General features: G+C 66.6%; 49 protein-coding genes (2 of these 49 running past the window's edge). 14 read left to right on the top strand and 35 right to left on the bottom strand.

What is annotated here, in order from left to right; genetic code table 11:
* Together JVX91_RS20090 and JVX91_RS20085 are read left to right on the top strand one after the other, a co-directional pair.
* Window positions 1–544, top strand: the 3' portion of a protein-coding gene (locus JVX91_RS20090; protein ID WP_205335917.1) for a CoA ester lyase. The gene continues 284 nt to the left of window position 1, outside the view; only the last 544 of its 828 coding nucleotides appear in the window; the start codon falls outside the window, past its left edge; it ends in the stop codon at window positions 542–544.
* Between the two features lie 126 nt (window positions 545–670).
* Window positions 671–1,405 (top strand): alpha/beta family hydrolase, encoded by a 735-nt coding sequence (locus JVX91_RS20085; RefSeq protein ID WP_205335916.1) that lies wholly within the window; start codon window positions 671–673, stop codon window positions 1,403–1,405.
* 11 nt (window positions 1,406–1,416) lie between these two features.
* Here JVX91_RS20085 and JVX91_RS20080 read toward each other — a convergent pair whose 3' ends face one another.
* The 11 genes from JVX91_RS20080 to JVX91_RS20030 all read right to left on the bottom strand — a co-directional run bounded on the left by JVX91_RS20080 (window position 1,417) and on the right by JVX91_RS20030 (window position 13,868).
* Window positions 1,417–1,695, bottom strand: a complete 279-nt coding sequence (locus tag JVX91_RS20080; protein WP_205335915.1) for a gamma-butyrobetaine hydroxylase-like domain-containing protein — start codon at window positions 1,693–1,695, stop codon at window positions 1,417–1,419.
* Window positions 1,692–2,675 carry a HEAT repeat domain-containing protein gene (locus JVX91_RS20075; RefSeq protein WP_205335914.1) on the bottom strand — a complete coding sequence of 328 codons (984 nt, stop codon included), beginning with the start codon at window positions 2,673–2,675 and terminating at the stop codon, window positions 1,692–1,694. Before JVX91_RS20075 ends, JVX91_RS20080 begins: the two co-directional genes overlap by 4 nt.
* Window positions 2,672–3,520, bottom strand: coding sequence for an ABC transporter ATP-binding protein (locus JVX91_RS20070; protein WP_205335913.1), 849 nt, complete (start codon window positions 3,518–3,520; stop codon window positions 2,672–2,674). The genes JVX91_RS20075 and JVX91_RS20070 overlap by 4 nt, the downstream gene beginning before the upstream one ends.
* The gene (locus JVX91_RS20065) at window positions 3,517–4,305 is read right to left on the bottom strand and encodes an ABC transporter permease (protein ID WP_205335912.1); all 789 of its coding nucleotides are present in this window, start codon (window positions 4,303–4,305) and stop codon (window positions 3,517–3,519) included. The genes JVX91_RS20070 and JVX91_RS20065 overlap by 4 nt, the downstream gene beginning before the upstream one ends.
* 47 nt (window positions 4,306–4,352) lie before the next feature.
* Complete coding sequence (locus JVX91_RS20060) at window positions 4,353–5,759, bottom strand: ABC transporter substrate-binding protein (RefSeq protein ID WP_205335911.1); 1,407 nt, start codon at window positions 5,757–5,759, stop codon at window positions 4,353–4,355.
* A 232-nt stretch (window positions 5,760–5,991) separates the two neighbouring features.
* Window positions 5,992–6,237: a ferredoxin family protein gene (locus JVX91_RS20055; RefSeq protein ID WP_024767017.1), complete on the bottom strand. Its 246-nt coding sequence runs from the start codon at window positions 6,235–6,237 to the stop codon at window positions 5,992–5,994.
* A gap of 257 nt (window positions 6,238–6,494) precedes the next feature.
* Window positions 6,495–8,246 carry a fumarate reductase/succinate dehydrogenase flavoprotein subunit gene (locus tag JVX91_RS20050; protein WP_205335910.1) on the bottom strand — a complete coding sequence of 584 codons (1,752 nt, stop codon included), beginning with the start codon at window positions 8,244–8,246 and terminating at the stop codon, window positions 6,495–6,497.
* On the bottom strand, window positions 8,243–8,992 hold the full coding sequence (locus JVX91_RS20045) for a GntR family transcriptional regulator (protein ID WP_205335909.1): 750 nt from the start codon (window positions 8,990–8,992) through the stop codon (window positions 8,243–8,245). The genes JVX91_RS20050 and JVX91_RS20045 overlap by 4 nt, the downstream gene beginning before the upstream one ends.
* A 477-nt stretch (window positions 8,993–9,469) precedes the next feature.
* Entirely contained in the window at window positions 9,470–10,360 is an 891-nt protein-coding gene (locus tag JVX91_RS20040) for a TauD/TfdA family dioxygenase (protein WP_205335908.1), read from the bottom strand.
* A 148-nt stretch (window positions 10,361–10,508) separates the two neighbouring features.
* Window positions 10,509–11,429 carry a TauD/TfdA family dioxygenase gene (locus JVX91_RS20035; protein ID WP_205335907.1) on the bottom strand — a complete coding sequence of 307 codons (921 nt, stop codon included), beginning with the start codon at window positions 11,427–11,429 and terminating at the stop codon, window positions 10,509–10,511.
* Window positions 11,430–11,486: 57 nt separating this feature from the next.
* On the bottom strand, window positions 11,487–13,868 hold the full coding sequence (locus tag JVX91_RS20030; protein WP_205335906.1) for a TonB-dependent receptor: 2,382 nt from the start codon (window positions 13,866–13,868) through the stop codon (window positions 11,487–11,489).
* A 309-nt stretch (window positions 13,869–14,177) separates the two neighbouring features.
* On the opposite strand from JVX91_RS20030, the gene JVX91_RS20025 reads away from it, so the two are divergent.
* On the top strand, window positions 14,178–15,098 hold the full coding sequence (locus tag JVX91_RS20025) for a LysR family transcriptional regulator (protein ID WP_205335905.1): 921 nt from the start codon (window positions 14,178–14,180) through the stop codon (window positions 15,096–15,098).
* Between the two features lie 400 nt (window positions 15,099–15,498).
* On the opposite strand, the gene JVX91_RS20020 is transcribed toward JVX91_RS20025, so the two are convergent.
* From JVX91_RS20020 to JVX91_RS19965, 12 genes are all read right to left on the bottom strand, one after another.
* Complete coding sequence (locus JVX91_RS20020) at window positions 15,499–16,464, bottom strand: lysylphosphatidylglycerol synthase domain-containing protein (protein ID WP_205335904.1); 966 nt, start codon at window positions 16,462–16,464, stop codon at window positions 15,499–15,501.
* Window positions 16,461–17,660, bottom strand: coding sequence for a cardiolipin synthase ClsB (clsB, locus tag JVX91_RS20015; RefSeq protein ID WP_205335903.1), 1,200 nt, complete (start codon window positions 17,658–17,660; stop codon window positions 16,461–16,463). The genes JVX91_RS20020 and clsB overlap by 4 nt, the downstream gene beginning before the upstream one ends.
* Entirely contained in the window at window positions 17,657–18,436 is a 780-nt protein-coding gene (locus tag JVX91_RS20010) for an endonuclease/exonuclease/phosphatase family protein (RefSeq protein ID WP_205335902.1), read from the bottom strand. Before JVX91_RS20010 ends, clsB begins: the two co-directional genes overlap by 4 nt.
* A complete protein-coding gene (locus JVX91_RS20005) occupies window positions 18,433–19,350 on the bottom strand; it encodes a DUF72 domain-containing protein (RefSeq protein WP_205335901.1) in 918 nt (305 codons plus the stop codon). The genes JVX91_RS20010 and JVX91_RS20005 overlap by 4 nt, the downstream gene beginning before the upstream one ends.
* Window positions 19,351–19,358: 8 nt before the next feature.
* On the bottom strand, window positions 19,359–19,772 hold the full coding sequence (locus JVX91_RS20000) for a CBS domain-containing protein (RefSeq protein ID WP_205335900.1): 414 nt from the start codon (window positions 19,770–19,772) through the stop codon (window positions 19,359–19,361).
* A 107-nt stretch (window positions 19,773–19,879) separates the two neighbouring features.
* The gene (gene glgX, locus JVX91_RS19995) at window positions 19,880–22,009 is read right to left on the bottom strand and encodes a glycogen debranching protein GlgX (RefSeq protein ID WP_205335899.1); all 2,130 of its coding nucleotides are present in this window, start codon (window positions 22,007–22,009) and stop codon (window positions 19,880–19,882) included.
* A 15-nt stretch (window positions 22,010–22,024) separates the two neighbouring features.
* Entirely contained in the window at window positions 22,025–22,498 is a 474-nt protein-coding gene (locus tag JVX91_RS19990) for a DUF2934 domain-containing protein (protein WP_205335898.1), read from the bottom strand.
* Window positions 22,495–25,221 carry a malto-oligosyltrehalose synthase gene (treY, locus tag JVX91_RS19985; RefSeq protein WP_205335897.1) on the bottom strand — a complete coding sequence of 909 codons (2,727 nt, stop codon included), beginning with the start codon at window positions 25,219–25,221 and terminating at the stop codon, window positions 22,495–22,497. Before treY ends, JVX91_RS19990 begins: the two co-directional genes overlap by 4 nt.
* Complete coding sequence (malQ, locus tag JVX91_RS19980) at window positions 25,214–27,256, bottom strand: 4-alpha-glucanotransferase (protein WP_205335896.1); 2,043 nt, start codon at window positions 27,254–27,256, stop codon at window positions 25,214–25,216. The genes treY and malQ overlap by 8 nt, the downstream gene beginning before the upstream one ends.
* Window positions 27,253–29,001: a malto-oligosyltrehalose trehalohydrolase gene (gene treZ, locus JVX91_RS19975; protein ID WP_205335895.1), complete on the bottom strand. Its 1,749-nt coding sequence runs from the start codon at window positions 28,999–29,001 to the stop codon at window positions 27,253–27,255. Before treZ ends, malQ begins: the two co-directional genes overlap by 4 nt.
* Window positions 28,998–30,527, bottom strand: a complete 1,530-nt coding sequence (glgA, locus tag JVX91_RS19970; RefSeq protein ID WP_205335894.1) for a glycogen synthase GlgA — start codon at window positions 30,525–30,527, stop codon at window positions 28,998–29,000. Before glgA ends, treZ begins: the two co-directional genes overlap by 4 nt.
* A gap of 402 nt (window positions 30,528–30,929) precedes the next feature.
* Window positions 30,930–31,118, bottom strand: coding sequence for a DUF2934 domain-containing protein (locus tag JVX91_RS19965; RefSeq protein WP_205335893.1), 189 nt, complete (start codon window positions 31,116–31,118; stop codon window positions 30,930–30,932).
* A gap of 86 nt (window positions 31,119–31,204) precedes the next feature.
* On the opposite strand from JVX91_RS19965, the gene JVX91_RS19960 reads away from it, so the two are divergent.
* Both JVX91_RS19960 and JVX91_RS19955 read left to right on the top strand, forming a co-directional pair.
* Window positions 31,205–32,314, top strand: a complete 1,110-nt coding sequence (locus JVX91_RS19960) for a DUF3182 family protein (RefSeq protein ID WP_205335892.1) — start codon at window positions 31,205–31,207, stop codon at window positions 32,312–32,314.
* Window positions 32,301–33,092, top strand: a complete 792-nt coding sequence (locus tag JVX91_RS19955; protein ID WP_205335891.1) for an alpha/beta fold hydrolase — start codon at window positions 32,301–32,303, stop codon at window positions 33,090–33,092. The genes JVX91_RS19960 and JVX91_RS19955 overlap by 14 nt, the downstream gene beginning before the upstream one ends.
* Window positions 33,093–33,140: 48 nt before the next feature.
* Here JVX91_RS19955 and JVX91_RS19950 read toward each other — a convergent pair whose 3' ends face one another.
* Window positions 33,141–33,656: a DUF4142 domain-containing protein gene (locus JVX91_RS19950; protein ID WP_205335890.1), complete on the bottom strand. Its 516-nt coding sequence runs from the start codon at window positions 33,654–33,656 to the stop codon at window positions 33,141–33,143.
* A gap of 186 nt (window positions 33,657–33,842) precedes the next feature.
* Here JVX91_RS19950 and JVX91_RS19945 point away from each other — a divergent pair, with 186 nt between their 5' ends.
* Window positions 33,843–35,798, top strand: coding sequence for a PAS domain-containing sensor histidine kinase (locus JVX91_RS19945; protein ID WP_205335889.1), 1,956 nt, complete (start codon window positions 33,843–33,845; stop codon window positions 35,796–35,798).
* Between the two features lie 66 nt (window positions 35,799–35,864).
* Window positions 35,865–36,005: a hypothetical protein gene (locus JVX91_RS19940; RefSeq protein ID WP_205335888.1), complete on the top strand. Its 141-nt coding sequence runs from the start codon at window positions 35,865–35,867 to the stop codon at window positions 36,003–36,005.
* Window positions 36,006–36,137: 132 nt separating this feature from the next.
* Here the strand turns inward: JVX91_RS19940 and JVX91_RS19935 are convergent, their stop codons facing one another.
* The 5 genes from JVX91_RS19935 to JVX91_RS19915 form a co-directional block, all read right to left on the bottom strand.
* On the bottom strand, window positions 36,138–36,428 hold the full coding sequence (locus JVX91_RS19935) for a hypothetical protein (protein WP_205340132.1): 291 nt from the start codon (window positions 36,426–36,428) through the stop codon (window positions 36,138–36,140).
* 136 nt (window positions 36,429–36,564) lie between these two features.
* On the bottom strand, window positions 36,565–38,136 hold the full coding sequence (locus JVX91_RS19930; RefSeq protein WP_205335887.1) for a sensor domain-containing diguanylate cyclase: 1,572 nt from the start codon (window positions 38,134–38,136) through the stop codon (window positions 36,565–36,567).
* Window positions 38,137–38,440: 304 nt separating this feature from the next.
* The gene (locus JVX91_RS19925) at window positions 38,441–38,773 is read right to left on the bottom strand and encodes a hypothetical protein (RefSeq protein WP_205335886.1); all 333 of its coding nucleotides are present in this window, start codon (window positions 38,771–38,773) and stop codon (window positions 38,441–38,443) included.
* A gap of 147 nt (window positions 38,774–38,920) precedes the next feature.
* A complete protein-coding gene (locus JVX91_RS19920) occupies window positions 38,921–40,186 on the bottom strand; it encodes a carbohydrate porin (RefSeq protein WP_205335885.1) in 1,266 nt (421 codons plus the stop codon).
* 92 nt (window positions 40,187–40,278) lie between these two features.
* The gene (locus tag JVX91_RS19915) at window positions 40,279–42,705 is read right to left on the bottom strand and encodes a glucose/quinate/shikimate family membrane-bound PQQ-dependent dehydrogenase (RefSeq protein ID WP_205335884.1); all 2,427 of its coding nucleotides are present in this window, start codon (window positions 42,703–42,705) and stop codon (window positions 40,279–40,281) included.
* Between the two features lie 340 nt (window positions 42,706–43,045).
* Here JVX91_RS19915 and JVX91_RS19910 point away from each other — a divergent pair, with 340 nt between their 5' ends.
* From JVX91_RS19910 to JVX91_RS19895, 4 genes are all read left to right on the top strand, one after another.
* Window positions 43,046–45,043 (top strand): TonB-dependent receptor, encoded by a 1,998-nt coding sequence (locus JVX91_RS19910; protein ID WP_240201783.1) that lies wholly within the window; start codon window positions 43,046–43,048, stop codon window positions 45,041–45,043.
* Window positions 45,044–45,179: 136 nt separating this feature from the next.
* Window positions 45,180–45,779, top strand: a complete 600-nt coding sequence (locus JVX91_RS19905) for a hypothetical protein (protein ID WP_205335883.1) — start codon at window positions 45,180–45,182, stop codon at window positions 45,777–45,779.
* Window positions 45,780–45,907: 128 nt separating this feature from the next.
* The gene (locus tag JVX91_RS19900; protein ID WP_205335882.1) at window positions 45,908–47,293 is read left to right on the top strand and encodes an FAD-binding oxidoreductase; all 1,386 of its coding nucleotides are present in this window, start codon (window positions 45,908–45,910) and stop codon (window positions 47,291–47,293) included.
* A 23-nt stretch (window positions 47,294–47,316) separates the two neighbouring features.
* Window positions 47,317–47,661 carry a cupin domain-containing protein gene (locus JVX91_RS19895; protein WP_205335881.1) on the top strand — a complete coding sequence of 115 codons (345 nt, stop codon included), beginning with the start codon at window positions 47,317–47,319 and terminating at the stop codon, window positions 47,659–47,661.
* Here JVX91_RS19895 and JVX91_RS19890 read toward each other — a convergent pair.
* On the bottom strand, window positions 47,651–49,138 hold the full coding sequence (locus JVX91_RS19890; protein ID WP_205335880.1) for a PucR family transcriptional regulator: 1,488 nt from the start codon (window positions 49,136–49,138) through the stop codon (window positions 47,651–47,653). The two genes, JVX91_RS19895 and JVX91_RS19890, sit on opposite strands and share 11 nt — an antisense overlap.
* 257 nt (window positions 49,139–49,395) lie before the next feature.
* Between JVX91_RS19890 and JVX91_RS19885 the strand changes: the two genes are divergently transcribed.
* The 3 genes from JVX91_RS19885 (at window position 49,396) to JVX91_RS19875 (ending at window position 52,461) form a co-directional block, all read left to right on the top strand.
* On the top strand, window positions 49,396–50,436 hold the full coding sequence (locus JVX91_RS19885; protein WP_205335879.1) for an ABC transporter substrate-binding protein: 1,041 nt from the start codon (window positions 49,396–49,398) through the stop codon (window positions 50,434–50,436).
* 101 nt (window positions 50,437–50,537) lie between these two features.
* Complete coding sequence (locus tag JVX91_RS19880) at window positions 50,538–51,722, top strand: fimbrial protein (RefSeq protein ID WP_205335878.1); 1,185 nt, start codon at window positions 50,538–50,540, stop codon at window positions 51,720–51,722.
* The gene (locus JVX91_RS19875; protein ID WP_205335877.1) at window positions 51,712–52,461 is read left to right on the top strand and encodes a molecular chaperone; all 750 of its coding nucleotides are present in this window, start codon (window positions 51,712–51,714) and stop codon (window positions 52,459–52,461) included. Before JVX91_RS19880 ends, JVX91_RS19875 begins: the two co-directional genes overlap by 11 nt.
* 45 nt (window positions 52,462–52,506) lie before the next feature.
* On the opposite strand, the gene JVX91_RS19870 is transcribed toward JVX91_RS19875, so the two are convergent.
* The 5 genes from JVX91_RS19870 to mgrA form a co-directional block, all read right to left on the bottom strand.
* The gene (locus tag JVX91_RS19870) at window positions 52,507–53,199 is read right to left on the bottom strand and encodes an amino acid ABC transporter permease (protein ID WP_205335876.1); all 693 of its coding nucleotides are present in this window, start codon (window positions 53,197–53,199) and stop codon (window positions 52,507–52,509) included.
* A 1-nt stretch (window position 53,200) separates the two neighbouring features.
* Complete coding sequence (locus JVX91_RS19865) at window positions 53,201–53,914, bottom strand: amino acid ABC transporter permease (RefSeq protein ID WP_205335875.1); 714 nt, start codon at window positions 53,912–53,914, stop codon at window positions 53,201–53,203.
* Between the two features lie 77 nt (window positions 53,915–53,991).
* A complete protein-coding gene (locus JVX91_RS19860) occupies window positions 53,992–54,798 on the bottom strand; it encodes an ABC transporter substrate-binding protein (protein WP_205335874.1) in 807 nt (268 codons plus the stop codon).
* A gap of 320 nt (window positions 54,799–55,118) precedes the next feature.
* Window positions 55,119–56,048 carry a sulfonate ABC transporter substrate-binding protein gene (locus tag JVX91_RS19855; protein ID WP_275892374.1) on the bottom strand — a complete coding sequence of 310 codons (930 nt, stop codon included), beginning with the start codon at window positions 56,046–56,048 and terminating at the stop codon, window positions 55,119–55,121.
* A gap of 4 nt (window positions 56,049–56,052) precedes the next feature.
* Window positions 56,053–56,431, bottom strand: the final stretch of a protein-coding gene (gene mgrA, locus JVX91_RS19850) for an L-glyceraldehyde 3-phosphate reductase (protein WP_205335872.1). Its footprint extends 665 nt past the window's final position; only the last 379 of its 1,044 coding nucleotides appear in the window; its start codon lies off the right edge, out of view; its stop codon occupies window positions 56,053–56,055.

The following is a 56,431-nucleotide window of genomic DNA, read 5'->3' as shown; positions in this document are numbered from 1 at the left end:
GGCGGAAACCGCCGCGCAGATCGGCTATGCCCGGCAGGTCGCCGGCAAGCCGGTGTGGCCGATCATCGAAAGCGCCAAGGGCCTCGCCGCCATCGCCGAACTGGCCCGTGCCCACGGCGTGGAGCGCCTGTCCTTCGGCAGCCTGGACCTCGCGCTGGACCTCAACCTGCGCAGCGGCAGCGCCGCCGCCACGGAGTTCATGAGCCACGCGCGCTACGCCATCCTGCTCAACAGCCGACTGGCCAACCTGGCGCCAGCCATGGATGGGGTGTTTCCGTCGATCCAGGACGCGCAGGGGCTGGAAAGGGCGATCCGCCATGCCCACGACATGGGCTTCGGTGGCGCGCTGTGCATCCATCCCAGCCAGGTGGCGAGCATTCATGCCGCGCTGATGCCCAGCGCCGAGGAGCTCGACTGGGCGCGCCGCGTGGTCGACGGCGCCAAAGGCGGGAAGGGCGTGTTCGTGGTGGACGGCGAGATGATCGATGCGCCGGTGATCGGCCGCGCGCGGTCGATCCTCCAGCGCGCCGGCGAGACGGAGTAATCCCACGGGTTTCGCGGGGCGGGCGGCAGGACTGAAAAGCGGGATCGCAGGCGACAGGCCGTTTGCTTTCCGCTTTCCAGGACCCGCCGTCCGCCTTGCGATCTATCCGCTCTGCTGATTGTGGCGATGCGCGTCAGGGTTCTCCGCCCACATCTACCGAGGCAACGAGCCCGCGGCATTTCCCCCTACAATCGCCGTTTTCCCCGAGATGACGTCATGCCAGAAGAAGAACGCAGCGTGCAGTCGATCGACGGCCCGGCAGGCAAGATCCAGCTGCTGCTCGACCGGCCACGTCAGCCGGCCAAAGGCATCGCCCTGATCAGCCATCCGCAGCCCCTGCTGGGCGGTAGCCCGAAGCACCGCGTGCCCCTGACTCTGGCGCGCACACTCTGTGCGGCCGGCTGGCTGACCGTGCGGCCGAGCTTTCGCGGCGTAGATGGCAGCGAAGGCGAGTACGCCGAGGGCATCGGCGAAGCACAGGACATGCTCGCGGTGGTCGCCCACCTGCGCGCGGAGCATCTGCATTTGCCGATAGCGCTGGTGGGATTCTCCTTCGGCGCCTATGTATTCGCCCGCGTCGCCAGCGAACTGTCACCGCCTGCGGATGCCATCGCCCTGATGGGCTTACCGGTGGGCTCGGTGCCCGGCGGGCGCCACTACGAAGCGCAGGCGCTGCCGGCCGATTGCCTGCTATTGCACGGCGAGGCGGACGAGATGGCGCCGCTGGCCAATCTGCTCGACTGGGCACGCCCGGCGCGGCGTGAGGTTGTGCTCTACGCAGGCGCCGATCATTTCTTCAAGGGTTGCCTGGAGCGTGCCGTCGAGCGCGTGCAGGAGCATCTCGAGCGCTCGATCGGCTGAGCGGCGCGCCATCAGTCCAGGCCGCGCAGGTATGACCAGGGATAGATGCCCCGGTCGTGGCCGTCGTCGAACACCAACTGGATGCCATAACCCTGGAGGTTCACCTCCCGGAGGGTGACGCCGGCTTTCACCAGGTCGATCCGTCCCCGCAGCCGTGCCGCCCGGCACTGCGAGCAGGGACAGGCACCGCGCAGGCGGGCGAAGGCGATGCACTGTTCGACGCCATCGTCCCAGCGGATGCGCAGTTCAGCGTCTGCGCTGGAGCGGTGCAGGGCGACGGGCGTGCTCATACCGGCTGACCCAGGTGCGGCTTTTGCTCCAACTGAGAGAGGGCGATGCGCACGGCCTTGCGAACTTCCGGGTCGCCATCCTGCTCGGCATTGCGCAATGCGTCGATGGCGTCGCCGCTGCCCAGTTCGCCCAGGGCCAGCGCGGCTTCCTTGCGCAGGTTGCTGATGCCATGGCCGAGCACGACCTTCAAGCCTTCAATTGCTGGCAGATAGCGCAGCTTGCCCAACGAACGGGCGGCGCGCAGGCGCACCTGCCAGAAGTCGTCTTCCAGGGCGCTGACCAGCGCCTCGCCGGCTTCGGGCAGGACCAGTTTGCCGAGGGTGCCGGCGGCTTCCTCGCGCACTTGCCAGGCCGGATCGGCCAGGGCGGCCTGCAAGGCCGGCAGCACGCTGGCGTCGATGGCCAGGCCCAGCGCGCCGGCGGCAGCGCGGCGGACTTCGGCGTCCGGATCATCGCGGGTCAGCCGAGCCAGGTGCGGCAGGGCGTCGGTGCGTTTGAGCCAGCCGAGGATGCCCACGGCTTCGCGGCGCACGCCGGCATCGGTGTCCTGCAGCGCGGTGAGCGCCGGTTCGGCGGCGGCTTCCAGGCGCAGTTCGCGCAAGGCGCGCAGGGCGCTGCGGCGGACGAAGATGTCGGCGTGGTTGGCCCAGGGCAGCAGACGCACGCCGGCTTCGGCGGTCTTCAGCTCGCTCAGACTCTGGGCGGCGGCTTCGCGCACGTCTTCGTCCTCATCGGCCAGGGCCTGGCAGAGCGCATCGACGACTTCCGGCTCCTCCCAGGCTTCCAGCAGGCGCGCGGCTTCGGCGCGGACCTTGGCGGCTGCGTCGCCGGTCAGCGCGGCGGCGAGCCAGGGCAGGGCGTCGGGGTCTTCCAGGTCGGCCAGTTCGATCAGGGCGATGCGGCGTACGCCGGCGTCGGCATCCTGCAGACGCGGTTGCAGATCGCGGATGTCGGGGTTGTCGCTGGGCAAAGTAGTCATATGGCGAATCGCGGTATCCGTTGTTGAGTGGGCAGCCCTAGTGGCGTAAGGCGTGGCAACTGGCGACCGTCTTCGTGGCGCAGCAGTTCCAGGCAGTGCCGCTTGAGGCGGGAGAATTCTGGGCTGGTGAGCAGGTCGGCGTGGCGCGGGCGCGGGAAGTCGAGGCGGATGTCTTCGAGGATGCGGCCGGGGCGCGGGCTCATCACCAGGATGCGGTCGGCGAGGAACAACGCCTCGTCGATGTCGTGGGTGATGAACAGCACGCTGGTGCGCAGGCGCGTCCAGATGTCCAGCAGCAGTTCCTGCATCTTCATCCGTGTCTGCGCGTCGAGAGCGCCAAAGGGTTCGTCCATCAGCAGCAGGCGCGGCTGATTGATCAGCACGCGGGCGATTTCCACGCGTTGCTGCATGCCGCCGGAGAGCTGCGATGGCCAGCGATTGGCGAAGCCGTTCAGACCGACCAGCTGGAGCATTTCGTCCGCCTGACGATGGCGTTCTGCGCGGGGCACGCCGCGCATCTTCAGGCCGAAGGCGACGTTGTCGCGCACGCGCCGCCAGGGCAACAGGGTGTGGTGCTGGAACACCATGCCGCGCTCGGGCGAGGGGCCGGCGACAGGACCACCGTCCACTTCCAGCTTGCCGGCGCTGGGCGTCAGGTGCCCGGCAAGGGCACCGAGCAGGGTGGACTTGCCGCAGCCGGACGGGCCGAGCACGCAGACGAATTCGCCGGGCTCGATGGAGAAGCTCAGGGATTGCACGGCCTCGAAGGCGTCGCGGCCGCTGCCAAGATGGATCGACAGGCCATCGACGCGCACACGCCCCGGTGCGCTGGCGGGCAGGGTCATGGCTTGCCTCCGGCCTGGCGCTGCCAGGGCGTGACGAGGGCGCCGAGCTGGCGCACCAGCAGGCTGCTGGCCATGCCGAACACGCCGATCAGCAGCATGCCGACCACGATGTCAGGGTAGTTCTGCAAGGTGTAGGACTCCCAGGTGTAGTAGCCGATGCCCCATTGCCCGGAGATCATCTCGGCGGTCACCAGGCAGAACCACGAGGTGCCCATGCCGATGGCAAGCCCGGTAACAATGCTCGGCGTGGCACCCGGCAGCACCACCTCGCGCTGCAGGGCCAGGCGCCCGGCGCCGAGGCTGCGGGCGGAGGCGAGCAGGCGCGGGTCGACCGCTTCCACGCCATGGATGGTGTTGAGCAGGATGGGGAACAGCGCGCCGGTGAAGGTGATGAAGATCATCGACAGCTCGGAGCTGGGGAACATCAGGATCGCCAGCGGAATCCACGCCACCGCCGGGATCGGTCGCAGCACTTCCAGCGGCGGCAGCAGGCTGTCGCGGGCCCAGCGGCCGCGGCCGATGAGCAGACCCAGGGCGATGCCGGCGACGGCGGCCAGCAGATAGCCGGCGAGTACCCGCAGCAGGCTGCTGCCCAGGTGGCGACCGAGCTTGCTCGACTGCGCGAGGTTCCAGGCCGCTTCCAGCACGTCACGCGGGCCGGGCACGTTGGCGAAGGTCACGACGCCGAGGTTCACATGGCGTGTGCTGAGCACCTGCCACAGCGCCAGGCAGACCAGCAACGAGGCCAGGCGCAGGCTCCAGCGGGTGAGGGTGGTGGTGGTCATCATCGTTCTCCGTCGAATCCCGGCGCACGGGGCGCCGGGACTTCGCCTCAGCGGCTGGCGACCGCCTGCTGGCTGGCACCGGCGAAATCAGCGACTTCACCGCCGTGCTGGCGGGCAAAGGCATCGGCCTGTTCGCGCAGCAGGAAGGCGTCCAGCGCGCCGTCCTTGCCACGGACGAACCAGGCCTGGCTGGCCAGCAGCTTGATGCCGCTGTCGCTGGCCTGGGCGTACACCGCGCGGATGTCCTTGCCGTTCTGCTTGAGGCTGGCCAGCTCGCCGAGGGCTTCCTTTGCCGTGGCATAGCTACGGACCTTCGGCTCGCCGCGTACCCAGATCTGCGCGACCTTGCGGGTATCGGTAATCGGTTTGTCGGTCAGCGCGTCGTTGCCCAGCAGTGGCTGCTGCGCGTAGTTCTTCAGCGCGGCGTCGTAGTCGGCACCGGAAGCCTTGAAGGCGGCACGGATGTAGCGGTCATCGACGAACTGCTCGACGTTCAGGCCACGGTCAGCCTTCTTCAGCAGCTTCAGGGTGTCGATAGCGGTGGTGACGGCCTGGCGGTATTCCGGCTTCCAGGTCAGGTCGCGGGTCTGCAGGCCGAGCGGGCCGTGGAACAGGTAGTTCACTTCGGCGGGGATGCCGGCGACTTTCTCGATCAGTTCGCTGTATTTCTCCGGGTCTTTTGCGAGCAGCTGGTTGGCTTCGTACGTGGCGCGCAGGTAGGCCTCGACGATTTCCGGGTATTGCTGCGCGTAGTCGGCTTCCACCAGCGCGCCGTGGAAGGTCGGCGCCTTGGCCTGGGAGCCGTCGTAGATCTTGCGGGCGATGCCACGGCTCTCGAACAGCTCGGCGAAGGGCACGAAGTCGGCGTGGGCGGCGATCTTGTTGGCCTGCAGGGCGGAGCCGGCGACTTCCGGCGGCTGCGCGATGATGGTGACGTCCTTCTCCGGGTCCCAGCCCTGCGCGGCGATGGCGCGCAGCAGCAGGCCGTGGGCGGTGGAGGCGAAGGGCACGGAGATGGTCTGGCCCTTGAGTTCGGCCAGCGACTGCACCTTGGACGAGGCGGGTACGACGATGCCGTTGCCGCTGCCCTCGATGCTGCCCGAGAGCACGCTGATGAACAGGCTGCGCTTGCCGGCGGCCTCGTGGGCGACGCCGTTGAGCGAGCCGGGGAAGTCGGCCATGGCGCCGAAGTCGAGCTTGCCGGCGAGCATCTCGTTGGTCAGCGGCGCGCCGCTGGTGAAGTTCTTCCACTGTACGTCGTACTGCGCGTCCTTGTACTTGCCGTCGTGGGGCAGGTACTTGTCGAGCAGGCCGAGTTCACGGATCAAAAGGCCGCCGGCGGCGCAGTTGATGGTGGTGTCCTGGGTGCCGATGGCGACTCGGATGGTCTCGCCGTGGGCTGAGATGCTGGCAATGGCGAGCGCGAGGCCGGCCAGGGTGGTGCGCAAGGTCATGGGTGTTCCCCTCGAATCATGAGTGTTGGAATCGTCTCCGCCGCAGGCCGTGCGGTGGGAAACGAGGGGCGGTGCATCAGGCGTCCGGTCGTTGGCCGGTAGCGTTTCTTATGAGTCTCCAGAGGAGCAGTGCCGTAGGGCGAATAACCTGGAACAGGTTATCCGCCGGTAAGTCAGCGGCGGATAACGCTGGCGCGTTATGCGCCCTACGAAAGCTCACGCGGCGGCAGGGTCAGCGGAGCAGGTATGGAATTTCGACGCGCACCGCGCCGGTCGGGCAATCCTTCTCGCAGGGCATGCAGTACCAGCACTCGTCGAAGGCCATGTAGGCCTTCTGGGTGGCGGGGTTGATCGCCAGCAGGTCCATCGGGCAGACCTCGACGCAGACGGTGCAGCCCTTGTCGGCGATGCACTTGTCCTCGTCCACCGTCACCGGGGCGCTGGAGCGGAAGAAGATTTCCTGGGGTTGGTAGGCCATTGCACGCGGTCCTCATCGTGTTGCTTGCCGGCCGTCTTGGCGGCGGGCTGATTCTGTTCGGTGGTTCTGGGGTGGTTCTGGTGCTCGGGGTTTCCCTCTCCCCAACCCTCTCCCTGAAGGGAGAGGGGGCCGTTCGGAGTGTTGGATGTTTCTGTGCTCGCCAGGTGATTCCGCGGTTGCCGCTCGCGCCGGACAGCTCCCTCTACCGCTTGCGGGAGAGGGCGGGGGAGAGGGGCTTTATGGCCGGCCGGAAATGCTCAAGCCGCCTCGCTCTTCACCCGCAGCCGCTCGTACGCCTGCTGCTCACCCTCATCCAGGTCAATCACATACGGCTCAATAGGCTTCTTGAAACTGCTCATCTCGCCGTCCTCACCCTTCTTCAGGTGCGCATGGCAGAACCAGTCAGCATCGTTACGCAGCGGGTAGTCGACGCGATGGTGGTACAGGCCCCAACGGCTCTCCGTACGGAACAGCGAGGCGCGGGCGGCCATTTCGGCGCAGTCGCGGATCACGCTGACTTCCATGGCGCGCATTAGCTCGTGGGGGTTGTTGGCCTTGAGCTTGTCGAGGTCGCGGGCGATTTCGGCGAAGCGCTGCAGGCCGATCTCCATCTTCTTGGTCACCTTGGGCGGCTGCAGGTAGTCGTTGACCATGCGCCGCAGCTTGTACTCCACCTGCGCAGGCGGCAGGCCGTGTTCACGCTTCAAAGGCGCGAAGACGCGCTCGCGCTCGCGCTCGACCTGGGCGGCATCGACCTCGCTGAACTCGCGGCCAGCCACGTACTGCGCGGCATTGGCCCCGGCGAACCAGCCGTAGGTGAAGGCGCCGAGCATGTAGTTGTGCGGCACGGCGGCCATGTCGCCGGCCGAGTACAGGCCTTTCACGCTGGTCTCGGCCTTCTCGTTTACCCACACGCCGGAAGCCGAATGGCCGGAGCAGAAACCGATCTCGGAGATGTGCATCTCCACCATCTGCTGGCGGTAGTCGGTGCCGCGGTTGGCGTGGAACTGGCCGCGGCTGGGGCGTTCGTTGCTGTGGAGGATTTCCTCGATGGTCTGGATGGTTTCCTCGGCCAGGTGATCCAGCTTGAGGAACACCGGGCCGTTGCCGCCTTCGAGTTCCTGGTGGAACTCCCACATCATCTGGCCGCTCCAGTAGTCGCACTCGATGAAGCGCTCGCCCTTGCTGTTGGCGGTGTAGCCGCCCAGCGGGCCGGTGACGTAGGCGCAGGCCGGGCCGTTGTAGTCCTTGATCAGCGGGTTGATCTGGAAGCACTCCAGGTTCGAAAGCTCCGCCCCCGCGTGGTAAGCCATGGCGTAGCCGTCGCCGGCGTTGGTGGGGTTCTCGTAGGTGCCCATCAGGTAGCCGGAGGAAGGCAGGCCCAGGCGCCCGGCGGCCCCGCAGGCGAGGACCACCGCCTTGGCGCGGATCACCTGGAACTGCGCGGTGCGGCAGTCGAAGCCGAGCAGGCCGTTGACCGCGCCGTCCGCGTCGGTGAGCAGGCGGGTGACCACCAGGCGGTTGGTGATCTCGATGCGTGCGCGCTTGAGCTGGCGGTACAGCACCTTCTTGATGTCGTGGCCCTCGGGCATGGGCAGCACATAGGCGCCCATGTGGTGGACCTTCTTCACCGCGTAGTCGCCGACCTCGTCCTTCTCGAACTTCACGCCCCAGCGGTCCAGTTGCTGCAGAGTCTCGAAGCTGTGGGTGGCGTAGGCGTAGACCGCCGCCTGGTTGACGATGCCATCGTTGGCGACGGTGATTTCCTTGGTGTACTGCTCGGGCGTGGCGTGGCCGGGGATGATGGCGTTGTTCAGGCCGTCCATGCCCATGCTGATGGCGCCGCTGCGCTTGACGTTGGCCTTGTCCACCAGCAGCACGCGCAGCTCGCGATTGGCTTCCTTGGCCTTGATCGCCGCCATCGGGCCGGCGGTGCCGCCGCCGATCACCACGATGTCGTAGGCGAGCTCCTTGTCCTCGGGGATCTGGGAGAGGTCGAATTGGCTCATTGATGCTGCCCCTTGTGACGGTCGATGCGCAGGCGGTACTGGAAGGCATCGCCGCGGTAGTAGAGGTGTTCGTAGTCCAGCGGCGCGCCGTCGGCGGTGTGGGTGAGGCGCTCGATGCGCATCACTGGCGAGCCTTCTTCCACGTCCAGTGCCTGGGCCAGTTCGGCGTCGGCAAGGATCGCGTCGATGGCGAGATCGGCGTGGCCCAGGGGCAGGGCGCAGTCGTTTTCCAGGATCAGGAAGATGTCGCGGCTGACCAGATCGGCCTTTTCCAGCCGCTTGCCGACAGATTCGGGCAAGTAAGTGATCTCCAGCGACACCAGCTCGCGGTTCACCAGGCGGGCGCGCTTGATCTGCACCACGTTCTCGCCCTCGGCCACTTGCAGGCGCGCGGCAACCTGGGCGTCCGCGGGGACGACCTTGAAGCTGCGCAGGCGGTTGATCACTTCATAGCCGCGCTGGCTCATGGACTCGCCCAGGCCCTGCAGGGTGCTGACGTTCTGGAAGGCCTTGGGCTTGGCGACGAAGGTGCCCTTGCCGTGGATCTTGAAGATCAGCCCTTCCTTCTGCAGGTCGCCCAGCGCCTGGCGCACGGTGATGCGGCTGACGTCGAAGGCCTTGCCTAGCTCGGCTTCCGACGGCATGCGGCTGAGCGGCGGATAGGTGCCGTCGAGGATGCGCGTGCGCAGAACTTCCTTGAGCTGGCTGTAGAGGGGAACGGGGGAGAGCGGGAGTAGTTCGGCCATAGTTCATAACTTGTTATGACGAGTTACCGAAAGGATAAAAGGAATAGCTGATTCAGGACAAGAAACGATTTCGCATAAGCATAGAGAGCGCTGGCTTCATGGAATTTCATAGGGCGGCTGTTTTGTAGGAGCGAGCTTGCTCGCGAACCGCTGGATGCCGGGCTGCCAGGCAATCCGTTCGCGAGTAAGGATCAGGTGTTCCGCTTGGTCTTACACGATTAAAGGCCCCTCACCCTAACCCTCTCCCGCACGCGGGAGAGGGAACTGTCCAGAGCGGTGAAGAGATCGGCGCTCGCCGGCTGACTTCGTTGTTCCCAATTGCACCGAACGGCTCCCTCTCCCTCTGGGAGAGGGCTGGGGTGAGGGCAAGCCCTGGCGAAGATGTTCCCGTTCCGTAGGGTGGATAACGCGCCAGCGTTATCCACCGTGCATGGGTTGGCGGATAACCTGTCCCAGGTTATCCGCCCTACGCGTGCCTCAGAACGGCCGGCTACCGCTCAGACTGATGCGCTTCAAACGCCGTTTCTCACTCGCCGGGAAGGCATTGCGACCATGTAGCACGGCCTGGTTGTCCCACCAGACGATGTCGCCCACCGACCATTTGTGGCTGTAGATCAGCTCGGGCTTCTGCAGGTGCTCGCGCAGTTTCTCCACCAGCGCCGCGCCGTGCTGCGGATCGGCACCGGGAATTTCCACTTCGGTGTGCACGGACAGGAACAGCACGCGCCTGCCACTCTCAGGATGGGTGCGCACCAGCGGATGCTCGGTGCCCTGGATGGGTTCGATCTCCGGCGTGCGATAGCGCACGAAGGTACCGTTGTAGCCACCACTCTTCAGGCGGATGAACGGGTTGTAGTTGATCAGGCGCAACGGGTCGACCTCGGCGCGGGTTGCTTCATCGAGCGTGTGATAGGCGCGGGCGAGGTTGGTGAATTGGGTTTCGCCGCCGGTCTTCGGTACTTCCAGCGCGTAGAGGAAGGAGCCGGACGAGGGAATCGGCGTCCATTGATGGTCGATGTGGGCCGGCAGGGCGAAGTTGCCCAGCTCGCCGTCCTCGGTGTTGGCCACCTTGACGATATCCGGGGCTTTGCCGTCGGTGCCGGAGGACAGCACCGGGACGTCTGCCGGCGGCTGGAACACCGCGCCGAACAGCGTGGCGAAGCGCAGGTATTGCTGGTCGTCCAGGTCCTGGTTCTTGAAGATCAGGATGTGGTGCTCGCGGTGGGCCTGCTTGATCGCCAGGATCTGTTCCGGCGTCAGGGGCTCGCGGGCGTCGAGGCCACGCACTTCGGCGCCCAGCGGGGCGTCGAGGGGGACGATGGCGAAGGGTTCGGCGGTGGGTTGTTGGAGGGCGTTGGATTGGGTCATCTCGAAAATCCTGAGTGTGGGGCTTCCCTCACCCCAACCCTCTCCCGGAGGGAGAGGGGGCAGTCCGATGCAGCGGGTTATCCCGTTGCGCCGATCTACTCCCTCTCCCCCTGGGAGAGGGCGGGGGTGAGGGGCTCTGGGGAAAGGCTCAAACCTTCTTGATCGTCCGACTGCGCTGCCCATCGACACCCACCGGCACTTCGCCGCTGAGCGTCACGCGGCGCACGATGCGCGGCTGGGTGCCGTAATCGTCCACGGCGTAGTGCTGGGTCGCGCGGTTGTCCCAGATGGCCACGTCGCCCGGCTGCCAGCGCCAGCGCACGGTGTTTTCCAGGCGGGTGACGTGGCTCTGCAGCACGGCGAACAGGTGCGCCGAGTCGTGCTGCGAGAGGCCCTTCAGACGCTTGACGAAGTGCCCCAGCAGCAGCGTCTTCTCGCCACTGATGGGGTGTACGCGCACCACCGGATGCTCGGTCTCGTAGACGGTGGACGTGAAGATCTTGCGGTATTCCTCCAGGCGCGCCGGGTCGACGTTCGGGCGCACGCTCGCATAGTCGTATTCGTTGCTGTGCACGGCCCAGAGCGAGTCGGCCAGCGCCTTCAGTTCCGGCGTCAGGTCATCGTAGGCGGTGGCGGTGTTGGCCCAGACGGTGTCGCCGCCGGACTCCGGTGCTACCACGTTGCGCAGGATCGAGGCCTTGGGATAGGCGTCGACGAAGGTCACGTCGGTGTGCCAGGAGTTGGCGCGGCGGCCTTGGGCCCCGTCCAGCTCCAGCAGGTAGTGGGTGCCTTCCTGCACCGGCACGGTGGGGTGCGCCACCGGATCGCCGAGCAGCTTGGAGAAGGCTTCCTGGCCCTGGTCGTCGAGCTGGGTCTGGCCACGGAAGAAGATCACCTTGTGCTTCACCAGCGCGGCCTGGATGGCGTCGATGGTGGCAGCGTCGAGATCGCCGGAGAGGCTCACGCCGCGAATCTCCGCGCCGATGCGGCCGGCTACCGGGTGGATATCCAGATTGACCAGGCTTTGTTGATCTGAAGATTGCTGGATAGCTTGTGCTGCGTTGCTCATCTCATCGTCCTCTTGCTGTGGCAATAGAGCCGCGCGCTCGGGCGCGGCGGATGGGGATCAGAAGTCGTATCGAACCGAGGCGCCCAGGGTGCGCGGCTGCCCCACCGAGGCGGTGTAGGAGCCGTTGATGCTGGCGAAGGCGGCCAGGTAGTAGTCCTTGTCGAAGGCGTTCTTCAGCCAGATCGAGGTATCCAGTTGTCCGTCGCCGATGTCCTTGCGCAGGCCGACGGAGAAGTTCGCCAGGCCGTAGCCGTCGATCTTCGAGAGGTCGGAGTTGTCCAGCGTGCCTTCGGCGGAAGAGCGGTAGGCGTAGCTGGCGGTCAGGTAGGGCTGGATGCCGTCGTCGAGGTTCCAGGCGTATTCGCCTTTAAGGTTGGCGATCCATTTCGAAGCTCCGACCACGCGCTCACCGGTGAGGTCGCAGGTGGCCGGCGCGCCGGCCTGGGTGGAGATTTCCGCCGGGCACGGGGCGTCCTTGAACGACAGGTAGGTGACGTCGTTGTAGGAACCGTTGAAGTTCAGCCGCAGGCCGCGCACCGGCAGGGCGGTGGCTTCCCATTCCACGCCGCGCGAACGCACGCTGCCGGCGTTGGAAAGGACCTGGACCAGGGTGGTGGAGCCCGCCGGCTGGTAATAGGTGGTGGCCTGGTAGCCGTGGATGCCGGTCCAGAACAGGTTGGCGTTGAGTTGCAGGCGATCGTCGAACAGGGTCGACTTGATCCCCAGCTCGGCGTCGTTGGCGCGCTCGGGGCCGACCAGCAGGGAATCCGCGCCAGCCGTTGGCGCACTGGCCACCGCGAGGTTCACGCCGCCGGACTTCTCGCCATGGGACAGCGAGGCATAGCCCAGCAGGTCGTCGGTGAACTGGTAGCTGAGGCTCAACAGCGCCGAGGGCGAGAAGTTGTAGAGGCTCAGGTCGCCGGAGTCATAGGCGCCCAACTGGTTGCGCCGCACCACTGCGCCGGCGCCGGTGACCGGGGCGCCGCCTTCGGGGGAGAAACGCTGGACCTTGGCGTACTTCTGCTCGTAGGTCCCGCGCAGGCCGGCGGTGAAGTCGAGCTTGTCGGTCAGGTGCCAGGTGCTCTGGGCGAACAGCGCGAAGCTGTCGGTCTCGATCTTGCCGTTGGCCTTGGAGTAGGTGTTGTTCAGCGCATTCAGGTCGCTGCCGATCAGGTAGCGGTCCGCCACCGGACCGTAGTCGGTGAAGGTCTTGTTGCCCAGGTTCTGGTTGAACGCGTAGGCGCCCAGCACGTAGTCGAAGGCGCCGCCGGTGGGCGAGGCCAGGCGGATTTCCTGGGAGAACTGCCGATCGTGGACTTCCACGCCGGTGTTGTTGATCGCCGAGACGTTGAGCTGCTCGTCGTTGGCCGGGGTGAAGTGCCAGTAGCGATAGGCGCTGATGGAGGTCAGCTTGTAGCCGCCGTTGAGGTTCCAGTTGGCCTCCACCGAGCTGCCGCCCTGGTGCACGCTGACGTGCTGGCGAGCGTTGATATTGACCTTGTGGTCGTCCGGGTCGCGTACCGGCGATGCGCCCACCGAGGCGGCGCGCTGCCAGAAACGGTCGGCGGCGCCGTAGACCACCATGCTGCCGTTGCTGGAATCTTCCTCGTTGTAGTCGTTGATCCAACGCAGGTCGAAGTCCTCGCTGGGCTTGAACAGCAGTTGCCCGCGGATGCCCTGGCGCTCGCCGCCATTGAGGTAGTTGTCGTCGTGGATGTTCTTGATGTAGCCGTCGTCGCGGGTGCGGTAGGCCGAGACGCGTCCAGCCAGGGTGTCGGTCAGCGCGCCAGAGACGGTGCCCTTGCCCTGGAAGTAGCCATCCTGGCCACCGGATACCTCGACGCTGCGCTCGGGGGTGAAGGTCGGCGCGCGGGTGCTGATGTTCAGCACGCCGGCCGTGGTGTTCTTGCCGAACAGGGTGCCCTGCGGGCCGCGCAGCAGCTCCAGCTGCTCGATGTCCAGCAGGTCGAATACCGCCATGCCTGGGCGACCGAGGTAAACGTTATCCAGGTAGACCCCGGCACTGCCTTCCAGGCCGTCGCTGGCCGGGTTGTTGCCGATGCCGCGCACCGCGATGCTCGATTGCCGCGCGTGGATGAAGGCGACGTTCACGCTGGGCAGGATCTGCTGCAGGTCCTGCACCTTGTAGACGCGCTGGCTTTCCAGGGTTTCGCCGCCGACCACGGTGATCGGCGTGGGCACCTTCTGCGAGTCTTCCTCGCGGCGGCGGGCGGTGACGGTGACCTTGCCCAGGGTGGCATCGGCCTTGGCGGGTGTGGCGCTGACGGGCTTGATGGTTTCACTGGCGGTGGTGCCGTCCTCGGATTCCTCGGCGAAGACCGGCAGGGCGCCGCCCAGGGCCAGCAGCAGGACCACGGCGTAGTCCGGAGCGCGCAGCCGGCGCGGGGTGAAGAGGGAAGGCGAATGTCTCAAAGTCATGCTGTGTCCTTGGCTGTCCGCACGGTTCGCGGGCAAAAGGGGGCCGCGCCACGCAGTGGTGGCGAACGACGAATCCGGGTGTTGGCGGGTTGCGTTTGGCTGTCAGCGACAGCGGGACTGGCACATTCGCGAGGAGAGGGGGTGCAAGGCTGGCATCGGGCGACTCCTGGTCTGAGCTATATTCTTAGTTCATAAAAGAATAGATCTAGGTTTTATTCTTCGTTGACGGAATAAGAGCTTGCATTTAAAACCAGCGCATAACGAGCGGCAAATGCCTTTGCCCACTATTTTCAATGCCGGAAATGCATCATGGATTTGCGCCAACTCCGCTATTTCATCGCCCTGAATGAACACCGCAGCTTCGTCCGTGCCGCCGACGCCATGGGCATCACCCAGCCCGCTTTCAGCCGCAGCATCCAGGGCCTGGAGCAGGAACTGGGGTGCCGGCTGGTGGACCGCGGCAGCAAGGACCTGCGCCCCACCCCCGAGGGCCAGGTGGTGCTGCAGCACGCGTTGAGCCTGGTGCAGGGGGCCAACAACCTGAGCCATGCCATTGCCCGCCTGAACAAGCTGGACTCGGGCGAGTTGCGCTTCGGCAGCGGGCCGGCGCCGGCACAGAAGCTGGTATCGGATGCGGTGTCGCGCTTCGTCCAGCGTTACCCGCGCATCCACATCCAGTTCGGCGTGGACAACTGGGAGCGCCTGGCGCGCAGCCTGAGCCGCGAGGAGATCGAGTTCTTCGTCGCCGACATCCGCCATTTCGAAGCCGACCCGAACTTCCAGACCCGCGCGCTGAAGCCGCGCAGCGGCCTGTTCTTCTGCCGCGACGGACACCCGCTGCTGGCCAAGGAAAGCCTCTCCACCAACGACATGTTCGCCTACCCGCTGGCCGCCACGCTGATCCCGCCCAGCGCGCGGAAGATGCTCGCCAACCTCAGCGGCAAGATCGACGTCACCGCCAATATTCAGTGCGAGGACATGGCCTCCCTGGTACGCATCGTCAGCCAGACCGATGCCATCGGCATTGCGGTGGATGAGGCGGTGAGCGATCCGATGGAACGCGGCGAACTGGTGCGCCTGCACTTCCGCAACCTGCCGCTGAATGTCGACATCCTCCAGGCGCGTTGCGGCATCGTCACGCGCACTGGCGACCGCCTTTCGGCGGCTGCGAGGGCCATGATCGAATTGCTCGTGGACCTGGATGCCGGCGTGGACAGCGCGGTGGCGTGAGTCGCCTTGGGACGCTGTCAGCGAGCTTGCTTGCGCGTCGGCTGCGCCGTGGCTTGGGAATGTGCCTGGATGCTTTTCGCGGACAAGGTCCGCTCCTACGAAGGGTATCGGCTTTCCTGGGAGTGACGGCCTTTTCCACGATCAGCCGGGCGCGTCCCAGCGCGACACACAGGGGGGCGGACCTTTCCGCCAGGGCTTGGTAGCGTGCCTGGGCTTTTCGCGGACAAGGTCCGCTCCTACGAAGGGCATCGGCTTTCCTGGGTGGGACGGCCTTATCCACGATCAGCCGGGCGCGTCCCCGCGCGACACATTGTAGGAGCGGACCTTGTCCGCGAGTCCTCCCGGTGTCCGCGACAGTCCTCGGCTGGACCGAGCCAGCACGCACTTGCCAACCACCTTCTCAGGAAGCACGCGCCGCCTCGCGCCGTTCGGTGCGGCGCTTGAGCTTTTTCGCGTGGCGCTCCAGCCACAGGTAGACCGCGCAGGCCAGCAGCAGCGGGATGAGGAAATACAGCACCCGGTAGCCGATCAGCGCCGCCAGCAGTTCGCCACGGGAGAAGTGGTCGCGCAGGACGGTGATGAATACGGTCTCGATCACCCCGAGCCCCGCCGGCACGTGCAGCACGACCCCGGCGATGCTGCTGATCAGCAGGGTGGCGAGAACCGCCGGGTAGCTGGCCGAGTCGGGCAGCAGCGAGTAGATCAGCAACGCCATCATCGACCAGTTGCTCGCGCCGGCGATGCCCTGCAACGCGGCCAGCCGCCAGGACGGCAATTTCAGCCGATAGCGCTTCCAGCCCCAGGCGCGGCGGCGGGCGAAGCGGCAGGCGAGCAGGTAGCCGGCCCCCAGCAGCAGGAGCAGCACGCCGATGGCGCGCAGGCCGTTCTGGCCCAGGGACCAGTCGTCCGGCAGGTTCGGGTAGCCGCAGACGAAGAGCACGCCGGCCAGCAGCAAGTAGCCGTACCAGTTGGTGATCAGGCTGAAGGTCAGGATGCGGGTGATGTCCCCCGTGGTCATGCCTAGCCGGCCATACAAGCGGTAGCGCAGCGCGACGGCGCCGACCCAGGAACTCAGGTTCAGGTTGAAGGCGTTGCAGACGAAAGCCACGGTGAATACCCGTCGAACCGGCAACGGGTGGCCGATGTAGTAGCGGCTGAGCACGTCGAAGCTGCTGAAGATGGCGTAGCTGCACAGGGCGATCAGCATGCCCAGGGCCAGGGTACTGAACCGGTATTCGCGCAACAGACGGTACACCTCGTTCCAGTCGGTGGCGCGCAGGAGCAGGAACAGCAGCACCGGCAGCGCGACCAGCAAGGCGACGTTGAAGACGCGGTTGGCCCGTTTCCAGAAACGTTTGCGGGTCATGGCTGCACCTGCGATTCACCCGGTTGTTCCTCCACCGTGGCGGGGTGAAGCACTTGCCGGTGCGCCGGCAGTTGCCCGGCGATGGCGGGGAAGTGGCGCAGGAAGTGGAAGCTGAGGAACACCAGCGGCGCCCGCCACCAGTAGCCGCGCCGGGCGGCCTTGCGGGTGACGCGCCGGCAGCTGTTGTCCGAGAGTGTCTGCAGGTGTTCGTCGAGCGACGTGGCGAAGGCCGTATCCTCGATCATCAGGTTGCCTTCCAGGTTGAGCGACAGACTCAGCGGGTCGAGATTGCTGGAGCCGACCGTGGCCCATTGACCGTCCACCACCGCCACCTTGCCGTGCAGCGGACGGTCGCAGTATTCGTAGATTTCCACCCCGTCGCGCAGCAGCGTGTCATAGAGCAGCTTGCTGCACAGGCGCACCAGCGGCATGTCCGGCAGGCCCTGGAGGATCAGGCGCACGGTGACGCCGCGCCGTGCCGCATCGCGCAGGGCGCGCAACAGGCGATAGCCGGGGAAGAAGTAGGCGTTGGCGATCAGCACCCGTTGGCGGGATCGCTGGATCGCACGCAGGTAGTGCTGCTCGATGTCGGTGCGGCGTTGCAGGTTGTCGCGAATCGCCAGGCAGGTGCGGCAGGGCCCGGCCGTCGCGCCAGGCCTGACCGCATCGGCGGCGGGTACTTCGCCGTACTGGCTCAGCAGTTCCAGGCAGGCGCGGCGAATGTCCTCGACGCTGGGCCCGGCGACCTGCACCGCGTAGTCCTGCTTGGCCATGGTGCCGAAGTCGGCCAGGTGATCGGCGCAGAAGTTGATTCCGCCGACGAAGGCGACCTGCCCATCCACCACCACCAGCTTGCGGTGCAGGCGGCGGAACAGGTTGGTGCGCATGCCCAGCAGCAGGGGCTGCGGGTCGAACAGATGCAGCCGCACGCCGGCATCGAGCATGCCGCGCAGGTAGCTTTCGTCGAGGTCCGGCGTGCCATAGCCATCGGCGATCAGCTCGATGCGCACGCCGCGCTGCGCTGCCTCGATCAGGACCTGGCGCAGTTCTCGACCGACCTTGTCGTCGCGGATGATGAAGGTCTCCACCAGCACCTCGCGCTGCGCTCCGGCGACGGCCTGGAACACGCCGGGGAAGAAATCTTCGCCGTTGATCAACAGCTCGACCTGGTTTCCGTCGCGCCAACGTTCGTTCACAGGCTCACCTCGGCCAGCAGCGGCAGATGGTCGGAGAGGTGCGGCCAGGGCCTCCGGTTGAGCACTTCGCTGCCGGTGATGCCCAGGTTGCGCACGTAGATACGGTCCAGCCGCAACACCGGCCAGCGCGCCGGGAAGCTGCGCGGTTCGCCGCCGCGCGGAAACGCCGGCAGCAGGTCGTAGGCGGTCAGCAGTTCGGTCGCCCGGCAGCGCCAATCGTTGAAGTCGCCGGCCACGACCAGCGGCGCATCCAGTGGCAATCGCGCTATCAGGTTACCGAGCAGGCGCAACTGCTTCTGCCGTTGGTGTTCGCGCAGCCCCAGGTGCACGCAGACGGCGTGCAGCGGCTGCCCGCCGGGCAGGTCGATCTGTGCGTGCAGCAGGCCACGCTGCTCGTGGCGACCCACGGAAACGTCGTGGTTATCGAAGGCGCGGATCGGCAGGCGCGAGAGCAGCGCATTGCCGTGGTGGCCCTCGGGATAGACCGCGTTGCGGCCATAGGCGAAGGCCGGCCACATGCTGTCGGCGAGGAACTCGTATTGCGGGGTCTGCGGCCAGTCGGGGTGGTGCTCGGCGTGCAACTGGTGCTCGCCGTGGACTTCTTGGAGGAACACCAGGTCCGCCGAGGTCGCGCGCACCGCGTCGCGCAGTTCGTGGAGGATGAAGCGGCGGTTGAAGGCGTTGAAGCCCTTGTGGGTGTTCACCGTCAGCACTCGCAGCCGCGAGCGCTGCTTGGGTGCGTCGAGGTCGAGCGGGTTGGGTTCAGCCTGGGTCATGTCCAGTCTCCCGCAGGTTGGCCGGGTTCCTGGCGGTCCGGCAGTTCCAGGCCCAGCAGCGCCATGAGCCGGCTGGCGTCATAGGGCGCGCGGACCTTGATGTCGTTGTCGAAGTAGCAGAACACCTCGCGGTGGCGGCGATCGCCGCGGGTCGAGGTGTCGAACAGCTTGGCGTCGGCGGGCTGCAGACCGCGTTGCCAGCGACCGATGCGCTGGCTCCAGCGCTCCAGCGCGGTGTCGCCATAGCCACTGGCGTACAACTGCTGGTCACCGTGCAGGCGCAGGTAGACGAAGTCCATGGCGGTCAGGTCTTCGCCATAGGGCCATTTGCGCGGCGCGTCGGCGAACACCAGGGCAACCCCATGGCGGCGCAGCTGCTGGGCGAACGCCGCGCAGGCGAAGCTGGCGTGCCGCACTTCCATGGCATGTCGCAGCGGCCGCCGGCCAACGGCGCTGGGCCAGCGCTCCGGCGTGCGGCTGGCGGCGGACTTGGCGAGCGTGAGCGCAGCGCCGGCGGAGCGGGGCAGGAGGGCGAGGAAAGCCTCCAGGGTGTCGGCGTCGTACTTCAGGCTCGGGGGCAATTGCCAGAGGATCGGGCCGAGCTTTTCGCCCAGCTCCAGCGGCCCGGAGGCGAAGAAGTTGGCGACGCCTTCCTCGGCATCGCGCAGGCGCTTGATATGGGTGATGTAGCGCGGCGCCTTGACGCTGAAGACGAAACCCGCCGGCGTATCAGCCGCCCAGCGGCGATAGCGTTCGGGCGTCTGCAGCGCATAGAACGAGCCGTTCAGCTCGATGCTGTCGAACGCCCGCGAGGCGTAGCGCAGCTCGTCCTTCTGGCGCAGGCCTTCGGGATAGAAATCGCCGCGCCAGGGCACGTAGCGCCAGCCGGAAATGCCGATGTGCAGCGCCTTCATGGCCGTCGTCAATGGGCGTGGGCGACGCCGCGCAGCACGGTGTCGCAGGCGCGTGCGCTGCGAGCGCGGGCGATGTTGCCAAGGGATACCACGCCCACCAGGCGCTTCTGCCGGTTCAGCACGGGGAGTCGGCGCATCTGGATATCCGCCATGTTCTCCGCCACTTGCTGCAGTTCTTCGTCCTCGAAGCAGTAGTGCACGTTGCCGCTCATCACACGGCGTACCGGGGTGTCGGGGGCGAGCCCTGCGGCTACCGCGCGGACGGTGATGTCGCGGTCGGTGAGCATGCCGACCAGCATGTCGCCCTCGTTGACCAGCAGCGCACCGCTGTCGATGCGCGCCATCAGCGTGGCGGCGTCCTTGAGGCTGGTTTCCGGGGGGATGGTCTGGACGCTGTGGGTCATGATGTCGCTGATTTTCATGCTGTCCTCCTGGCGTTTCGGACGGATACGGGGCGCCCGATTCACGGGCACCTACTGGTTCCGACTGGACAGGCCCGGCGCCGTTCAGAGGGATTGCGCCCCGCTGGTCAGTCCTCGCTGCGGCGCAGGGTGAACAGGGCCAGCGCACGTCCTCCCAGCGGATAGGCGCTGCCGAAGGCCCAGCCGCGATCGCGCTGCCGAGCGTCCTCGCCGGTATCGAGCAGGTATTGCCACTCGCGGCCCTGGGCCACCTCGGGCAGCTGGAACTCCAGGTCTTCGTGGCCGGCATTGAGCAGTAGCAGCAGGGTGGCATCGCCGCCGGTGCGTCGGATGCCGGTGGGTTGCGCGCGACCGTCCATGAGCATGCCGAGGCTGCGGCGCTGCGGGTCGTGCCAGTGCTCCTCGGTCATTTCGGTGCCTTCGGCAGCGAGCCAGGTGACGTCGCGCACGCCCAGCTCCTCGTTGTATTCGCCGACCAGGAAACGCCCGCGCCGCAGGATCGGGTAGGCCTGGCGCAGGCGCACCAGGCGGTGGGTGAAGGCCAACAGTTCGCGGCCCTCGTCGTCGAGGTTCCAGTCCACCCAGCCCAGCTCGTTGTCCTGGCAATAGACGTTGTTGTTGCCCTGCTGGGTGCGGCTGAACTCGTCGCCGGCGAGCAGCATCGGGGTGCCCTGGGAGAGGATCAGCGTGGCCAGCAGGTTCTTCATCTGCCGCACCCGCAGCCGGCGAATCGCGGCGTCGTCGGTGGGGCCTTCGACGCCATGGTTCCACGAGCGGTTGTCGTCGTGGCCGTCGCGGTTGTCCTCGCCGTTGGCCTCGTTGTGCTTGTGGTCGTAGCTGACCACGTCGCGCAGGGTGAAGCCGTCGTGGGCGGTGATGAAGTTCACCGACGCGTAGGGTCGCCGGCCGCGCTGGTCATACAGGTCGCCGGAGGCGGTGAGGCGCCGCGCGAGGTCCGGCAACTGGCCTTCGTCACCCCGCCAGAAGCTGCGGACGGTGTCGCGGAAGCGGTCGTTCCATTCCACCCAGCCGGGCGGGAAACCGCCGACCTGGTAACCGCCGGGCCCGCAGTCCCAGGGTTCGGCTATCAGCTTGCGGTGGCTCAACACCGGGTCCTGGCGGCAGGCGACGAGGAAGCTGTGGCGTTCGTCGAAACCGTCGGCGTAGCGACCAAGGATCGATGCGAGGTCGAAGCGGAAACCGTCCACGCGCATCTCGGTGGCCCAGTAGCGCAGCGAGTCGGTGACCATCTGCAGCACACAGGGGTGGCTCAGGTCGAGGGTGTTGCCGGTGCCGGAATCGTTGACGTAATAGCGCCGGTTGTCGGCCTGCAGGCGGTAGTAGGAGATGTTGTCGATGCCGCGCATGCTCAGGGTAGGGCCCAGTTCGTTGCCCTCGGCGGTGTGGTTGTAGACCACGTCGAGGATCAGCTCGATGCCGGCGTCATGCAGGTGCGCGACCATCTCCTTGAATTCGTTGATGTGGCCGCTGGCCAGGTAGCGTGCCTGGGGCGCGAAGAAAGCGATGCTGTTGTAGCCCCAGTAGTTGCTCATGCCTTTTTCGAGCAGGTGCTTGTCGTCGAGGAACCCGTGCACCGGCAGCAATTCCAGGCTGGTGACGCCAAGCTGCCGCAGGTGGCGGAGCAGCTCGCTGTTCATCAGCCCGGCGCAGGTCCCGCGCAGGCGCTCGGGCACGTCCGGGTGGCGCATGCTCAGGCCACGCAGGTGCGCTTCATAGATGACGGTCTCGTTCCAGGGCACGCGGATGGGTTGCTGCTCGCCCCAGGTGAAGGCGGGGTCGATGACCTTGCACTTGGGCACGTAGGCGGCACTGTCGCGCTCGTCGAAGCTGAGGTCGGCGTCCGGCGAGCCGATGGTGTAGCCGAACAGCGACTCCGACCAGCTCAGCTCGCCCACCAGTTGGCGGGCATAGGGATCGATCAGCAGCTTGTTGGGGTTGAATCGATGCCCGGCATCCGGTTCGTACGGGCCATGGACGCGGTAGCCGTAGATCTGGCCGGGGTGCGCATCGGGCAGGTAGCCGTGCCAGATTTCATCGCTGTACTCGGGTAGCTCGATGCGTTCCAGCTCGCGCTTGCCCTGGGCGTCGAACAGGCACAGCTCGACCTTGGTGGCGTGCGCCGAGAAGAGGGCGAAGTTGACCCCCAGCCCGTCCCAGGTCGCGCCGAGCGGGAAGGGGCGGCCTTCGGTGACGCGGGAATGTGCTCGTCGGGTCATGTCCGGCTCCTGGGGTCAGACGTCTTTCGGGGCTTTGTGCTTTTCCGGTGTGGCCGGGCGTGCCCGGGGCTTGCTGATCTTCGGTGTCTTGGCGTCGGTGGTGGTGGAAGCGGCCGGCGGCTTGCGCGGTTTGCCGCTCGGTTCGTCTTGCGCCGGGCTGCTCGCCTTGGCCGGGCTGTCCGTCTTGGCTGCGGGCTTGCGTGGCGCGCGCGGGGCGGGCGTGGCTGATTCGGCTGGCACCTCGGGGTCGGCCTCGGGCAGGCTGCCCTTGCGCCGGGGCGGCTCCTGCAGGATGGCGGGCTTTTCGGGCTCTTCCTCGCCCTCGAAGCGCGGCTTCACCGGCTCTTCGTGCCCGCCGGTATTGGCAGCCTCGCTCTCCGCGAGGCTGCGCGCCATGCGCCAGTGGCGTTCGTGCTGGCCCTCGGGGCGTCCCTCGGCCTCCCAGATCTGGTAGGCCAGTTCGCGGATTCGGCGCTCGTTCAGCTTCATCGTTCACCTCCGGAAGTCAGAATGTTCACCGGGGTGTCGCGCAGCAGCTCGGCCAGTCGCGGCTCCCCGTCATGCGGATCGACAGGGCCGGCCAGCCCACTCCAGCGAATGGCGGCCAGGGAAGCAGGCAGGTGCAATCGGGTATCCCGCCAGCCCTCTGCGGGGATGTGCGGTACGGCAGAGGCACCCAGCAATGCGGCCCCGCAGCGTGGCACCACCACCAGCAGGTGCTGGCCGGCGTGGGCGCGGGCGAAGGCGACGACTCGGGCGGCATGCTCGCCGCGCACCTCCAGCGGCAGGTAGTCGCCCTGGGCGAACAACGCCGGCCAGCGCTTGCGCAGGCCCAGGGCGTGGGCCAGGAGTGCCTGCTTGATGCGCCCGTCACGCCAGCCTCGCAGCAGCGCCGGCCAGTCCGGCGCGCCGTCCAGCAGTGCCTCGTGGGCGGCGAAGTCGGGGACACGACGATTGTCCGGGTCCACCAGGCTGAAGTCCCATAACTCGCAGCCCTGGTAGAGGTCGGGCACGCCGGGCGTGGTGTTGCGCAATACGCATTGCGCCAGGGCATTGAGTGCGCCGGCGGGCATCAGCGCCTGGGCCGCCTCGGCAATGGCGCGGCGCAGCGGCGCGCCACGGTCTTCCAGCAGGATGGCGCCGAGGAAGTCGCCACAGACCTGCTCGTAGGCTTCATTGGGGGCGCTCCAGTCGCTGTCCAGCTTGGCCTCGCGAATGGCCTTGCGTTGCCATTGCTCCAGGCGTGCGTGGAACGCGCGCAGGCCCGACTCGTCGTCGACGGACAGGTCCAGCGGCCAGCTGCCCAGCAGGCATTGGTAGAGGATCAGCTCATCGCCACCGCTGGGCGCCGGGCCGCTCGGCAGCTGCCGGCGCAGCGGCGCGGCGAGCTTCCACCAGCCCCAGACCTGCTCGGCGAACCATTCGCTGCGCTCGCTGATCACCGCCAGCCGCGCGCGGTTGTCTTCACCGCGCTTGTGGTCGTGGGTAGCGGTGGCGAGCAAGGCCTGGGGGAAATCACGTTGCCGATCCTGGCAGGCGCGATGGAAGGCGTGGGCGTCGCCGCCAAGGGTTTGCGGGTCGAAGCCCACGTCATTGCGCCCGAGCGCCATGGCCGAGCGGTAGCAGGCGGTGTCTTCCAGGGATTTGGCGGCGATCGGCGGGGTGAGCTGCTGGAACCGGTCGAGCGCCAGCCTGCGCAGCTGCCGTAGCGCGCCCGGCGGCACGGCGCGCAGCGGTTCGCCGCCGAGCAGCCGATCCAGCCATTCCAGGGTGCGCCAGTCGTTCTGTTCCAGCGAGTGCCGCGCCTGTTCCAGCGCCTGGGAGAAGAAATGCCGATCCTGCGCCGAACGTTCCAGCGCACCGGCATACGTGCGGTACACCGGGAAGGCGGCAAGCAACTGGTGAAGTGCGCGGCGGATGGAGCCCAGCGGGATGTCGCGGCTGGCCAGGTCGAAGCGGGCGATGTGCCAGAGCTGCTGGGACAGCCCCTCCAGGTCGCCGGCGAACAGCGAGCCGAGCACGCGCTCACGGGCCTGGCGCACTTCCATGGCGAAGTCCTCGTGGCGGCCGCTGAACTCCCGCCAGAGGTGGCGCAACTGCGGTTCGCCAGCGGCATCGTGCTGCAACTGCGAAACCTGATTCATGAAGTCGTAGCCGGTGGTGCCGCGAACCTTCCAGTCCGCCGGCAGCCTTTCCCCGGGCGCGAGGATCTTCTCGACGTAGACCGGCGCGCCAGCGGTTGCCCGCCACAGGCGGCGACAATAGCCACGGGGGTCGGCAAGACCGTCGACATGGTCGATACGCAGGCCGTCGATCAACCCTTCGTCCATCAGCCGCAGCAGGCAGGCATGGCTCGCCGCGAAGACATCCGGGTGTTCGGCGCGCAGGCCCACCAGTTCGTTGATGTCGAAGAAACGCCGCCAGTTGATGTCGTCCGCCGCCACGCGCCAGTTGGCCAGGCGATAGGACTGCTGCTCGATCAGCCGATGCAGGCTGCGCCAGTCGTCGCGGTACGCAGCCAGCAGGCGTTCGCGCACGCCGTCGTTGGCCAGTTGCGCGGCAACCTGCTGGCACAGGCCCTGGGCCAGGTGCCGGGCCAGCGGGTGGCGATGCAGCTCGACGAAGCGCGGGGCGAGTTCCAGCAAGGCGGGCGAATCGGTATGGCAAAGGATCATGCCGTAGCTGGACGGACACAGCGGAAAGCGCTGTTCGCCATAGCGCAGCAGGAAGCGGCCGCTGGCGGCGTCGTAGTCCAGGCGGATGCGCCCATGGGTCACTTCGTCGATGTAGTCCTCGCCCAGGCACGGCAGCAGCACCTGCTGGTCCAGCAGCGGGTCGTCGCTCTGCCAGCGGATGTCGAAGAAGTGCGCGTACGGGCTGTCGAGTCCCCACTCCAGGACGTCCTGCCACCACGGGTTGGCGGCGCCGATACGCATGTGGTTGGCGACGGTGTCGACGATCAGGCCCATGCCGTTCTGCCGCAGCCCCGCCACCAGCCGGCGCAGGGCCGCTTCGCCGCCCAGCTCGTCACTGATGCGGGTCGGGTCGACCGCGTCATAGCCGTGCAGGGAGCCGGGCTGTGCGGCCAGCAGCGGCGAGGCGTAGAGGTGGCTGATCCCCAGGCGGGCGAAGTAGTCCAGCCAGGGCAACACATCGTCCAGGGTGAATGCGTGATGGAACTGCAGGCGCAGGGTGGCGCGGAGGTCAACCATGCCCGTGGCCTCCATCGCGTGCCCGCCGCAGCCGCTCCAGGCGAGCCCGCACGCTCGGTGCGTCGAGCATCTCGGCGGCGCTCTGTTCGAAGCGGCGCCGCCAGTTGGGATGGGTGTCGCCTGGCCCCGGCAGGTTCGGCTGTTCGACGCTGGCTGTCGCATCTTCCAGCGGCAGCAGCACCAGAGGGGCCGGCGTCGAACCGATGAACTCGATGGCAGCATCCAGCAGCGGCTCGGCGTCGATGCCGTGTTCGCCCAGCGCGCGGCGCAGGGCGGCGGTTTCCTGCTGGCGCGCGTTGCGCTCGTCGGCGGCGGCTTCTCGGGTGCGTTGGCCGAGCGTTTCCCGCCAGTCGATGTCGCCGCCGCGCTGCCAGCCTTCCAGAGTGGGCAGATCGTGCGTGGTGCTGGTGGCCAGCGCGCCGTCGGGCCACTGGCGGGACGGGATGAACTGGCCATGCTGTTGCTCGAACAGCAGGACGCGCATGCCGAGGATGCCGCGCTCCGCCAGTGCCTCACGCAGGCCCGGCGGCACGGTGCCGAGGTCTTCGCCGATGATCACCGCGCGGGCGCGTTCCGCCTCCAGGCAGATCAGCCGCAGCAGGTCGTCGAACGGATACTCCAGGTAGGCGCCGGCCTCGGGCGGCGCCCCGGCGGGGATCACCCAGAGTCGGCGCAGGCCGAGGATATGGTCGATGCGCAAACCGCCGACATAGCGCAGGTTGGCCCGCAGCATCTCGATGAAGGCACGGAAACCATGGCGGCGCAGACCTTCCGGGGAGAAGGCGCAGATGCCCCAGTTCTGCCCGGCGCGATTGAGGATGTCCGGCGGGCAGCCGACGCTGACGCCGGTGAGCAGTTCGTCCTGGCGCATCCAGGCCTGGCTGCCGGAGGGTTCGGCGCCCACCGCGAGGTCGGCGATCAGGCCGATGCCCATGCCGGCCTGGCGGGCATCCTGCTGGACCCGTTGCAGGCCACGGGCGATCAACCACTGGCCGAACGCCTGCTGGCTGATCGCCTGTTCCTCGTCGACCATGAAATGGCCCAGCTCGGCGCTGGCGGCGTTGCGGTATGGCTCCGGCCAGAAGCGCCAGTCCAGTCCCTCGCCGGCTTCCGCCCGGCGCAGTTGCAGGACCTGGAAGCTGCAATGCTGCAGCAGCTCGGCGCCACCCTGGTTGCGGAAGGCCAGGAAGTCGTCGTGCAGCTCGCCGCTGTCGCTCTGGAACTTCCGGTAGAGCTGCGCCAGCAGGCGGTCGCGCAGACGGGCGACCGCCAGCCAGTCGATCAGCGGCAGGCGCTCCAGGCGGGCGAATTCGTCCCCGAGCCCGGCCTCCACGATCGCCTGGCGCACCGGCTCGTCGCCCAGTACCAGACCCGGTGCGGCGTACAGCTCGTTGAACAACAGCCGGCTGGAGGGGGAATAGGGGCTGTAGATGTCCCGCGCCGCGGCAAACATGGCATGCACCGGGCTGATCGCCACGGCGTCGGCGCCCTGTTCGGCGGCGGCGCGCACGAGATGGGCCAGGGCGCCGACATCGCCGGCACCGCCATCCTGCGCGCGGCGCAGCGAATACAGTTGCACCGCCAGACCCCAGATACGCTGGCGGCCGGGGCAGCAGCGCGTCACGGACGGACAGCGCGGTGGTGCCACGGCGAGGATCAGCTCCCGCTCGCCGAGATGGAGTGGGTAATAGCCACTGGTGTCCGGCGAGGGTATCCGCCCGTGCTCGTCGACACGTCCTTCGCTGTGGGCGCTGTCGTTCTCGTTGAACAGCCGATAACGACTGCCCGGCGGGGCGGGCACGCGGACCGGCTGGCCCTGGTCGGCGGTCACGAGAGGCGGTGTTTCCCCGTGGCGCTGTTGTAGGCGCTCCAGGCTCTGCTGGATCTGCTCGGGGCTCTGTGCCGGGAAGCCGAGCGCTTCCAGCACGTTGCGCTGGACCTCGGGTGTCAGGCGCTGGGGACGGTTATCGGCGTCGATCCAGTCGACCAGCAATCCCGCTTCGCGGGCCAGGCGTTCCAGCTGCGCGGCGCTCATCCGCGTGTCTCCAGGCTCAGCACCAGCGCGGCGGCGCCCAGCCAGCCATGCCGATAGTGGGCGGCGTTCTGGCCGCAGCACAGCAGCACCTGCGCACTCTCAGCCGGCGGCTCGACGGCGATCTCGTCCGGTCCCAGGTTGAGGTCGATGCGCCACAGGCTGCCATCGCCCAGCCGCCACGTTGCCGTCAGCGCTCGCTCGCCCAGGGGCCGCGCATCCACGGCGCGACTGTCGGGCAGGTGCGGGGTCAGCCAGCGCTGCCGCAGTTGGAGGAGTCGCCGGTAATGGTCTCGCCATTGGGCGTCGCCCTGGTCCGGGCGCGGGCGCGAAGCCACGAAGGTCTGGTAGTCGTTGGGATCGGGAATCCAGGCCGCGGCGCCGGGCGAGGAGAACTTGCTGAAGCGCTTGAACTCCTCCCGTCGACCTTCGGCCACGGCCCGGGCCAGCTCGCCCTGGTAGTCGGTGAAGAACAGGAACGGCTGCTGTTCGCCCCATTCCTCTCCCATGAACAGCATTGGCACCATGGGCGATAGCAGGATCAGGGCGCTGGCTGCGCGCAAGCGGTCGGTGTGGGCCAGCGTGGTGAGGCGTTCCCCCAAGGCGCGATTGCCCACCTGGTCGTGATTCTGCAGGAAGGCGACGAAGGCCTGTGGCGTGAGGGCGCCGCTGGGCTCGCCACGGGCGATGCCGCGATAGTCGGTCTCGCCCTGGAAGGCGAAACCTTCGCGCAGGCAACGGCAAAGGCGCTGGATGGGATCGGCGGCGAAGTCGACGTAATAGCCTTCGGCCTCGCCGGTCAGCAGGACGTGCAGGCAGTGGTGCAGGTCATCGTTCCATTGCGCGTCGAAACCGTTTTCGCCCTGCAGCAGATGCGCCTCGTTGTGCTCGTTCTCCAGCACCAGGTGCAGCTCGCGCCCCTCGGCGGCCTGGCGGGCGCGGGCGGCCAGTTCGAGGAGGAATTCGGTGTCGGCGATGGCATGCACGGCGTCCAGTCGCAGGCCGTCGACGTGGTACTCCTGCACCCACATTTCCGCGTTGCCGATGAAGAACTCCCGCACCGCCGGGTGGCGGAAGTCGATCGCCGGCCCCCAGGGGGTCTGCTGGTCGGCGCGGAAGAAGTCCCCGGCATAGCGCCCCAGGTAGTTACCCTGCGGGCCGAAGTGGTTGTAGACGACATCGACGAAGACCATCAGGCCGTGACCATGGGCCGTGTCGATGAACTGCCGCAGGCCGTCCGGGTCGCCGTAGGCGCAGGACGGCGCATAGGGCAGCACGCCGTCGTAGCCCCAGTTACGGCGGCCGGGAAAGGCATTGAGCGGCATCAGTTCGATGGCGGTGACGCCCAGTTCGGCCAGTTCAGCGAGCCGGCCCTGCAAGGCGGAGAAGCCGTCGAACAGCCCGGCGTGGACCTCATACAGCACCGTCTCGTGCCAGGGCCGCCCGCGCCACGCGGGGTATCGCCAGCGGTAGGCGTCCGGGTCGACTACCCGGCTTTCGCCTTCCACGCCGCCGGCCTGGTCGCGGGAGGCGGGGTCGGCGACGCTCAGCTGGTGGTCGATCCGGTAGCGATAGGTGGAACCGGACACCGCGGGCAGTTCGGCGCTGAACCAGCCGTCACCGACGCAATCCATCGGGTGCAGCCGGCCACCGCCCAGTTCCACTTCCACGCGCCGGGCGCTGGGCGCCCAGAGCGAGAAGCGGACCTTGCCACCGGGCAGCACCTGTGCGCCATGGCGCAAGGTCATCGCACGGCCTGCGCGGGCACCCGCTGCAGCAGGCGCTGGTAGAGGGCCGTGTAGGGGCGCACGGCGTCGTACCAGGGCAGTGGCGACTCCATGGCCTTGCAGCGCATGGCGTGCAGCAGTTCGGGGTAGCGGTAGATGTTCAGCGCGCGGCGCACGGCGTCGAAGTAGCTCGCCGGGGTCTCGTCGCGGAACAGCAGGCCGGTGACGCCATCGACGATGGTGTCGGCCAGGCCGCCGGTATGGCGCGCGATGGGCAGCGAGCCGAAGCGCTGGGCATACATCTGGCTCAGCCCGCAGGGCTCGTAGCGCGACGGCATCAGCAGGAAGTCGCTGGCCGCGTAGATGCGCCGGGCGGTGGTTTCATCGAAGCCGACCTGCACGCCGACACGTCCCGGATAGCGCTCGGCCAGATCGCGCATGGCCTGTTCCAGCTCCGGCTCGCCGCAGCCGATGGACACCAGCCGGCCGCCGGCGGCGACCATCTCGTCGGCGATGGCCAGGGTCAGGTCGATGCCTTTCTGGTGCACCAGCCGCGACACCACCGCGAACAGCGGGCCGCGCCCTGGCAGTAGGCCGAACTGGCGCTCGATGAATTCGGCGTTGCGACGCTTGCCGGCAAGGCGCGAGGCGTCGAAACCTTCGATCAGGTGCGGGTCGGTCAAGGGGTCCCAGCCGGCGTCGATGCCGTGGGTTATGCCGCTGAGCTGGCCACGGTCGCGACGCTGGGCGAGCACGCCGTGCATGCCGCAGCCGAACTCCTCGCCGGTGATCTCGCGGGCATAGGTTTCGCTCACCGTGGTGATGTGGCTGGCGTGATTGATGCCCGCCTTGAGGAACGACAGCTTGCCGTAGAACTCCATGCTGTCCGGCAGGCCGGCGGTTTCCGGCAGGCCGAGTTCGGCGCCGCAGCCCATCGAGCAGGCGCCCTGGTAGCCGAGGTTGTGCACGGTGAGCACGCTGGGCGTGGCCTGCCCGCGCCAGGCCATGTAGGCGGGGGCGAGGGCGCTGGGCCAATCGTTGACGTGCAGCAGGTCGGGGCTCCAGGCCAGGCCTGTCATGCCCGCGGCGATGTCGGCGGCGGCAAGGCTCAGGCGAGCGAAGCGGATGTGGTTGTCGGGCCATTCGTGGCCGTTCTGGTCGACGTAAGGGGTGCCGGGACGGTCGTAGAGTTCCGGGCAGATCACGGCATAGACCACCAACCCGTCGGCCAGCTTCAGCTCACCGATGTCGCAGGCCGGCAGCGCGGCGCGTCCCGGCAAACGACCCACCACTTCGCAGGCGATCGCGCCCTTGAGTACCTGCGGGTAGCCGGGGATCAGCACGCGGATATCGTGCTCGTCGAGCAGTGCGCGGGGCAGGGCGGCGGAGACGTCGCCCAGGCCGCCGGCCTTGACGAAGTCGCTGAATTCGGAGGTGACGAAGAGAATCCGTTTAGGGCGCTGAACAGGCGTGCCCTCTGCCGACGGGATCGGGGTGAGGTTGATTGTGGCTTCATCCAGGCGCACGTCGGCCAGCTGGTTACGCATCGTTCGTTCCTCGCTCTCGTCAGGTGAGGGGCCGGCCATTCCTGGCGGCTCCGGGCAAAGCCTCGTGGTGCTGCCTCCTGTCTTTCGGAGGACTGGCCGCCGAAGGACGAAGTTTCGATTTTCTGCGCCGCGCTTGACCGGCGGCGGACACCTTCGCCGGCGCGCAATCGACAGCCTCGCTTCGGTGTGTGGCCGCTTCCGAGGAGGTCGTGCAGGCAGAGGCGAAAGGTGGCGCTGCGAGGCAAACCAGCAGGCGCCAGATAGAACGGCAAGCAGGGTCCGTACCAGCCTGGCGGGCAATCCCAAGTGATTGATAGAGCGGGGGAAATGTCTCGGGCGATGGCGATGTGCAACCAGCAAAGTGCACGATCGGGCGCTTCGCCGGTTGCAATATGCCTTGCCTCATCCGTCGCGACGTGGGTGGTCCTTGCCCTTGTAGTCGAGGTCCTGGGCGTGCTCCGCCGGCAGCGGCTGGCCGAGGCTTTCCTCGGCCATCTTCCAATGGCGCGCGGCCTGTCCGGCGGGTTTGCCTTCGGCGACCCAGAGGTCGTGGGCCTTCTGGCGAATCTGTGCTTCGCGGTCCTGGTTCATGCCGGGCCTCACTGTTCGTCATTTGTGTAGAACCGATGACCCTGGCGTCAGTCGAGTGTTCATACAGCCTGACCGAGGGTGCCCCCATGAACGACGCCGATCCGCCACGCCTGGTCGTGGCCTGCTCCCTGGACCCGGACGCGCAGCCCGCGGACGTGCAGACGCATCACGCGCTGGCCGCCTGGCTGGCGCAGATTCAGGGACTGGACTTCCTGGAGCGGCCACCGGAGCAGCGACAGCCCGGACAGCAGTTCTATTGGGTGCCGGATGCCACGGTGGTCGGTCGCGAGCAGGCGGCGCAACTCGGCATCCGGGGTCCGCTGGACCTGTTCGGCGGCTATGTGGAGCGAGACTTCCAGGCCGGCAAGGCCATCGTCCACCCGCTGATCGAACGGCCCACGATGACGCCGCGCGGCTGGAGCGAAGCGTTCGCTGCGCGGGTGAAACCCCTGGTGCTCGATGGCCACAGCGTGTTCTGCCACAACGACGCCCTGCGTTGCGCCAGTGCGCGTCTCGGGCGCGGCCCGCAACGCCTGAAACCGGCTGCCAGCCGGGGCGGGCAGGGGCAACAGGTGGTGGCGGATGGCGACCGGCTGGCCGAGGCCCTGGCGCGCTACGAGGAGGCCGACTACCGGCAGGGGTTGGTGATCGAGGACGACCTGAGCCAGCCGCAGACCCATAGCGTCGGACAGGTGATGATCAATGGCGTGCTGCTGAGTTATCACGGCGTCCAGCAGCAGAACTGCAACCCGCGTGGCCAACTGGTGTATGGCGGCAGCGACCTGTGGGTGGTGCGCGGTGATTTCGACTGCCTGCTGGCGCTCGACCTGGTCGCCTCGGTGCGCCAGGCGATCAGTCAGGCTGTGCAGTTCGACCGTGCCGCGCACCAGCTGTTGCCGCAGTTCCACGCCTCGCGCCGCAATTACGACGTCGCCCAGGGCGTGGATGCGCAAGGGCGCGAATGCTCGGGTGTGCTGGAGCAGTCCTGGCGCATCGGCGGTGCCAGCGGTGCGGAGCTGGCGGCCCTGGAAGCCTTCGTCGCCGATCCCGGCCTGTGCGCGGTGCGCGCGTCGACCTTCGAAATCTTCGAGGACAAGGTGCTGCCCGCGAACTGCCGCGTTCTCTATCGTGGCCCCGACGGCAATGGCGATTTCCTGATGAAGTACGCAATGGTGGAGCCCTATGTCTTCCAATGACCCGCTGCAACCTGGCGACGACCTCTATGCCAGTGACGAACCCATCGACATCGATGTCGGCGCGCTGCGTCTGCAGGGCAACTTCCTCAGCCCACGCACCCATGTGCCCGGCGTGCTGTTCGTGCACGGCTGGGGTGGCAGCCAGGAGCGCGACCTGAAGCGCGCCCGGGGTATCGCCGGCCTGGGCTGCGTGTGCCTGACCTTCGACCTCGCCGGGCATGGCGCCGGGGCAGCCTTGCAAGGCTCGATCACGCGCGAAGACAGCCTGCGCGACCTGCTGGCGGCGTATGACCGCCTCGCGGCGCATCCGCGCATCGATCTGCAGGCGATAGCGGTGGTGGGTACCAGTTATGGCGGCTATCTCGCGGCGATCCTCACCGAGTTACGCGCGGTGCGCTGGTTGGCGCTGCGGGTACCGGCGATCTATCGCGACGAGGATTGGCACGTGCCCAAGCGCGACCTGCCGCGCGAGGACCTGATGGCGTATCGCGCCAGTCGCATCCCGGCGGCCAGCAACCGCGCGCTGAAGGCTTGCTCCGGATTCGGTGGCGATGTGCTGCTGGTCGAGTCGGAGCACGACGAGTTCGTCCCGCACTCGACCATCATGAGCTACCGCGCCGCCTTCCAGCGCACCCACTCGATGACCCACAGGATCATCGACCAGGCCGACCACGCGCTGACCACCGAGATAGCGCAGGCCGCGTATACCGACATACTGGTGCGCTGGGTCACCGAGATGGTGGTGGGCGAGCGCTCCAGCCGCCTGGTGGTCGGCTGACCGGCCGGCTACCCGCTGGCGAGCCAGCGGCAACGGGTGCGGCCTCGGTCATTTGGACGGGTGTGCCTTCACCAGGTCCTGGGCCATTTCCAGATGGCGCTGGAGCACCGGCAAGGTCTTCTGGGCGAACGCCTTCACGTCGCTATCGGCGGCGTTGTTGGCGGCGTCGGTGAACAGCTTCACCGCTTCCTCATGGGCGCCGACCTGGTTGTTGGCATAGGCGGCGTCGAAGGATTCGTCGCGGACATCGAGGACCTTGGCCTTGGCCTGGTTGGTCAGGCTGGGTCCGTCGGCGAGCGTGAGCTGGTGCTTGTCCGCCAGTGCCTTGAGTTCGGTATTGGCCTTGGTGTGGTCATCGATGATGTGCTGGGCGAAGGACTTCACGTCCTTGGCCTGGCTTTTCTTCAGGGCAAGCTTGGCGGCGTCTATCTCGGCCATGCCGGCGGCCGAGGCCTCGGTGACGAAGGTCTGGGCTTGCGCCGCCGGATCGGCGGCCAGCAAGGGCGTCGCCATCAGCATGGCGCCGGACAGTAGCGCGCCGGCAATCAGAGCAGTACCTTTCATGACGTTTCTCCTGGTCGGATGGAATGACCTCGCACGGCGAGGTTCCACGGTTGATCCGTCCTGGCCGGTGGGGGTTCAGAGTTTCGCCGGGTGCCGCAGGCCACGTGGCGCGCCGTTTGGCGGCGCGGCAGGTGGGGAGGTCGCGCCTGTGCTTTGCTGAAGTAGCTTCTGGGGAGCGCTGATTTCATGCCGGATACCATCGCCAGCAACGCCCAATTCGTCGAAGACGCCCGTTATCGGCTGCTGGTCGAAGCTGTAACCGACTACGCCATCTACATGCTCGATCCCGATGGCCGGGTGAGTAGCTGGAGTTCCGGCGCGCAACGCCTGAAGGGCTACGCCGCCGACGAGATCCTCGGCGAGCACTTCTCCCGTTTCTACACGCCCACCGACCGCGAGGCCGGACTCCCCGAGCACGCCCTGGATGAAGCCGCCCGCGTGGGGCGCTATGAAAGCGAAGGCTGGCGCCTGCATCGCGATGGCAGCTCGTTCTGGGCCCATGTGGTGATCGACGCGATCCGCGACAGTTCCGGCGCGCTCATGGGCTTTGCCAAGATCACCCGCGACCGCACCGAGCAGCACGAGACCGAACAGGCGTTGCGGCGCAGCGAACAGCAGTTCCGCCTGCTGGTGAATGGCGTTACCGACTACGCGCTGTACATGCTCGACCCCGAGGGCAACGTCACCAGCTGGAACTCCGGCGCGGAGCGGATCAAGGGCTATTACCCCGAGGAAATCATCGGCCGGCGCTTCGAATGTTTCTATTGCGAGGACGACCGCCAGAACGGCGTTCCGGAGGCCAGCCTGGCCACGGCACTGGCCGAGGGGCGCTACGAGGAAGAGCGCCTGCAGATGCGCAAGGATGGCTCGCGCTTCTGGGCCAACATCGTCATCGATCCGGTCTTCGACGACACCGGCAAATTGCTGGGCTTCGCCAAGATCACCCGTGACATCACCGACAAGCGCCGCGTCCAGGAAGAACTGGAGCGCGCCCGTGACGAACTGATCCAGTCGCAGAAGATGGAGTCGCTCGGCCAGCTCACCGGCGGCGTGGCGCATGACTTCAACAACCTGCTGACGGTGATCCTGGGTGGGCTGCAACTGCTCGAACGGCATCTGCCGGCGGACAACGAGAAGGTCGAGGGCATCTGGCGAAACGCCTTGGAAGCGACGCGGCGCGGCGCCCAGCTGACCCAGCGGATGCTGGCCTTCGCCCGCAAGCAGCGGCTGTTTCCCCAGCCATTGCAACTACCCGCGCTGCTGCAGGACATGAGCGAGCTGCTGGTCAGTTCCCTGGGGCCGACCATCAGCCTGGAAACCCGCTTTCCGCTGCAACTGGACGCGGTCATGAGTGACCAGAACCAGCTGGAGCTGGCGATCATCAACCTGGCCACCAATGCCCGCGATGCGATGCCCAACGGCGGCAGCATCGTCTTCGCCGCCCGCAACGAGGTGGTCGGGCCCCGCCAGAGCGGCAAACTGGCGCCCGGCGCCTATGTGTGCCTGACGGTGACCGATTCCGGGCAGGGCATGGACGAGGGCACCTTGCGCCGGGCGGCGGAACCCTTCTTCACCACCAAGGCGACAGGGAAGGGTACCGGCCTGGGCCTGTCCATCGTCCACGGCTTGGCGCAGCAGCAGGGCGGCGCACTGCTGTTGCGCAGCACGCCCGGCAGCGGAACCACGGCGGAAATCTGGTTGCCGGCGGTGAAAGTGAAAGCACTACCGGAAGAGCAGGCCGCGCCGCAGGTACAGGCCATCCCGTTGTCCCGGGGAGTGGTCGACGTGGGCCTGCGGGTGCTGGTGGTCGATGACGACGCGCTGGTGTTGGACGGAACCACGGCGCTGCTCAGCGACCTGGGCTGCTACGTCGGGCGCGCCGACTCCGCGCGCGGGGCCCTGCAACAGCTGGAGGAAATGGCGGACTACGACCTGTTGATCACCGACTTCGCCATGCCCGACATGGACGGCATGCTGCTCATCCAGCAGGTGCGCCAGGCGTATCCGGGGCTCAACTGCGTGCTCACCACGGGCTACGCCGGGCGCGTGGATACCCTCGCCGAGTCGGTCATGCGCCTGCCCAAGCCCTTCGACCGAGACCAGTTGCTGGCGCTGCTGCTGCAAGTGAAGAGCGGCGCTTAGAAAAATCGAACCTCCTCGACCGGCGCACTCCAACCAGTGAGAGCCATCGTTCGAGGAGGACGTGTGATGAACCCGCAACTTCATGCCCAGCGACCGGAACCGCAGGAAGCTCCGCCGGACCGCGAGAGCCAGATTCCCGAAGACTTTCCCGAAGAAGTGCCCATGCAGCAGCCACCCGAGGAGCCGGTTCCACGGCCGGAGCAGTGAAACCTCAGCTTCAGGGGCGGCAACCGCTGCTGGCCCTGGTTGCGCCGCTCGCTTCGGGTGACTGGAGCAGCAGGGCAGGGCAAGGCATTACGAGGCCTGTTCTTCGTGTCGTGCGGCGGGGTTACGGGGGAGTCAGCGCCGGGTGCGCAGGCCGTCGTCAGTGTCGATCAGCGAGCCGGGGTCCTCGTTGCCCGGATCGTTGATCATCGCGTCCAGCTCGTCGCTGCGCGAGCGCAGGTCCAGCAAGGGCAGCAGGTCGTCGTGGAACTGTTGCTGCTGCTCCTCGGAGAGCGCGGCGAACCCGTGGTTGATGATGTAGAGGGCCAGGACCGCCTGGGAGCCGTCGGCCTCCAGCTGTCCTTCGTCGAGCAGTCGACGAAGCCCATCGGTGAGTTCCACATCCTGATGATCGTTCCAGCCCATCGTCATTACCTTCTTCGATTGACCAAGCCGATTACCGGGTGGCGCTGCCGCGGCTCGGCTGTGTGCCGCGTCCTCGGATGACTGGCAGGACTGCGCGGCGTTCCGCGCTGGAGACGAATGGTCATGAGGTGCGGGGTCAGTCGGGGTTTCCGCTGACGACCCGGTTGCGCCCGGTTTGCTTGGCCTGGTACAGGCGCAGGTCAGCCTGCTTGAGCACGGATTCGGAGGTCGATGCGGCGGCATCGCTTTCGGCGACGCCGATGGACAGGGTGACATGGCCGACGCCGGGCATCACCGTCGCCGCCACCGTGGCGCGGATGCGCTCGGCGATGCCACTGGCGGCCTCCAGGCTGGTTTCCGGCAGTAGCAGGACGAATTCCTCGCCGCCAGCGCGACAGGCCAGGTCCGCGGCGCGGGAGGAGTCGCGCAGTATCGCGGCGACCCGGCGCAGCGCCTCGTCGCCGGCGTCGTGGCCCCAACTGTCGTTGACCTGTTTGAAATGATCGATGTCCAGTGCCAGCACCGCATAGGCCTGGCCGGACTGCTCCAGCGTCGCCAGGGCCAGGCCCAGCGCCCGGCGATTGGCCAGCCCGGTCAGTGCATCGCTCTGCGCTTCCTGGCTGAGCCGGCCGAGTTTCTGCTGCATCAGTCCCACGCCGGTCAGCAGGGCCTGGCGGATGGCGGCCGCCTCGCGATACCAGGTGTTGATGCTTTGCAGTTCACGGGGCGTTCCCGGCGCGGACAGGCGTTCGGCGCTGTGTGCCAGCTGCCGCAGCGGCCGGGTAATCAGCAGGGCACCGCCCCAGATCATCAGCACACCGAGCAGGCTGGCGGGAATCAGGCCGAAGAACATGTCCTTCATCAGCAGGCCCAGCGGCGCCAGGCTGAGGTCGCGGGGCTGCTGGGCGACCACCGCCCAGTTCGCGTTGGGTACCTGGGCGTATCCCGCGAGCATCTCGACACCCTGGGTATTGGCGACTTCCATCGAGCCGGTTTCCCCGCGCAGCGCCGCCTCCACGGCAGGGTTGTCATCCAGCCGTTCGCCGACCCGCTGCGCTTCGGGATGCTGGAGCAGCCGGCGGTTGGCGTCGGCGACGAAAGCGTAGGTGCCTTCGTGGTGGAAGTGGCTGCCGATAATGGTGTGCAGCACACTCTGCTTGAGGATGTACACCGAGCCGCCGACCAGCCCGAGGTACTCGCCGGAGGGGCCGATGATCGGCTGGGAGATGAACACCACCAGGTTGCCGGCGATGGACACGTAGGCCTGGCTGACCGTCGGACGTTTCTGCTGAAGGGCCTGCTGGACGCCCACCGAGCGCAGCGTGGTGCCAACGATCTGCAGGGAATCGGGATAGGCCTGCAGCACCTTGCCCTGCGCGTCGACGATGGCGATGGAGTTGAAGTAGGTGTCCTGGGCCTGCAGGCGCATGGCCTCGGCATGCAGCACCGTCGGGTCGTCCAGGTGGGTAGCGAGGATGCCGGAGCTGAAGGCCAGGTTGCGCTGCGCCGAGTGGATGAACTCCTCGATGCTGGAAGCGACCTTGGCGGCGTAGGCGCGGTTGGCCTCGAGGGTCGTGTGGATCAGTGCCGAGCGCTGTACGGTGTAGGCCACGAACAGGCTGTTGCCGAGCGTGGCAAGGGCGGCCAGCAGCACGAAGACGAGGATCAGCACCCGCAGGGTCAGCGGTTTACGGCTCCAGCGCTTCATGCGGCCACCCGGAGGGAGCGGGGCGCACCGGAGCGTCCGACGAGAACACAGGTGTCTGCGCCGTGGCGCGATGTCAGGGGACTATCCATGGAGTGTCCGTGCTATGGCGGGCTGCCTGGTCCGACTGTCCTCGACAGGTCAGGTTTCAGGATAGGCGGGGATGCGCCGGGAGTCACATGGTCGGGCTTTCCCGCCGGGAGCAAGCTTCGTGATCCGCACACCTGGGGAGCAACCGGTGTGCGTCCTGCGGTGGTTACCGACTTCAAAAAAGCCCCGCATTGCGCGGGGCTTTTTCATTGCTTACTCAAGCGCGCGAACGCAGCTCGGTGCTGAGGCCGGCCTGGGCGATCGTTGCAATCGCCTGGTCGCGCGTGGCCTCGGAGTCGTACAGCTTGCTGGTCAGCAGTTCTGCACCGGTGTTGTCGCGGATCACGAAGAAATTCTTGCCGCCGGGGGACATCTGGCGCTTGTAGCGCTCGACGGCCGCACAGGAGCTGCGGAGGCTGTTGATGGCCTGCTCGGCTGCCTCCTGTGTCGGGTAAGCGAGAGTTTCCAGCAGAGTACCGTGGGCAGTGTTCTTGAGCAGAACGCGACGGTTGCCGCTGCTGAGTTCCTTGATTTCATACCAACCGGGCATGTGTAGCTCCATATAACCGGTGTCAACGTCCTGCGGGTGTTCCCGCAGGGTGACAGGCCAGTTTAGGAGCATCTGCGTCCAGTTTGTATAGGAAAAGACTTAGTAATCATATGGTTACTGTATCAATTTGTCTCAGGATCGCTTTTCTCAGAAGCTGGCTTTCACCTGCAGGCCGAGCAGCAGGGCGTTGTCGATGTCCTGGCCGGAGAAGGCACCCGGCTCGATGACGTACTGCAGGTTCGGGCGCAGGGTCAGCCACGGCGTGGCCTGGTAGCCGTAGCTCAGCTCGATGAGTTGTTCGCCGCTGTCCAGGTTCGGGTAGTCCTGGCCATTGGCGAGGGCATTGCTTTCCTGCACATCGCGGCTGCGCGGGTTCGGCACGGCGCGGCCGTAACCCAGCGCGAGACTGTCTTTCGGGCGGCCTTCGAAGGGTTTGTAGAGCACCACGCCCGCGCCATACCACTTGGTGAAGGGCGAGGCGGCGCTGCTCGCGGCCGAGGCCTGGCCGAACAGGTGCAGGCTGCGCCCCTTCGAGGCCGGGTCATTCCACACGGCCTGGTCCACCAGCAGGTAGTGGCCACTGCGACCGGACACTTCCTTGTCGCTGCCGATGCGCTGCACGTTGGAGCTGTCGTAGTACCAGCCCAGCTTGTACTCGCCGGGCAGCTCGCCCTGGGGCTTGTAGATCAGCTCGATGGGCACCACGGTGCCAGTGGTGTGCTTGGGCGTAAGGTGCCAGGCGCGGCTGGAGTTGCCGTTGCTTTCCGGGTCGAAGTTGAACGCGGCGATGCGCAATTGCCAGTCGGGAGCGAAGCTGTACTTCACTCGCGCGCCCAGGTGTGCGTTGGGGTAGTTGGTCCAGCCGCTGCCGCCGGACATGTTCAACGGATGGCCGCAGAAACCGGCGTTCATGAAGTTGCAGAGGATGCCGCTGTCCAGCCCGCCCACATCGTTGCCCATGGCCATGTAGCCGAGCTTGAGGTTCACCGCCTGGCTCAGGTCGCGCTCGTAGCTCAGCTCGGTCAGCCGGGTGTAGAGGCCGCCGTAGTTTTCCTGGATCGGCAGGCGGTTGCCCACCAGGTCTTCCGAGGCACTGTTGCCGCGGCGGTCGTTGATGGTCAGCTGGACCTTGCCGCCATTCTCCAGGCCATAGAGCTTCGACAGGTCGAATTGCACGCCCAGCTTGATGTTCTGCGAATAGCGCGCGGAGCGGTGCAGGCCGCCGTGGGCGTTGTACGCGGTCTCGCCGCTGTAGTCGCCGGTGAACTTGACGCCATCTTCTTCCAACTGGTGGCGCAGGCCGCCCCAGTCGCCGGTCATGGTGGATCGTTCGAGCAGGCCTTCTTCGGCCAGCGCAGGCAGCGAGGCAACGCACAGCAGCAGGCCGGGCGTGAGGCGGAGGGAAATGCGCATGGAAATCCTGATCTTGAAGCGAATAAAAAAAGGCGCGGTGGTAGAGCCGCGCCGGAAGGAGGCGCCCGCACGAGGCGGGCGCGATGGGAGGTTTATTGGCTGTCGGGCAGCGCGTAGGCCATCACGTAGTCGCCACGGTCGGTGGACTGGCGCGCACCGCCAGCGGTGATGACGACGAACTGCTTGCCGGTCTTCGGCGACACGTAGGTCATCGGGCCGCCCTGGCTGCCGACGGGCAGGCGGGCCTTCCAGATTTCCTTGCCGTTGCTGCTGTCGTAGGCGCGCAGGTAGAAGTCCTGGGTGCCGGCGATGAACACCAGGCCGCCCTGGGTGGACAGCGTGCCGCCAAGAGTCGGCAGGCCGATGGGGATCGGCAGGTGCATGCGGATACCCAGCGGGCCGGTGTCTTCCACGGTGCCCACCGGTACCTGCCAGGCCACCTGGCGGGTCTTCAGGTCGATGGCGGTGAGGGTGCCGAACGGCGGGGCCTGGCACGGGATGCCGGCCACCGAGAGGAAGCGGTTCTTGTTCACTGCGTAGGGCGTGCCCTTGAGCGGTACGGCGCCCATGCCGGTGTTCAGCGCCTCGCCACCGCCAGCCGCAGCGCCCTTGTTGGCGGAGGGGATCATCTGGATCCACAGGCCCAGGCGCATGTCGTTGACGAAGATGAAGCCGTGCACCGGGTCGGTGGACAGGCTGCCCCAGTTCATGCCGCCCAGGGAGCCGGGGAAGCTCAGCGACAGGTCGGTGCCCGGCGCGGTGTAGAGGCCGTCGTAGCGCATCTTCTTGAAGTCGATGCGGCACAGCAACTGGTCGTAGGGCGTGGCGCCCCACATGTCCGATTCGCTGAGGGTCTGCGCGCCAATCTGCGGCATGCCGACGGATTTCGGCTGGGTCGGCGAGTAGGGCTCATCGGGGATATTGCCCGGCTTCACCGCGACGTCCTTGACCTCGGTCAGCGGCTTGCCGGTGGCGCGGTCGAGCACATAGATCTGCCCGGCCTTGGTGCCGATGACGACTGCCGGAACGGTCTTGCCGTCGGCCACGGGGAAGTCGACGAGGCTCGGCTGCATCGGCAGGTCGAAGTCCCAGAGGTCGTTGTGCACGGTCTGGTAAACCCACTTTTCGGCGCCCGTGGTGGCGTCCACGGCAAGGATCGACGCGCCGTAGGTGTGGTCGAGTTTCGTCCGTTCCACGCCATAGATGTCGGTGGAGGAGCTGCCCATGGGCAGGAAGACGGTGTTCATCGCCGGGTCGTAGGACATCGGCGCCCAGCTGTTGGGCGTGCTGCGCACGTAGGTCTTGCCGTCCGCCGGGGCCTGCTTGTCTTCCGGGTTACCCGGGTCGAAGGCCCAGCGCATGGCGCCGGTGATGACGTCGAAGCCACGGATCACGCCGCCGGGCATGTCGGTCTGGACGTTGTCCGCGACGCGGCCGCCGACCACCACGGTGGTGCCGGCCATCAACGGAGCGGAGGAGAGCTGGTAGTAGGAATCGGGTACGTCGCCCAATCCTGCCTTCAGATCGACCTGACCGTTAGTGCCGAAGCCCTGGCAGAACTCGCCGGTGTCGGCGTCGACAGCGATCAGGCGCGCATCGATGGTGTTGGTCAGCAGGCGTCGCTGACAGTTGGCGCCGGCTGGAACGCTGGCGGCGATGACCGGCGTGCTGTTTGGCTGGGTCGGCTGGACGATTTCCTTGGTGGCATCGAAATAGGCCATGCCACGGCAGCGTTGCCAGACCTTGGACTGGGCGTTGATCTCGTTCTTCCACAGTTCCTTGCCGGTGTCCGCGTCCAGCGCGATCAGGTTGTTGTGCGGGGTGCAGATGAACACCTTGTCGCCTACCTGCAGCGGGGTGAGCTGGTCTTCCGCGCCGTTGCCGTCGCTGATCGCCACGTCGCCGGTGTGGTAGGTCCAGGCCACCTTCAGCTTGTCGACGTTGCTGCGATTGATCTGGTCCAGTGCGGCGAAGCGGCTGCCACCCTCGGTGTTGCCGTAGTGCGCCCAGTCCTTCTGCGCATGGGCCGGGTCCACCGGTGTCAGGCCAGGGCCCTTGCCGGTGGGCGCGACGCTGGGATGGGCAACGAACATGTTGCCGGCGGCGATCACCACCAGTACCGCCAGCACACCGGCGATGCCATAGGCGCCACGACCAGCGTTGTGGCCTGCCGAGCGGGCCAGCAGCGGATAGACCAGCGCGACCACCACGCCGATGGCGCTGAACATGAACAGCCGCGAGAACAGCGGCCAGAACACCAGGCCGCTGTCGGCCACGGCCCAGATCGCCGTGGCGATGAGGAATGCCCCGAACAGCCAGGCGCCGGCCGGTTTGCGAAGGGCGATCAGCAGGCCGGAAACGGCCATGGCCAGGCCGCCGATGAGGAAGTACCAGGAGCCGCCGAGGCTGACCAGGCGGATGCCGCCAGCGGCCAGGGCGAGGCCGAGGAGGGCGATGATCACGCCCAGGCCGAGGAGGATGAATATGCTCGCGCGGGAGGCGCGCTGTACCGGTTTCATACAGAAGGTTCTCGCTGTGGAATGCGTCGATTATACGCTTAGCATGCTAATTAACTAGATAGTACAATCGTCGAAGAGGCAAAAGCAGACGAATGAAATAGCCTTGTGCAGGCTCTATCACTCGCAACATTCCGACCCACGAAAGCCCTGTGCAGCGGCTGCCGAGACTGGCAGCATCGCTGATCGGTCCTACAGAAGAACCCTAGTCACCGTGCCCGCAAACCGCTCTGTCGTACCTGCTCAACTCAAACTGCTGCCGCTGCTGGTCTGCGGTATCGCCCACGGCCAGCTGGCCCGCGCCGAAACGGCGGAAACGGGCAGTGATGCGCTGCTGGCACCCATGGTGGTGACCGGCGCCTATGCCCCGGTGTCCAGCTTTGACCTGCCGTTCTCCATCGATACGGTGCAGCAGCCGCAGATCAGCGATGGGCAACTGGGCGTCAATCTTTCCGAGGTGCTGCAGCGGGTGCCGGGGGTTGTCGTGCAGAACCGTCAGAACTACGCCCAGGACCTGCAGATTTCCTCCCGTGGCTACGGCGCGCGCTCGGCCTTCGGCATTCGCGGCCTGAAGCTGCTGAGCGATGGCATCCCGGCCAGCACGCCGGACGGCCAGGGCCAGGCGGCGACCCTGAACCTCGACGTCGCCGACCGCATCGAAGTACTGCGCGGCCCGGCCTCGACGCTCTACGGCAGCAACAGCGGCGGGGTGATCCAGATGTTCTCCCGCGACGGCTATGGCCCGCCGAAAGTCGGTGCGGAAACCACCTTCGGCAGCGACGGCTTCAACAAGAACCACCTCTATGCCGAAGGCGGCACCGACCAGGCCGGCTTCCTGCTCGACGCCTCGCGCATGGATACCGACGGCTACCGCGACCACAGCGCCGCGCGCCGCGACCAGACCTTCGCCAAGCTCAACATCAAGCCCGACGAAGACAGCCGCCTGGCGCTGATCTACAGCAGCCTGGAGCAGAACGGCACGCAGGACCCGCTGGGCCAGACCTGGGACGCTTACGAACACGATCCCCGCTCGGTCTCGGCGGCCGCCGAGACCTACAACACGCGCAAGAGCATCGATCACCAGCAACTGGGCATGAACTACGAGCGCTACTTCGGTGACGCGACGCTGCAGTTCAACCTCTACGCCGGCCAGCGCAGCGTGGTGCAGTACCTGTCGATTCCCAGGGGCGTGGCCTCCAACGCCCAGCGCGGCGGCGGGGTAGTGGACTTCGACCGCGAATTTCACGGCGGCACCCTGCGCTGGATTCAGCCGGTGCAGGGCGTGCCGGGCGAACTGACTGTCACCACCGGGGTGGACTACGACCGCAGCGAGGACGACCGCAAGGGTTTCCAGAACTTCAGCGGCGACCAGCTCGGCGTGAAGGGCGAGATGCGCCGCAACGAGAACGACATCGCCACCAGCCTCGACCCCTATGTGCAGGCGCGCTGGGAACTGGGCAACTGGACCTTCGACGCCGGCCTGCGGCACAGCACCATGAAGATGGAAGTCGATGACCACTATCTGGCCAACGGCGACTCCAGCGGTTCGAAGAAGTACCAGCAGAACAACCCATCGCTTTCGGTCATGTACGCCTTTACCCCGAACCTGCATGGCTATGTCAGTGCCGGCAAGGGCTTCGAGACACCGACCCAGGCCGAAATGGCCTATGCGCCAGGGCTGGCGGAGAGCTTCAACTTCGGCCTCGACCCTGCCACCAGCACCCAGTACGAGATCGGCCTGAAGGCCAAGGTGGCCGGCAGTACGCGGGTCAACGCGGCGATCTTCGAGATCCGTACCGACGACGAGATCGTCGTCGCCAGTTCCACCGATGGCCGCACCAGCTACCAGAACGCCGGCAAGACGCTGCGCCGGGGCTTCGAGCTGGGCGTGCAGAGCGATCTCTCCGAGCACTGGCAGGCCAACCTGGCCTATACGCGCCTGGACGCCACCTACGACGAGGACTTCGTCGAGAGCGGCAGCGTGATCGAAAAGGGCAACCACCTGCCCGGCGTGCCCGGCAGCAGCCTGTTCGGCGAGCTGGTATGGAAGCCCCAGGACGGCATCAGCATGGGTTTCGAAGGGCAGTACCGCGGCAAGGTTTACGTCGAAGACAGCAACGAGGACAAACCGGCGCCCAGCTACGCGGTGTTCAACTGGCGCACCCGCTTCGAGCAGCATGTCGGGCCCTGGACCTTCCACCAGCTGGTGCGCCTGGACAACCTGCTGGACCGCCAGTACGTCGGCTCGGTGATCGTCGGGGACAGCAACGGTCGCTACTACGAAGCGGCGCCGGGGCGCTCCTGGTACGCCGGTGCGGGGCTCGAGTACCGCTTCGACTGAGCAAGTTCTGCTTTTACTGCCTGAAATTGCCGCACTGTTGGCGCAGTGCTTCAGACCCCTGGCTAATCCCCTATCCTCGCGCCTTTTCCGGAACCGGAGAGGTGCGCGAAAAATGGGAAAATGGAGCATCGCAATCATGATGTTGCTGGCGAGTTGCGGCGCATCGGCATCCAACTCGCTGTTCGAGCAATACAACTTCGGCGTCACGCAAAGTCGCTTCGGCGAGCAGCAGGGCTACGTCGAGTGCCTGCAGTCGATGGGGCTCGTCGCTCGCTGCCGAGACGGCGTCGAGTACGCTGGCGAGCGCTTCAGGCTGGCGCTGATCTTCCAGCGCCAGAAACTGGGAGAGGCGGTGCTCTATGCCGACTACGACGAAGACGTCTTCCGGCGCGTTCTGGCATCCCTCGCCAAGCAGTACATGCTGGTGTCCATTTCGAGCGAGCATGATTCGAAGGACATCCTCTCCTACACCCTCGATCCCGACCGATCCGATAGCACCACGCGGGCCATCGGCGAGTTCGAGGCGAAATCGCTGAAGGAGGGACTGGTCACTTACCGGCTATACGAGCGCCTGGACCGCTACATCAGCTCTGGCCGCAGCGCAGCACAGGTCATGGCGCGGTTGCCGGCGGGCATTCGGGTCGCCGAGGTGACGGTCAAGCGCAGCGCCTCCCAGGGCTGGCTGTTCGTGAAGTTCAGTCGGCCAGGCCTCGCACCGAAGGCATCCCGCCGATAATCCCGGCGATTCGCATGCCTCATATCTTCGTATGAGGCATCTCCCCGTATTTCATGTAACGAACGATTGTTGCCTCCTGGCCTGACACAGGACAGTGAAGCATTGCCGTTCAACCATGGAATCCACACATGAAACGTTCCCTCTGGCTGGAGGAAATCGCCTCCGAGCTGACTCCGCTGTCCGCCCTGGAAGGCATCCTCGATGTCGATGTGGCCATCGTCGGCGGCGGCTTCGTCGGACTGTGGACTGCGCTGCGCCTGCTGGAACTCAAACCCGATTGCCGCATCGCCATCATCGAGCGCGACATCTGTGGCGGCGGCGCCTCCGGGCGCAATGGCGGCTTCGTCATGTCCTGGTGGCCGAAGATCAGTTCGCTGGCCGCGCAGTGCGGCAAGGACGAGGCGCTGCGCCTGGCCCGCGCCTCGGCGGCAGCCATCGGCGAGATCGACGAGTTTTGCCAGGCGCACGGTATCGATGCGCACTTCCGTCGTGGCGGTTGGCTGTGGACGGCCACCACCGACGCCCAGCGCGGCGCCTGGAAGGGTGTGCAAGAAACCTGCGAGCGCCTCGGCGAGCCGATCTTCCAATCACTGGCCAATACCGAGGTGGCGAGCCGTGCGGGCTCCGCACAGCACCTGGAAGGCGTGCTGGAAGCCAGCAACGCCACCGTGCAGCCGGCGCGTCTGGTGCGCGGCCTGCGCCGGGTAGCGCTGGAGAAGGGCGTGCGGATCTTCGAGAACACTCCGATGCTCAGCCTGGAGCGCAGCCAGCCCGCAGTAATCCGCACGCCTGGTGGCGAATTGCGCGCACCGAAGGTAGTGATGGCGACCAACGCCTGGGCGGCGGCGATTCCCGAACTGCGCCGCACCATCCTGCCGGTGACCAGCACGGTGGTCGCCACCGCGCCGATTCCCGAGCGCCTGGAACAGATCGGCTGGACCGGCGGCGAAGCCGTCACCGATTCGCAACTGATGGTCGACTACTACCGCACGACCCAGGACGGCCGCGTCGCCTTCGGCAAGGGCACCGGGATGATCAGCTTCGTCAGCCGCATCGACGAGCGCTATGACCACAACCCGCAGCTCAGCGACGACACCGAACAGGACCTTCGCCGCACCTATCCGCAACTGAACGACGTGCCAGTGACCCACAGCTGGTCCGGCCCCATCGATCGCACCTACGACAGCCTGCCGGTGTTCGGCCATCTGGATGGCGCGCCACATGTTGTCTACGGCATCGGCTGGAGCGGAAATGGTGTCGGCCCGAGCCGCCTGGGCGGCCGCATCCTCGCCAGCCTGGCGCTGGGACTGGACGACGAATGGAGTCGTTGCGGCTTGGTGGGCCGGCAACCCAAGCGCTTCCCAGTGGAGCCGTTTCGCTACCTCGGTGGACTCATGGTGCGCAGCGCCGTGCAGCGCAAGGAGCAGGCCGAAGCGCAGAGCCGCAAGCCGAGCCTGCTGGATCGACTCCTCGCCGGATTCGCGCCCGCGGGCCTCGAAGATAAAGACCTCTGAAGGACCTCTTGAAGGAGATCAACATGCCTCGACCGATCCTGCTCGCCGGCGCCGCCGGCCGCCAACTGCCCGCACCACAACCCGTGAAGGAACCCGTCGGCACGCCGGTATCCCGTGCCGCGACGCATGCCGAGGAAGGTGAGGGCGGGCTGCTCACCGGTGTCTGGGAATGCACGCCCGGCCGTTGGCGGCGCCAGGTATTGTCCGCGGAGTTCAGCCATTTCATCAGCGGCCACTGCTGGTTCATCCCGGATGACGGCGAGCCCGTCGAACTGCGCGCCGGTGATGCCGTGCTGTTCCCGGCGAATTGTCAGGGCACCTGGGATATTCGCGAGACGGTACGCAAGAGCTTCGTGATCATTCCCTGACTCCCGCGTCGATTCCGGCAATCTGCGCCGAGCGCAGCGCGATCCAGAGGACGGCGACGTCGTCGGTGGAGTCCAGCGAGCGCTCGGTGATTTCCTCGATACGACGGATGCGGTAGACCAGCGTCTGCTTGTGCACGTTGAGCAGTTGCGCGGCCTTCTGCCAGGAGCGGTTCTGTTCGAGGAAGACGCGCAGGGTGTGCTGCAGTTGTCCGCCCTGCTGCGTGTCGTAGTCGGCCAGCGCACCCAGCACGCGGCGATGCACACGCTGTGCCTCCTCGAGGCTCGCCGGCAGCCAGGATTGCTCGCCCTGTGCGTCGGCGTACGCCACCAGCGGGCGCTGGTGGGTCGCATGGGCCAACGCGAGTCGCGCCTCGCGCAGTGCCTCCGTCGCACGCAGCCCGTGGCCCAGCGGATTGCTGCGCCCCAGCGGGCAATCCAGCGCGGCCTGCAGCGACGGCGTCCGGGCAGGGTCGGACAACAGGACGATCAGCTCATCGCCCTGGTTGCGCACCAGCAGCCCCGCACCCAGCCGTTGCAGACGTTGCTGCCAGTGTTCCGGCAGCCCGCTGGCGCCGCGGGCCAGGACGACGCACGCGGTGTCCAGCCGGCAATGCAATTGTCCCAGCCGTTCCTGCGCGGCACGCTCGGTGAGACGCTGCTGCAGCAGGTCATCCAGCAGCTCCGAGCCCAGGCGCAGCATGCGTTCGTGCTCGACCTGCGCGCGCTCCAGTTCGATCCCCAGCACCGCGACGACATGGTGCAGGAGGCCGTAGTCGATCAGTTCGCCGCCGGTGGCGAGAATCTCGCAGGTCGCCAGCGACGGTAGCGGCATGACCAGTGCCTCCTGCTCGCCATTGCTGGTGCGGGTCACGGTTTCCGGTACCGCGCGGCGCTGCGCGAGGCTCTGTCGCCAACGCTCCGGCAACGCCGGCAGACCTTCCTGCCAGGGCTGCAATGTCGCGGAATCGAAGAGGAACAGTTGCGCCCGCACATCGCTCGACAGTCGCCGCAGCAAGTCGGCCAGCCCCAGGCCGCGCAAGCCGATGCGCGCGCTTTCATAGATGCGGGTGACGGCGCTGCGGCGTTCGTGTTCCTCCTGCTTGCTGGCATCGACGATGGCGCGGGTGACGGCGGAGAAGGGCACCGCGTAGTGGGTCATCAACAACGGGAAGCCGAGGCGCATGGCCTCGTCCTGCAGAGCCTGGATGTCCGTCGGGGCTTGCATGTTCTCGCCGATCATCAAGCCCGCCACGCGCGCAGTGGCCAGACGTTGCAAGTAATCGCGCTGCGCCTGGGCGTCGGATGGGATGGCGATGCCGGTGGTCATCAGCAGGTCGCCGTCGCCAAGCCATTCGGTGGGGTCCGCCAGTTCGCAGACGTGTGCCCAGCGCAAGCGCCGGCCGGCGCCCTGGTTGCCGCCGAGCAGGCGAGTGCGCAGGGAGGCGTTGTCGAGGATGTCCTGGATGGTGAAGGGCATGACAGGTCCGCAGGAGGGGGAGACGTTCCACCGGCAAGCATGCCACCAAGCGTCAGGCCTTGTCGCGCCGGGGTTCGTGGCGCGCCGGGCGCTTCATACCGGGATACGAGCGGCCCTCGGCGAATTGTAGTTCCGTCTGATTGTGAGGCCGGCCTGGGCCGCCAAGACTAGCCGGCAGGGCGCTGATCGTGCCGCCAGGGCCACGAATGGCGCCGTCCGCCGACAGGCGGGCCGCCTACTCACCGGAGACCATAACAATGCACAAGATCCCGAGCTCTTCCTTCATCTGCGCACTGGGCTGCGCCTTTGCTTTCCCTGCCATCGCCGACGTCACCGTGGTGTCCCACGGCGGCGCCAACAAGGCCGCCCAGACCAAGGCTTTCTACCAGCCCTACATGCAGCAAAGCGGCAGTCGCCTGATCGCCGATGAATTCAACGGCGAGATGGCCAAGGTGAAGGTGCAGGTGGACACCGGCAGCGTCTCCTGGGACGTGGTGGAAATGGAGATGCCCGAACTGGCGCGGGCCTGCGACGAGGGGCTATTGCAGGAGATCGGCGAGCAACCGGAAATCGCCAAGCTCGCGCCCGAATTGCTGGACGGCGCGGTGCAGCCGTGCGGCGTCGGCTTCTTCGTCTGGTCCACGGTGCTGGCCTACAACGCCGACAAGCTGAAGACCGCACCGACCGGCTGGGCGGACTTCTGGGATACGCAGAAATTCCCCGGTAAGCGCGGGCTGCGCAAGGGCGCCATGTACACCCTGGAATTCGCCCTGATGGCCGACGGCGTCGCGCCCAAGGATGTCTACACCCTGCTCGCCACCAAGGAAGGCCAGGATCGTGCCTTCAGGAAGCTCGACCAGATCAAGCCGAGCATCCAGTGGTGGGAAGCGGGCGCGCAGCCGCCGCAGTACCTGGCCTCCGGCGACGTGGTGATGAGTTCGGCATACAACGGCCGCATCGCCGCCGTGCAGGACGAGAGCAAGCTGCGCGTGGTGTGGAACGGCGGTATCTACGACATGGATGCTTTCGCCATTCCCAAGGGCGCGAAGAATACCGAAGAGGGCCTGCGCTTCATCCAATACGTGCTGCAGACCGAACAGCAGAAGAACTATGCCCAGCAGATCGCCTACGGCCCGGTGAACCGCGCTGCCGTTCCGCTGGTGGATGCTTCGCGGCGCGCCAACATGCCCACCGACGAGGCCAACCTGGCCGGCCAGGTGGCCATGAACGCGGCGTTCTGGGCTGACCATGGCGAACAGCTGGAACAGCGCTTCAACGCGTGGGCCGCCAAGCAGTAAATCTTCCCAGTGTGCGGCCGCGCCGCACTTTCAAGCCGCCTTCGGGCGGCTTTTTTGTACCTGCCGAGGGCTGGAAGGGCGTTACAGCGCCCGCGCAATTCGTGCAGTTCGGCCGCTCGGGCGGCTACGACCCGGAAACCACCTTCTGGCGCTGCCTGCCCAGCGATGCCATTTCCGAAGAGTATTCGATGCACGGACACCTCTATCCCTACGGATTCCTGGTGCCGGGATATGGCGGTAACGTCTACTCCACCATGTGGGCGGATGTCGGCATCCGCATCACCAACCTGGGTAACAACCAGCCATACACCAAGTTCTACCAGCAGCGCCCCATCGACACCTCCGTGCTGGACAAGGACGACCGCGGCTATGTGCTGGTCAAGGCCAAGAACCTCTCGGCGGTCCGTGTCGAACTGATCCGCATCAACCCCACCGACAACAGCAACATGGGTTACGAGGACAAGGCTGCCGGCGCCTATGACATGCAGACCTACCCCTTGGCCTACGTGATATTTTCCGGTCCCGGCACCAGTGGCTACTCGCCCAACGTTGGCGTCGACTCCACGGGCGATACCACGGGCTTCCCGGGTTACGCCTGGATCGGCTCGATCGGCCTGTACGGCAATATCAGCGTTCGCCGCACCGCCACCTGCTCGATCACCAACGTCACGCCGGTGGTTGTCTTCGCGCCGATACTGCTCGGCGAGCTGAACAGCGGCGGCAGCCGGACCCAGCCCTTCACCATCGAATCGAACTGCCAGGCCGGGGCGATCACCAATACCGCGGTAGCGGACAGCTCCTATGGCAAGTTCACCTACAACTCGACGGTTTATACCTGCAGTTCCGGCATGGCGTATTCCTGGCTGAACAGCAATACCGGCATGTGCCTGAGCAACTCCGGCACGGCGCTGGGCATCCTTCCCGCCAGTGCCAACTCCATCGCCCAGGCCCAGGCGCTGAACCTCAAGAGCGCGGGTGGCGGCCTGACCTACCTGCTCTCGGACAACTATGGATTGTCGTCGGACGTCGCCACCGGCGTCGGCATCCAGATCCTGCGCAAGAACGTGCCGATCAATCTGCTCAGCAGCAGCAACTCGGCCGCGGCGGCCACCGAGGTCGCCGCCAACAATGCGGGTTGGTACCGGCTGGTGGATTCGGGCACCTCGTCGCTGGGCGGCAACAAGTACAGCGAGGTCTTCCAGGCCACCCTGAAGAAACTGCCGGGCGTCACGGTCACGCCCGGGAAGATCAGCGCAACCGGGAGGGTTCTGATCCGTGTGCAGTAGGCAACTCAACCGCGCGCTGACGAGGCTGCTGTGCCTGTGGCTGGCATTGGCGGCGGGAACGGTCCGCGCGGGCGTGACGGCTGAAAGCACGCGGGTGATCTTTGCCTCCAACCTCAACGAGGTGGCGGTGCTGCTGGCCAACGTCAATCCCTATCCGGTGATGGTCCAGACCTGGATCGACGACGGTGCGCTGGACTCCACGCCCGACAAAGCCATCTCGCCATTCATGTCCCTGCCGTCGGTGTTCCGCCTCGAACCCGGCGAGCGCCGCTCCCTGCGGATCATCTTCACGGGGAAACAATCCCTGCCCAGGGATCGCGAGTCAGTGTTCTGGCTCAACCTGCACGAGGTGCCGCCCTCGTCGGTGGCCGCCGGCATGCCTGCCGAGCAGCAGCGCCTGGTCGTCTCGATGCACACGCAGATGAAGGTTTTCTATCGCCCGACGAAACTGACCATGACCCAGCCGGAAGCCGCCGCCAAGCTCACTGCGAGCTGGCAGCAGAACGGCGAAAAGACACAACTGCGGATCGACAATCCCTCGCCGTACTTCATGACCCTTACCGCTGTCGAGCTGATCGCGGGGCAACAGCACCAGTCATTGAAGGGGGACATGGTCAAGCCGGAGAGCAGCCTTGTGCTTGAAGCAGCAGGCCACCTGCCGGGCGGACCAGTCCAGGTGGAGTTCACCTGGCTGGACGACGATGGCAATCCGCAGAAGACGCGTGCCACCCTGCACTGAGTCTGACGCCCTCGCGGTCTCTCATTGCCCACCACGAGGCGCGGCTCAAGCGGCCTTGCGATAGTTCGGCGTCAGCCGCGCGACCAGAAATGCCGCGAGGTCCAGCGCGGAGCACAGCACGAAGTAGAGCAGGGCGACGAACAGGAAGACCTCCGTGGGATGCACCATCACCCGGTTGCTCACCTGGGTGGCGACGAAGGACAGCTCGCCGACGCCGATCACGTAGGCCAGCGAGGTGTCCTTGATCAGCGAGACCCACTGGTTGAGGAATGACGGCAACATGATCGGCAGCGCCTGCGGCAGGATCACCAGCGTAAGCACTTGCCACGGTCGCAGCCCCAGCGCGCGAGCGGCGTCCCACTGACCCTTGGGCAGGCTTTCGATGCCAGCGTGCACCGAGTGCGCGAGATAGGCCCCGCCGATCAGCGACAGTGCGCAGACCACCGTGCCCAGCGCCGGCACGTCGATGTGCAGGACGATGGGCAGCAGAAAGTAGACCCAGAAGATCAGCATCAGCACCGGAATGGCGCGGAAGAAACCGAGGAACGCCACCAGCAGCAGGCGCGGTTTTCCGCCCAATACCGACAACGCGATACCCAGTGCCAGGCCGATCACCGCCGAGGCAAGGCCGGAGGCCAGGGCAAGGATCACCGTGAGCGCCGCGCCGCCGAGTGGGCCGTCCGGGTAGGCGCCGATGAGGAAATAGGACAGGTTGTCCGAGATCACCGAGAAATCCATGTCAGGCCCCCTGGCGATAGCGGCGGGTCTGCTGGATCGCCTGGCCCAGCGCCTCGATCAGCGCGATGGCACCGATGTACAGCAGGGTGGCGATGCCGAACGCCTGGAAGGTCTTGAAGGTCTGCGTCTCGACCTGGCGCGAGGCATAGGACAGCTCCGCGAGGCCGATGGCCATGGCCAGCGAGGAGCTCTTCAGCGCATTCATGTACTGGCCCATCAACGGCGGCAGGGCGGTGCGCAGCGCCTGCGGCAGGATCACCCAGCGCCACACCTGCAGCGGTCGCAGGCCCAGCGCCATGCCGGCCTCGCGCTGTTGCGGGCGCACCGAGGCGATCCCTGCGCGGAATTCCTCGGCGATGAACGCCGTGGTGTAGAGCGTGAGCCCCCATGCAGCGGCGAGGAACTCAAAGGACGGCCACGCCAGCCAACCCAGCTCATGGGGCGAGTTGAGCCAGAACACCAGCTCCTCCGGGAGCAGGGCGGGCACGCCGAAGTACCAGAAGAACAGCTGCACCAGCAGCGGCGTGTTGCGGAACAGCGCGAGATACGCCCGCGCCGGCCATGACAGCCAGCGCGACTTCGCCTGCCGGGCGATGGCCAGCGGCGCGCCGAGCAGCGTGGCCAGAATGCAGCAGAACAGGGAAATACCGAGGGTCAGTAGGAAGCCGTCGAGCAACCAGCGCAGGTAGGTCGGGGCGAGCAGTTCGCCGAACATGTCACGAGTCCATCAGTGGAAGAAACGGACACGCCCCGGCGAACCGGGGCGTGGGGTGGTGCGGAGTGAGGAGCGGATCAGCTCTTGTCGCCGATCTTGTACAGGCGGGCCAGCGGAGTCTTGGTGTCCGGGCCGAACCAGGTGTCGTAGATTTTCTGTGCCTGGCCCTGGGCTTCCAGCTCCGTGAGGCTCTGGTTGACGAACTCGGCCAGGGCCTTCTCGCCCTTGGGAATGCCGACGCCGATCAGGTCGTTGGAAATGGTGAAGGGCGGCACTTCGTACTTGTCCTTGTCCGGCACGTTGGCCAGCAGGCCGATCAGTTTCGGGCCGTCCTGGGTGATGGCCTGGACCTGGCCGTTGCGCAGGGCGGTGAAGGCGAACGGCGTGTCGTCGTAGGCGATGACCTTGGCGCCGGGGAATTTCTCGCGCAGCACGCCTTCGTTGACGGTGCCCTTGTCGACGCCGACGCGCCATTTGTTCAGCTGGTCGGGGCTGCTCAGGGTGCCTTTCTTGACGATGAACTGCTGGCCGGAGGAGAAGTAGGGGATGCTGAAATCGACCTGCTCGGCGCGCTCGGGAGTGATGGTGAAGTTGGCCAGCACCAGGTCGACCTTGTTGGCGGTCAGCAGCGGAATACGGTTGGCCGGGTTGGTCGGCAGTACCTGCAGCTTGACGCCGAGCTTGTCGGCCAGGGCCTTGGCGTAATCGACGTCGAGGCCTTCGATCTGCTTGCTCTTGGCATCGACGAAGCCGAACGGCGGGTTGCTGTCGAAGGCGGCGACGCGCAGCACGCCGGCCTTCTTGATGTCGTCCAGGCGGTCGGCGTGGGCCAGTCCGGAGAGGACGGCCAGGGCGAGGGCGGTAACGGCAGTGAGTTTCTTCATGAACATCCAGCTCCTTGTCGGGCCACGCTCGTATGACGGGGTCCCGGAATGATCGAGAGCGGGCGCTCGAGGGTGGGAGAAGCCCGCTGTAGAGCGGCGGGGGTCGCCCGCCGGCGAAGCCGAGTGTGGCAGTGCGGCGGGCCGGTGGAGAAGGAATGAATTCGTCTATCTAATAACCGGAAGAAATATAAAGTAACCGGTTAGATAACTATTTCCACAAAACGTAGGAGCGGACCTTGTCCGCGAAATCCATCACCGGGATGCTGCGGCGCGGCCAGGGGGAATCGCGGACAAGGTCCGCTCCTACAAAGATCAGTCTCTCAGGGCTTCCAGCGGGCGGCGCTGATGTCGACGGCGCGCGGCAGGATGCGTTCGGCCAGGAACAGGTCGGCGGTGCGCTGCTGTGCAGCGATGTCGGCATCGTCCAGCGGCCGGATCGGTGAAGAAGGGCGGTGCTTGAAGGTCTCCGCGATCACTTCCGGGGAGAGACCGGTGACACGCGCCATGATCGCCACGCTGCCAGCTTCGTCGCTGCGGGTCAGGGCTTCGGCCTGGTTGAGACTGTCCAGCACTTGGCGGATGAACTCGGGATTCGCTCCAGCGTACTCACGGCTGGACAGGTAGAACGGCCCGCTCAGCCCAACCTCGGAACCATCCGCCAAGAGCCGCGCGTTGCCGCCCAGCAGTAGCGCCGAGTACCAAGGGTCCCAGATCGCCCAGGCGTCCACCTTGCCACTCTCGAAGGCGGCTCGGGCATCGGCCGGCGTCAGGTACAGCGGCTGGATATCGCGCAGGGTCAGGCCGGCCTGCTGCAACAGGCGCAGCAGCAGGTTGTGCGAGCTGGAGCCTTTCTGGAAGGCCACGCGTTTGCCCTTGAGTTCAGCCACGCTGTGGATCGGACTGTCCTTGGGCACCACCACGGTTTCCGCCTGTGGCTTGGGTGGCTCGACGCCGACATAGAGCAGGTCGGCCCCGGCGGCCTGGGCGAAGATCGGCGGGATGTCGCCGGTGGAGCCCAGGTCCAGGCTGCCGACGTTCAGCGCTTCGAGCATCTGCGGGCCGGCGGGGAATTCGATCCACTGGATCTGCGTCTGCGGGAAGCGCTGTTCCAGTAGGCCATGTTCCTTGGCCAGCACCAGGCTGACCGAGGCTTTCTGATAGCCGATACGCAGTTGCGCCGGGTCCTGCGCCTGGGCGACGCCGGCCACAAGCAGCAGCAACCCGGCGAGCAGTCGATGAAGCGGGTTCACAGGCTCATTCCTTCCAGTCGTGGGAGGGTTTTTCCCAGAGGTTGATCCCGCCCTCCACCGCATGGCGATCGATCTCCGCCAGTTCTTCTGCGCTGAAGGCGAGGTTGTCCAGGGCGGCGACGTTCTCGACGATCTGCTCCGGGCGGCTCGCACCGATCAGCGCGGACGTCACGCGAGCGTCACGCAGCACCCAGGCCAGCGCCAGTTGCGCCAGGCTCTGGCCGCGACGCTGGGCGATCTCGTTCAGCGCGCGGGCGCGGCGCAGGTTGTCGTCGGACAGATGTTCCGGCCGCAACGACGCGCCGCCCGGCTGGTTGACTCGCGCATCAGCCGGCACGCCATTCAGGTAGCGGTCAGTCAGCAGTCCCTGGGCCAGCGGAGTG

Origin of the sequence: Pseudomonas sp. PDNC002 (assembly GCF_016919445.1) — a bacterium.
GTDB lineage: Bacteria > Pseudomonadota > Gammaproteobacteria > Pseudomonadales > Pseudomonadaceae > Pseudomonas.
The sequence above is the reverse complement of the archived record's forward strand: the minus strand, read 5'-3'. Positions and strand labels throughout refer to the sequence as shown.

Excerpts from the sequence above, each read along its gene's own strand:
- JVX91_RS20085 (WP_205335916.1), top strand. The coding sequence starts at position 671 with ATGCGCGTCAGGGTTCTCCGCCCACATCTACCGAGGCAACGAGCCCGC.
- JVX91_RS20080 (WP_205335915.1), bottom strand. The coding sequence starts at position 1,695 with ATGAGCACGCCCGTCGCCCTGCACCGCTCCAGCGCAGACGCTGAACTG.
- JVX91_RS20075 (WP_205335914.1), bottom strand. The coding sequence starts at position 2,675 with ATGACTACTTTGCCCAGCGACAACCCCGACATCCGCGATCTGCAACCG.
- JVX91_RS20070 (WP_205335913.1), bottom strand. The coding sequence starts at position 3,520 with ATGACCCTGCCCGCCAGCGCACCGGGGCGTGTGCGCGTCGATGGCCTG.
- JVX91_RS20065 (WP_205335912.1), bottom strand. The coding sequence starts at position 4,305 with ATGACCACCACCACCCTCACCCGCTGGAGCCTGCGCCTGGCCTCGTTG.
- JVX91_RS20060 (WP_205335911.1), bottom strand. The coding sequence starts at position 5,759 with ATGACCTTGCGCACCACCCTGGCCGGCCTCGCGCTCGCCATTGCCAGC.
- JVX91_RS20055 (WP_024767017.1), bottom strand. The coding sequence starts at position 6,237 with ATGGCCTACCAACCCCAGGAAATCTTCTTCCGCTCCAGCGCCCCGGTG.
- JVX91_RS20050 (WP_205335910.1), bottom strand. The coding sequence starts at position 8,246 with ATGAGCCAATTCGACCTCTCCCAGATCCCCGAGGACAAGGAGCTCGCC.
- JVX91_RS20045 (WP_205335909.1), bottom strand. The coding sequence starts at position 8,992 with ATGGCCGAACTACTCCCGCTCTCCCCCGTTCCCCTCTACAGCCAGCTC.
- JVX91_RS20040 (WP_205335908.1), bottom strand. The coding sequence starts at position 10,360 with ATGACCCAATCCAACGCCCTCCAACAACCCACCGCCGAACCCTTCGCC.
- JVX91_RS20035 (WP_205335907.1), bottom strand. The coding sequence starts at position 11,429 with ATGAGCAACGCAGCACAAGCTATCCAGCAATCTTCAGATCAACAAAGC.
- JVX91_RS20030 (WP_205335906.1), bottom strand. The coding sequence starts at position 13,868 with ATGACTTTGAGACATTCGCCTTCCCTCTTCACCCCGCGCCGGCTGCGC.
- JVX91_RS20025 (WP_205335905.1), top strand. The coding sequence starts at position 14,178 with ATGGATTTGCGCCAACTCCGCTATTTCATCGCCCTGAATGAACACCGC.
- JVX91_RS20020 (WP_205335904.1), bottom strand. The coding sequence starts at position 16,464 with ATGACCCGCAAACGTTTCTGGAAACGGGCCAACCGCGTCTTCAACGTC.
- JVX91_RS20010 (WP_205335902.1), bottom strand. The coding sequence starts at position 18,436 with ATGACCCAGGCTGAACCCAACCCGCTCGACCTCGACGCACCCAAGCAG.
- JVX91_RS20005 (WP_205335901.1), bottom strand. The coding sequence starts at position 19,350 with ATGAAGGCGCTGCACATCGGCATTTCCGGCTGGCGCTACGTGCCCTGG.
- JVX91_RS20000 (WP_205335900.1), bottom strand. The coding sequence starts at position 19,772 with ATGAAAATCAGCGACATCATGACCCACAGCGTCCAGACCATCCCCCCG.
- glgX (WP_205335899.1), bottom strand. The coding sequence starts at position 22,009 with ATGACCCGACGAGCACATTCCCGCGTCACCGAAGGCCGCCCCTTCCCG.
- JVX91_RS19990 (WP_205335898.1), bottom strand. The coding sequence starts at position 22,498 with ATGAAGCTGAACGAGCGCCGAATCCGCGAACTGGCCTACCAGATCTGG.
- treY (WP_205335897.1), bottom strand. The coding sequence starts at position 25,221 with ATGGTTGACCTCCGCGCCACCCTGCGCCTGCAGTTCCATCACGCATTC.
- malQ (WP_205335896.1), bottom strand. The coding sequence starts at position 27,256 with ATGAGCGCCGCGCAGCTGGAACGCCTGGCCCGCGAAGCGGGATTGCTG.
- treZ (WP_205335895.1), bottom strand. The coding sequence starts at position 29,001 with ATGACCTTGCGCCATGGCGCACAGGTGCTGCCCGGTGGCAAGGTCCGC.
- glgA (WP_205335894.1), bottom strand. The coding sequence starts at position 30,527 with ATGCGTAACCAGCTGGCCGACGTGCGCCTGGATGAAGCCACAATCAAC.
- JVX91_RS19965 (WP_205335893.1), bottom strand. The coding sequence starts at position 31,118 with ATGAACCAGGACCGCGAAGCACAGATTCGCCAGAAGGCCCACGACCTC.
- JVX91_RS19960 (WP_205335892.1), top strand. The coding sequence starts at position 31,205 with ATGAACGACGCCGATCCGCCACGCCTGGTCGTGGCCTGCTCCCTGGAC.
- JVX91_RS19955 (WP_205335891.1), top strand. The coding sequence starts at position 32,301 with ATGTCTTCCAATGACCCGCTGCAACCTGGCGACGACCTCTATGCCAGT.
- JVX91_RS19950 (WP_205335890.1), bottom strand. The coding sequence starts at position 33,656 with ATGAAAGGTACTGCTCTGATTGCCGGCGCGCTACTGTCCGGCGCCATG.
- JVX91_RS19945 (WP_205335889.1), top strand. The coding sequence starts at position 33,843 with ATGCCGGATACCATCGCCAGCAACGCCCAATTCGTCGAAGACGCCCGT.
- JVX91_RS19940 (WP_205335888.1), top strand. The coding sequence starts at position 35,865 with ATGAACCCGCAACTTCATGCCCAGCGACCGGAACCGCAGGAAGCTCCG.
- JVX91_RS19935 (WP_205340132.1), bottom strand. The coding sequence starts at position 36,428 with ATGGGCTGGAACGATCATCAGGATGTGGAACTCACCGATGGGCTTCGT.
- JVX91_RS19930 (WP_205335887.1), bottom strand. The coding sequence starts at position 38,136 with ATGAAGCGCTGGAGCCGTAAACCGCTGACCCTGCGGGTGCTGATCCTC.
- JVX91_RS19925 (WP_205335886.1), bottom strand. The coding sequence starts at position 38,773 with ATGCCCGGTTGGTATGAAATCAAGGAACTCAGCAGCGGCAACCGTCGC.
- JVX91_RS19920 (WP_205335885.1), bottom strand. The coding sequence starts at position 40,186 with ATGCGCATTTCCCTCCGCCTCACGCCCGGCCTGCTGCTGTGCGTTGCC.
- JVX91_RS19915 (WP_205335884.1), bottom strand. The coding sequence starts at position 42,705 with ATGAAACCGGTACAGCGCGCCTCCCGCGCGAGCATATTCATCCTCCTC.
- JVX91_RS19910 (WP_240201783.1), top strand. The coding sequence starts at position 43,046 with ATGGTGGTGACCGGCGCCTATGCCCCGGTGTCCAGCTTTGACCTGCCG.
- JVX91_RS19905 (WP_205335883.1), top strand. The coding sequence starts at position 45,180 with ATGATGTTGCTGGCGAGTTGCGGCGCATCGGCATCCAACTCGCTGTTC.
- JVX91_RS19900 (WP_205335882.1), top strand. The coding sequence starts at position 45,908 with ATGAAACGTTCCCTCTGGCTGGAGGAAATCGCCTCCGAGCTGACTCCG.
- JVX91_RS19895 (WP_205335881.1), top strand. The coding sequence starts at position 47,317 with ATGCCTCGACCGATCCTGCTCGCCGGCGCCGCCGGCCGCCAACTGCCC.
- JVX91_RS19890 (WP_205335880.1), bottom strand. The coding sequence starts at position 49,138 with ATGCCCTTCACCATCCAGGACATCCTCGACAACGCCTCCCTGCGCACT.
- JVX91_RS19885 (WP_205335879.1), top strand. The coding sequence starts at position 49,396 with ATGCACAAGATCCCGAGCTCTTCCTTCATCTGCGCACTGGGCTGCGCC.
- JVX91_RS19870 (WP_205335876.1), bottom strand. The coding sequence starts at position 53,199 with ATGGATTTCTCGGTGATCTCGGACAACCTGTCCTATTTCCTCATCGGC.
- JVX91_RS19865 (WP_205335875.1), bottom strand. The coding sequence starts at position 53,914 with ATGTTCGGCGAACTGCTCGCCCCGACCTACCTGCGCTGGTTGCTCGAC.
- JVX91_RS19860 (WP_205335874.1), bottom strand. The coding sequence starts at position 54,798 with ATGAAGAAACTCACTGCCGTTACCGCCCTCGCCCTGGCCGTCCTCTCC.